Annotated in this window: 53 protein-coding genes (2 of these 53 running past the window's edge); 33 read left to right on the forward strand and 20 right to left on the reverse strand. The window is 34.8% G+C overall.

What is annotated here, in order from left to right; all coding sequences use genetic code 11:
• A protein-coding gene (locus DCC35_RS19430; RefSeq protein ID WP_137092374.1) for a thiamine phosphate synthase crosses the window boundary here: on the reverse strand, positions 1-351 show its 5' portion. 267 nt of this gene lie to the left of the window's left edge; the window shows 351 of its 618 coding nt (coding positions 1-351); its start codon is at positions 349-351; its stop codon lies off the left edge, out of view.
• Positions 352-573: 222 nt separating this feature from the next.
• Here DCC35_RS19430 and DCC35_RS19435 point away from each other — a divergent pair, with 222 nt between their 5' ends.
• On the forward strand, positions 574-1515 hold the full coding sequence (locus DCC35_RS19435) for a DUF711 family protein (protein ID WP_137092375.1): 942 nt from the start codon (positions 574-576) through the stop codon (positions 1513-1515).
• Positions 1500-1802 (forward strand): DUF711 family protein, encoded by a 303-nt coding sequence (locus DCC35_RS21645; RefSeq protein ID WP_137092376.1) that lies wholly within the window; start codon positions 1500-1502, stop codon positions 1800-1802. The genes DCC35_RS19435 and DCC35_RS21645 overlap by 16 nt, the downstream gene beginning before the upstream one ends.
• On the opposite strand, the gene DCC35_RS19445 is transcribed toward DCC35_RS21645, so the two are convergent.
• Positions 1799-2428: a TetR/AcrR family transcriptional regulator gene (locus DCC35_RS19445; RefSeq protein ID WP_137092377.1), complete on the reverse strand. Its 630-nt coding sequence runs from the start codon at positions 2426-2428 to the stop codon at positions 1799-1801. The two genes, DCC35_RS21645 and DCC35_RS19445, sit on opposite strands and share 4 nt — an antisense overlap.
• Before the next feature lie 99 nt (positions 2429-2527).
• Here DCC35_RS19445 and DCC35_RS19450 point away from each other — a divergent pair, with 99 nt between their 5' ends.
• The 10 genes from DCC35_RS19450 to DCC35_RS19490 all read left to right on the forward strand — a co-directional run bounded on the left by DCC35_RS19450 (position 2528) and on the right by DCC35_RS19490 (position 11862).
• Entirely contained in the window at positions 2528-3181 is a 654-nt protein-coding gene (locus DCC35_RS19450; RefSeq protein WP_137092378.1) for a transglutaminase-like domain-containing protein, read from the forward strand.
• A 115-nt stretch (positions 3182-3296) separates the two neighbouring features.
• Positions 3297-4121 carry a cyclase family protein gene (locus DCC35_RS19455; RefSeq protein ID WP_137092379.1) on the forward strand — a complete coding sequence of 275 codons (825 nt, stop codon included), beginning with the start codon at positions 3297-3299 and terminating at the stop codon, positions 4119-4121.
• 76 nt (positions 4122-4197) lie between these two features.
• Complete coding sequence (locus tag DCC35_RS21085; protein WP_217495894.1) at positions 4198-5373, forward strand: family 43 glycosylhydrolase; 1176 nt, start codon at positions 4198-4200, stop codon at positions 5371-5373.
• Positions 5334-6002 (forward strand): discoidin domain-containing protein, encoded by a 669-nt coding sequence (locus DCC35_RS21090; protein ID WP_217495895.1) that lies wholly within the window; start codon positions 5334-5336, stop codon positions 6000-6002. The genes DCC35_RS21085 and DCC35_RS21090 overlap by 40 nt, the downstream gene beginning before the upstream one ends.
• Positions 6003-6164: 162 nt before the next feature.
• Entirely contained in the window at positions 6165-6668 is a 504-nt protein-coding gene (locus DCC35_RS19465) for a CIA30 family protein (protein WP_137092380.1), read from the forward strand.
• A gap of 90 nt (positions 6669-6758) precedes the next feature.
• Complete coding sequence (locus tag DCC35_RS19470; protein ID WP_137092381.1) at positions 6759-7436, forward strand: hypothetical protein; 678 nt, start codon at positions 6759-6761, stop codon at positions 7434-7436.
• 72 nt (positions 7437-7508) lie between these two features.
• Positions 7509-9407 (forward strand): CocE/NonD family hydrolase, encoded by a 1899-nt coding sequence (locus DCC35_RS19475; protein ID WP_137092382.1) that lies wholly within the window; start codon positions 7509-7511, stop codon positions 9405-9407.
• 1 nt (position 9408) lies between these two features.
• The gene (locus tag DCC35_RS19480) at positions 9409-9918 is read left to right on the forward strand and encodes a peptide-methionine (S)-S-oxide reductase (protein ID WP_137092383.1); all 510 of its coding nucleotides are present in this window, start codon (positions 9409-9411) and stop codon (positions 9916-9918) included.
• A 42-nt stretch (positions 9919-9960) separates the two neighbouring features.
• Entirely contained in the window at positions 9961-11133 is a 1173-nt protein-coding gene (locus DCC35_RS19485; RefSeq protein ID WP_137092384.1) for an outer membrane beta-barrel protein, read from the forward strand.
• Positions 11134-11862, forward strand: coding sequence for an acetolactate decarboxylase (locus DCC35_RS19490; RefSeq protein WP_137092385.1), 729 nt, complete (start codon positions 11134-11136; stop codon positions 11860-11862).
• 22 nt (positions 11863-11884) lie between these two features.
• Here the strand turns inward: DCC35_RS19490 and DCC35_RS19495 are convergent, their stop codons facing one another.
• On the reverse strand, positions 11885-13192 hold the full coding sequence (locus DCC35_RS19495) for a hypothetical protein (RefSeq protein ID WP_137092386.1): 1308 nt from the start codon (positions 13190-13192) through the stop codon (positions 11885-11887).
• Positions 13193-13292: 100 nt separating this feature from the next.
• Here DCC35_RS19495 and DCC35_RS19500 point away from each other — a divergent pair, with 100 nt between their 5' ends.
• From DCC35_RS19500 to DCC35_RS19510, 3 genes are all read left to right on the forward strand, one after another.
• Entirely contained in the window at positions 13293-13964 is a 672-nt protein-coding gene (locus DCC35_RS19500) for a haloacid dehalogenase type II (RefSeq protein WP_137092387.1), read from the forward strand.
• A 58-nt stretch (positions 13965-14022) separates the two neighbouring features.
• On the forward strand, positions 14023-14439 hold the full coding sequence (locus DCC35_RS19505) for a DUF1801 domain-containing protein (RefSeq protein WP_137092388.1): 417 nt from the start codon (positions 14023-14025) through the stop codon (positions 14437-14439).
• Positions 14440-14607: 168 nt separating this feature from the next.
• A complete protein-coding gene (locus DCC35_RS19510) occupies positions 14608-15033 on the forward strand; it encodes a hypothetical protein (protein ID WP_137092389.1) in 426 nt (141 codons plus the stop codon).
• Between the two features lie 64 nt (positions 15034-15097).
• Here the strand turns inward: DCC35_RS19510 and DCC35_RS19515 are convergent, their stop codons facing one another.
• The 4 genes from DCC35_RS19515 to DCC35_RS19530 all read right to left on the reverse strand — a co-directional run bounded on the left by DCC35_RS19515 (position 15098) and on the right by DCC35_RS19530 (position 22238).
• Positions 15098-17062 carry a DUF3857 domain-containing protein gene (locus DCC35_RS19515; protein WP_137092390.1) on the reverse strand — a complete coding sequence of 655 codons (1965 nt, stop codon included), beginning with the start codon at positions 17060-17062 and terminating at the stop codon, positions 15098-15100.
• Positions 17063-17066: 4 nt separating this feature from the next.
• Positions 17067-19004 (reverse strand): DUF3857 domain-containing protein, encoded by a 1938-nt coding sequence (locus tag DCC35_RS19520; RefSeq protein ID WP_137092391.1) that lies wholly within the window; start codon positions 19002-19004, stop codon positions 17067-17069.
• Positions 19005-19017: 13 nt separating this feature from the next.
• Entirely contained in the window at positions 19018-21240 is a 2223-nt protein-coding gene (locus DCC35_RS19525) for a toxin-antitoxin system YwqK family antitoxin (protein ID WP_137092392.1), read from the reverse strand.
• A 101-nt stretch (positions 21241-21341) separates the two neighbouring features.
• A complete protein-coding gene (locus tag DCC35_RS19530; RefSeq protein ID WP_137092393.1) occupies positions 21342-22238 on the reverse strand; it encodes a tetratricopeptide repeat protein in 897 nt (298 codons plus the stop codon).
• Between the two features lie 208 nt (positions 22239-22446).
• Here DCC35_RS19530 and DCC35_RS19535 point away from each other — a divergent pair, with 208 nt between their 5' ends.
• The 4 genes from DCC35_RS19535 to DCC35_RS19550 all read left to right on the forward strand — a co-directional run bounded on the left by DCC35_RS19535 (position 22447) and on the right by DCC35_RS19550 (position 25182).
• Positions 22447-22659, forward strand: a complete 213-nt coding sequence (locus DCC35_RS19535) for a YwbE family protein (RefSeq protein WP_137092394.1) — start codon at positions 22447-22449, stop codon at positions 22657-22659.
• 181 nt (positions 22660-22840) lie between these two features.
• Positions 22841-23503 carry a baeRF7 domain-containing protein gene (locus DCC35_RS22185; protein WP_137092395.1) on the forward strand — a complete coding sequence of 221 codons (663 nt, stop codon included), beginning with the start codon at positions 22841-22843 and terminating at the stop codon, positions 23501-23503.
• A complete protein-coding gene (locus tag DCC35_RS22190) occupies positions 23500-24012 on the forward strand; it encodes a baeRF3 domain-containing protein (RefSeq protein WP_137092396.1) in 513 nt (170 codons plus the stop codon). The genes DCC35_RS22185 and DCC35_RS22190 overlap by 4 nt, the downstream gene beginning before the upstream one ends.
• 195 nt (positions 24013-24207) lie before the next feature.
• The gene (locus DCC35_RS19550; protein ID WP_137092397.1) at positions 24208-25182 is read left to right on the forward strand and encodes a substrate-binding periplasmic protein; all 975 of its coding nucleotides are present in this window, start codon (positions 24208-24210) and stop codon (positions 25180-25182) included.
• Positions 25183-25213: 31 nt separating this feature from the next.
• On the opposite strand, the gene DCC35_RS19555 is transcribed toward DCC35_RS19550, so the two are convergent.
• The 6 genes from DCC35_RS19555 to DCC35_RS19575 form a co-directional block, all read right to left on the reverse strand.
• Positions 25214-28450, reverse strand: a complete 3237-nt coding sequence (locus tag DCC35_RS19555; RefSeq protein ID WP_137092398.1) for a two-component regulator propeller domain-containing protein — start codon at positions 28448-28450, stop codon at positions 25214-25216.
• Between the two features lie 140 nt (positions 28451-28590).
• Positions 28591-29028, reverse strand: coding sequence for a hypothetical protein (locus tag DCC35_RS19560; protein ID WP_137092399.1), 438 nt, complete (start codon positions 29026-29028; stop codon positions 28591-28593).
• A 50-nt stretch (positions 29029-29078) separates the two neighbouring features.
• Positions 29079-36539, reverse strand: a complete 7461-nt coding sequence (locus DCC35_RS19565; protein ID WP_137092400.1) for a S8 family serine peptidase — start codon at positions 36537-36539, stop codon at positions 29079-29081.
• Positions 36540-36557: 18 nt separating this feature from the next.
• A complete protein-coding gene (locus DCC35_RS20775; protein WP_175402878.1) occupies positions 36558-36707 on the reverse strand; it encodes a hypothetical protein in 150 nt (49 codons plus the stop codon).
• 302 nt (positions 36708-37009) lie between these two features.
• A complete protein-coding gene (locus DCC35_RS19570) occupies positions 37010-37369 on the reverse strand; it encodes a helix-turn-helix transcriptional regulator (RefSeq protein WP_137092401.1) in 360 nt (119 codons plus the stop codon).
• Between the two features lie 8 nt (positions 37370-37377).
• On the reverse strand, positions 37378-38679 hold the full coding sequence (locus tag DCC35_RS19575; protein WP_137092402.1) for a tetratricopeptide repeat protein: 1302 nt from the start codon (positions 38677-38679) through the stop codon (positions 37378-37380).
• An 85-nt stretch (positions 38680-38764) separates the two neighbouring features.
• On the opposite strand from DCC35_RS19575, the gene DCC35_RS19580 reads away from it, so the two are divergent.
• From DCC35_RS19580 to DCC35_RS19615, 10 genes are all read left to right on the forward strand, one after another.
• On the forward strand, positions 38765-40813 hold the full coding sequence (locus DCC35_RS19580; protein ID WP_175402879.1) for a TonB-dependent receptor family protein: 2049 nt from the start codon (positions 38765-38767) through the stop codon (positions 40811-40813).
• A 128-nt stretch (positions 40814-40941) separates the two neighbouring features.
• Positions 40942-41289: an SDR family NAD(P)-dependent oxidoreductase gene (locus DCC35_RS21945; protein WP_317128962.1), complete on the forward strand. Its 348-nt coding sequence runs from the start codon at positions 40942-40944 to the stop codon at positions 41287-41289.
• Positions 41289-41708 carry an SDR family NAD(P)-dependent oxidoreductase gene (locus DCC35_RS21950; RefSeq protein WP_317128963.1) on the forward strand — a complete coding sequence of 140 codons (420 nt, stop codon included), beginning with the start codon at positions 41289-41291 and terminating at the stop codon, positions 41706-41708. Before DCC35_RS21945 ends, DCC35_RS21950 begins: the two co-directional genes overlap by 1 nt.
• A 9-nt stretch (positions 41709-41717) precedes the next feature.
• On the forward strand, positions 41718-42191 hold the full coding sequence (locus DCC35_RS21955; RefSeq protein WP_317128964.1) for an acyl-CoA dehydrogenase family protein: 474 nt from the start codon (positions 41718-41720) through the stop codon (positions 42189-42191).
• A complete protein-coding gene (locus DCC35_RS21960) occupies positions 42188-42922 on the forward strand; it encodes an acyl-CoA dehydrogenase family protein (RefSeq protein WP_317129027.1) in 735 nt (244 codons plus the stop codon). The genes DCC35_RS21955 and DCC35_RS21960 overlap by 4 nt, the downstream gene beginning before the upstream one ends.
• A gap of 1 nt (position 42923) precedes the next feature.
• Complete coding sequence (locus DCC35_RS19595) at positions 42924-43985, forward strand: phosphotransferase family protein (protein WP_137092404.1); 1062 nt, start codon at positions 42924-42926, stop codon at positions 43983-43985.
• Between the two features lie 41 nt (positions 43986-44026).
• Entirely contained in the window at positions 44027-44980 is a 954-nt protein-coding gene (locus DCC35_RS19600; RefSeq protein WP_137092405.1) for a YihY/virulence factor BrkB family protein, read from the forward strand.
• A 523-nt stretch (positions 44981-45503) separates the two neighbouring features.
• Positions 45504-47546, forward strand: a complete 2043-nt coding sequence (locus tag DCC35_RS19605; protein ID WP_137092406.1) for a GxGYxYP domain-containing protein — start codon at positions 45504-45506, stop codon at positions 47544-47546.
• Between the two features lie 165 nt (positions 47547-47711).
• A complete protein-coding gene (locus DCC35_RS19610) occupies positions 47712-47903 on the forward strand; it encodes a hypothetical protein (protein WP_137092407.1) in 192 nt (63 codons plus the stop codon).
• Positions 47900-48952 carry a hypothetical protein gene (locus tag DCC35_RS19615; protein WP_137092408.1) on the forward strand — a complete coding sequence of 351 codons (1053 nt, stop codon included), beginning with the start codon at positions 47900-47902 and terminating at the stop codon, positions 48950-48952. Before DCC35_RS19610 ends, DCC35_RS19615 begins: the two co-directional genes overlap by 4 nt.
• A 49-nt stretch (positions 48953-49001) precedes the next feature.
• Here DCC35_RS19615 and DCC35_RS19620 read toward each other — a convergent pair whose 3' ends face one another.
• Together DCC35_RS19620 and DCC35_RS19625 are read right to left on the reverse strand one after the other, a co-directional pair.
• On the reverse strand, positions 49002-49193 hold the full coding sequence (locus tag DCC35_RS19620) for a CsbD family protein (RefSeq protein WP_137092409.1): 192 nt from the start codon (positions 49191-49193) through the stop codon (positions 49002-49004).
• 54 nt (positions 49194-49247) lie between these two features.
• Positions 49248-49811 (reverse strand): type 1 glutamine amidotransferase domain-containing protein, encoded by a 564-nt coding sequence (locus tag DCC35_RS19625; protein ID WP_137092410.1) that lies wholly within the window; start codon positions 49809-49811, stop codon positions 49248-49250.
• A gap of 265 nt (positions 49812-50076) precedes the next feature.
• Here DCC35_RS19625 and DCC35_RS19630 point away from each other — a divergent pair, with 265 nt between their 5' ends.
• A complete protein-coding gene (locus DCC35_RS19630; RefSeq protein WP_137092411.1) occupies positions 50077-51006 on the forward strand; it encodes a mechanosensitive ion channel family protein in 930 nt (309 codons plus the stop codon).
• Position 51007: 1 nt separating this feature from the next.
• Here DCC35_RS19630 and DCC35_RS19635 read toward each other — a convergent pair whose 3' ends face one another.
• The 5 genes from DCC35_RS19635 to DCC35_RS19655 form a co-directional block, all read right to left on the reverse strand.
• Positions 51008-51967 carry an MlaD family protein gene (locus DCC35_RS19635; protein ID WP_137092412.1) on the reverse strand — a complete coding sequence of 320 codons (960 nt, stop codon included), beginning with the start codon at positions 51965-51967 and terminating at the stop codon, positions 51008-51010.
• The gene (locus DCC35_RS19640) at positions 51957-52721 is read right to left on the reverse strand and encodes an ABC transporter ATP-binding protein (RefSeq protein WP_137092413.1); all 765 of its coding nucleotides are present in this window, start codon (positions 52719-52721) and stop codon (positions 51957-51959) included. Before DCC35_RS19640 ends, DCC35_RS19635 begins: the two co-directional genes overlap by 11 nt.
• A 2-nt stretch (positions 52722-52723) precedes the next feature.
• Positions 52724-53515 carry an MlaE family ABC transporter permease gene (locus DCC35_RS19645; protein ID WP_137092414.1) on the reverse strand — a complete coding sequence of 264 codons (792 nt, stop codon included), beginning with the start codon at positions 53513-53515 and terminating at the stop codon, positions 52724-52726.
• 97 nt (positions 53516-53612) lie between these two features.
• Positions 53613-53852: a DUF4235 domain-containing protein gene (locus DCC35_RS19650; protein WP_137092415.1), complete on the reverse strand. Its 240-nt coding sequence runs from the start codon at positions 53850-53852 to the stop codon at positions 53613-53615.
• A gap of 10 nt (positions 53853-53862) precedes the next feature.
• Entirely contained in the window at positions 53863-54654 is a 792-nt protein-coding gene (locus DCC35_RS19655; RefSeq protein WP_137092416.1) for a DUF1206 domain-containing protein, read from the reverse strand.
• Between the two features lie 694 nt (positions 54655-55348).
• On the opposite strand from DCC35_RS19655, the gene DCC35_RS19660 reads away from it, so the two are divergent.
• The 3 genes from DCC35_RS19660 to DCC35_RS19670 form a co-directional block, all read left to right on the forward strand.
• Positions 55349-56359, forward strand: a complete 1011-nt coding sequence (locus DCC35_RS19660; RefSeq protein WP_137092417.1) for a hypothetical protein — start codon at positions 55349-55351, stop codon at positions 56357-56359.
• A gap of 58 nt (positions 56360-56417) precedes the next feature.
• Positions 56418-57332: a carbon-nitrogen hydrolase family protein gene (locus tag DCC35_RS19665; RefSeq protein ID WP_137092418.1), complete on the forward strand. Its 915-nt coding sequence runs from the start codon at positions 56418-56420 to the stop codon at positions 57330-57332.
• Positions 57333-57419: 87 nt separating this feature from the next.
• Positions 57420-57671 carry the 5' portion of a hypothetical protein gene (locus tag DCC35_RS19670; RefSeq protein WP_137092419.1) on the forward strand. Its footprint extends 333 nt past the window's final position, so only the first 252 of its 585 coding nucleotides appear in the window; its start codon is at positions 57420-57422; its stop codon lies off the right edge, out of view.

Raw genomic sequence — 57671 nt, forward strand, 5'->3', positions numbered from 1 at the left:
GTCTTCTGACGAACATTGAATTCCTAAAATAAAATCTCCTGACAACTCTTTTGCAATTTCATCGATATTCTCAGGTATTTTCGTGAAAAATACTCCATCGACATGGGCTTCATTTAATATGCTCCAGTGATCAATAACTATTAAAGGAACATCGAATTTACCTGCTTCACTATTAACCTCATTAATCAATTTATGTGGACTATCTGTTATTTTTTGTGTATTGTATAAGCCAACTACATCAACACCACCTATAAGCGCTGATTTTATACTTTGCAGTAAAGAATTTTTTTCAGTGCTCGCGTCAAATGACAGTATCAATCCACCTGTAATATCAAAATAAGATTCTTTCATAGTTACCTAATATACGTATCTTAAAATTATTTTGTAAATATTGCCCAACAAACCTTACAGCAGTCTTCGTGATATAAAAAGACGAAAAATATCAGAATTGGTTATTTAAAATAAGAATATTAATAAAATTCCTATAAATAATTTAGTAATATTGACCTGAAGAGCTATTTTATACTTACCTGTTTGCAGGTAAATCGTACATCGCATTTAACCGGTTGAAAAATGAAAATCGTTAGTCAATTAATATTAATTCTATTCCCGATATTGATTAGTGCTCAATATCCTGAATCAGGAATAAAAATAAGAACTATAACAGCGGGTATAAATCTGGAAGATATTAACGATACTGAATCAATTGATAAAGCAGTTGAATTTCTCAACAGAGCCAGAGAAAAATATACCGTTGCAGGCTACGAAGTTCAAACTATAAGAATTGCTACTCAAAATTTTCATTTGTATGCTGAGCCCACTATCGCAGCCAATATTATTTATTTAAAGAAAATTGATGCCCTTGCAAAAAAATATAATGTCGAAATTTCGATCGGGCAGATATTACCTCCTGATACTTACAGCCAGGAAGCTTCTTTGCTAGCAATTAAAATTATAAATAATACAGAACGGATTAATTTTAGTATTCCAATTTCATCAAAGGAATCTGGTGTAATGCCAAAGTCCATACAGGCAGCAGCAGAGACAATTATGGCAATCGCTCAAAATTCTGAACGAGGAATTGGAAATTTCAGGTTTACCGCATCTGCCAATGTTCCTCCCGGAACACCATTTTTCCCAGCGGCTTATCATGAAGGTGAAAATAACTTCAGTATAGGATTGGAGTCTCCAAATGCCCTGAAAAAATCACTGACCAAAGGATGGTTTGACGAACGATCAAAGGAAATATTAAAAAATGATCTGGACAGCCTTTTTAAACCCATTGAAAATGTTGCCATTGATATAGATGAAACATTCGATGGCTACAAATATCATGGAATTGATACCTCTCCGGCACCAGGGCTTGACGCAAGTATCGGTGATGCTATTGAAGAACTCAGTGGATCTCCTTTTGGTGAACCGTCAACCTTAAGAGCTTGCTCTATGATCACCGATGTATTAAAATCTATTGATGTAAAAAATGTGGATACTCAGGACTTATGCTGCCTGTTTTAGAAGATAAAACATTGGCAAAAAGAGCAATGGAAGGAAGATATGATGTACACGAATTGTTATTATATTCAGCAGTGTCCGGAACGGGATTGGATGTTATTCCATTACCGGGCAACATTCCAATGCAAAAAATCACAGGCTTACTCAATGATATTGCAGCTCTGTCATTAAAATATGAAGATAAAGCGCTCTCAGCAAGACTATTTTTAATCCCTGGTAAAGAAAAAGGATACTATTTCTATTCTGACAACCCCTATTTAACGGGGTGTACAATTATGAATTTAGATTAATTTTCTGATTGAATATAGACTTTACTGAATCCCTCTTTGCCTTTTTTTGTGAGATAAGGCCTGATTATGCTAAAAAATAATTGCATATAATATTCAACCTTGTCTTCTTCTTTACCCGAATAGAACACTTCCGCATCAGATATCCATGAATTGCTTACCATAAGCATTGAGTGAATCAACATTTCCCTCTGCTTGTCACTTGTGAATTCAATCATATATCCATTTTCTTTCAGGAATTCTGCTAAGACAATTAAAATATTTCTACGATCGTTATTTTGCTGTATAGCATGATTTTTTATGTGATCAAAATGACGGATAACTTTTGTTATTCCCAGATAAATAAATTTGTACTTATACATAACAGAAAAAAGTACTTTTAGCCTGTCCAGTACAAAATCAAAATTCATAACCTCCTCACGGATCAGATTAAATTCTTTATCAACCTCTTCCTGCATTTTAAGGTACAATTCCAGGACTATATCATCTTTCTTAGGAAAGTGATAACATAGGTTACCATAGCTGATTCCCATATTTTCAGCAATAGTCTTAGAAGAAACTGAACTTATTCCCTTTTGGTTGAACAAGACAAGAGAAGTTTCTAATATTTTATTGCGGGTTTCAGACATACAATTCAGTTATTTTTTAGGCATTTTTGCCTAATATATAAATTTTTAATTATATTCGTTAGGCATTAAGGCCTAATCAGAGATAAAAACAACGCTTTTATGGCATCAAATGAGCTATCTAAATACCTAAAACCAGGGATTTACATCGATTCCGATCATCCTGCTATAACTAATTATATTGAAAAGCATACTGCAGGTATACCTGGCATAAAAAACAAAATAACTACACTATTTTATGCCGTCAGAGATGAATTCAGATATGATCCATATCAGCTTGATTTTTCGAAAGAAGCAATTAAAGCAAGTCATCTTACCACTCGAAATTATGGTTATTGTATAGAAAAAAGCAACTTGTTCACAGCCTGTGCGCGTGCCATGGGAATTCCGGCCAGGATGGGGTTTGCTAATGTTCGCAATCATATCGGAACCGAAAAACTTGAAAAAATTTTAAAAACCAATTTACTGGTATTTCACGGATATTCTGAAATTTACCTGGAGGATAAATGGTTAAAGGTAACCCCGGTTTTTAACAAAGAGTTATGTGACAAACTTCATGTCGAACCATTAGATTTTGATGCCACAGGAGATGCAATCTTTCAGCAATACAATAAAAAGGGTAGTAAATTCATGGAATACCTTCATAATTATGGAACATTTGAAGATATCCCGTATGATTTATTATTAAGCGAGTTAGCCAGGCATTATCCTCATTTAAAGGAAGAAATAATCAACAGAACTGAATTGATTCTCTAACAATAAGCTGAATTATTAATCCTTTTCACTAACTTAAATAACCTCGGGTAGTACTCATTAAAAGTATTATCTGCTTTTTATTACGATCTGAATTTAGTTCATAAAGCTTAGTGAAATGAAAACTTACCTCTACTTACTTCTTTTCCTGATATTTATTTCGTGTGAAGAAAAATCAGAACCAGAAAAGTCAATTCAAATAGAAACATCCAAATCCACCAGCTTTATAGAGGGAAAAAAAATTATTGATCTTACTCATGACTTTTCAGAAAAGACTATTTTCTGGGTTACTGCTAAAGAATTCGAACTACAAGAAGTTGCTAAAGGGATGACAGACCAGGGCTATTACTATAGTGCTAATAATTTTTGTATGGCTGAACATGGAGGTACACATATCGATGCACCGATCCATTTTGCAAAGGGTAAAAATACAGTATCTGAGATCCCGCTAGAAAGCCTGATCGGAAATAGCATTAAAGTGGATGTATCAGAAAAAGCTTTATCTGACCCCGATTATTTAATTACGATCGATGATTTTAAAAATTGGGAAAATAAAAATGGTGAGATCCCTGAAGGAAGCATTATTCTTTTGCACACCGGATATTCTCAATTCTACCCTGATCCGGAAAAATACCTTGGCACCTCAGAAAGAGGATCTCAGGCTGTTAAAAAGCTACATTTTCCCGGCCTTTCAACTGAAGCTGCCTCCTGGCTTGTTGAAAACAGAAACATTAAAGCGATTGGTATTGATACACCAAGTATAGACTATGGCCAATCGGAATTATTTAAGGCCCATGTAATACTACTTGAAGAAAACATTCCAGTATTCGAAAATGTATCCCGGACTGATGAACTCCCAGCTAATAATTTTCAAATTATAGCACTTCCAATGAAAATAAAAGGAGGAAGTGGGGGACCATTGAGGATAATAGCCCTTATTTAGCTGTTTATTAAGGAGATATTCTAGCGTAGTTCCTATTTTTTTAAGAACTTATAATAGGTCACCAATAAACCCTATTATGAAAGTTCCTGTATTTTCCAGCCTTATATTTCTTGTTGCGATTTTCATCATTCCGTCGAGTTTTGCACAGGATGCAAATAAAAAAACCTATTGCAATCCTATAGATATTGATTATTCCTATATGTCGCATTATCGGGCCAGAACTGATGTTTCTTATCGTTCGGGAGCCGATCCGGCGATAGTAAATTTCAAAGGAAAGTATTACCTGTTTGTGACTCGTTCTCATGGTTATTGGGTTTCTGAGGATATGAGCTCCTGGAAATTTATCAAACCGGTAGCCTGGTATTTCAAAGGTTCTAATGCCCCAGCTGCAGCTGTGTATAAAGATAAGATTATCGTTTATGGTGATCCTTCAGGTCGAGGTCCGGTAATAGAAACTGCAACTCCCGAGATTGGTGACTGGAAAACGAATTACGCAGTGCTTAATCCTCCGGGAGGAATACAGGACCCCTGCCTTTTTGTGGACGATGATGGAAAAGTTTATTTGTATGAAGAATCATCTAATAAATGGCCAATTCGAGGGGTTGAACTTGATCCTGACAATTACTTTGTCCCGATGGGTAAAGAAACAGATCTGTTTAATCTTGACCCGGACAAACATGGCTGGGAAAGATTTGGCCAGGACCACAAGTCAGATATTGATCCATATATAGAAGGGCCATGGATGATGAAACACGGTGATACCTATTATCTTGAGTACGGTGCGCCTGGCACCCAATGGAATGTGTATGCAGATGGCGTCTATACCAGTAAAAATCCTTTAGGTCCTTTTGAATACGCTCCCTACAATCCTATTTCATATAAGCCGGGAGGATTTCTTAAGGGATCCGGACACGGTAGTACTGTGAGAGATAACAATGGAAATTACTGGCATTTCGCGACTATGGCCATATCAGTAAATTATAAATTCGAACGTCGAATCGGGATGTATCCGGCAGGATTTGAATCAAATGGCCAAATGTATGTAAATACTGCATATGGTGATTATCCTCACTATCTTCCGGACACCAAAGTTGAAAGCCACAAGAACCGATTTACCGGATGGATGCTTTTATCTTACAACAAGCCTGTACAAACTAATTCACCATTAGTAAAAAAGATATTCATGTCGTTGATGAAAGTAGTTCAGGCTACATGCTGGAACAAATCACTGATTTTAATATCAAAAGAATAAACGATGAGGAAATCAGGTCATACTGGGTATCCGAATCAAATCATGATTCTATTTATGTGACTTTAGACCTTAAAAATAAAATGATTATTAAGGCAGTGCAGATAAACTTCCAGGACTTTAACAGTAAAATTTTTGGTCGACCGGACACTTTAAAGCATCAATTCACTATTAAAACATCAATAGATGGCAAAAACTGGACGACTGCAGCAGACTATTCAAACAACCAAAAAGATATGCCTCATGCTTATATAGAATTAAACCAACCTGTAGAAGCCCGCTATGTAAAATATGACCATATCTATTGCACTAATGAATATCTTTCCATCTCAGAGTTCAGGGTTTTTGGAAAAGGACAAAAAAAGGCTCCGAAAACACCAAAGAACTTTAATATTGTCAGGCAGGATGATCGGAGAAATGCAGACCTAACCTGGGATCCTGTTAAAGGAGCTATGGGATATGTTATCTATTGGGGTATAGAACCTGATAAATTAAATCTCTCGGTTTTGATGTATGATGAAAATAATTATGAACTAAGAGCATTAAATACAGATCAGGAATACTACTACCAGGTAGAAGCATTTAGTGAAAATGGTATATCTGAAAGGACAGACATAAAGCATACGAAGTGAAAATATTGAACTCCAGGTAACCGAATCGGCTTAAAATTGAATTTCAGGAAATAAAAGTCAACTAATTAGGATAAAACATAAACCATTGTTTATTAGTAATACTATCAGTGTAACTCACTAAATAATGCTATGATTTTCAACTTTATAATATTTCCTATTCTTATGTCTTTTACAATTGAGGTTTTCGATTTCAACAAAAATTCTGATATCAGCGGATGGAAAATTGTGAATGACAATGTAATGGGTGGAGTATCTAACAGTCAGTTTTATTTAAATGATTCAGGTCATGGAGTATTTATAGGTCAGGTATCACTAGAAAATAATGGTGGGTTTTGCTCCGTCAGACATAGTTTTGACCTCAATGAAATAAACGAATCTTCATCCATAATCATAAAGGTTAAAGGTGATGGTAAGAGATATCAATTAAGGGTCAAAGAATCCAGCAGGAACCCGGAGTCATATATCCATTATTTTAATACGAGTAAAAAATGGGAGGTTATCGAAATCTCTTTAGACCAGCTAATACCCTGGTATAGAGGAAACAAACTAGACCGCCCAAATTTCAATGGAGATCAAATTCAGGAAATCGGGTTTCTTATAGGTAATAAAAAGGAAGAGGATTTTAAATTAATGATCGATAATATCACTATAAAGTCAGAAAAATAATCAGGTAATTAGCTCTTAAACTTATTGTAGATTAAAAAAAATAATCTTATTTTTAATCATTCTAAATAAAGTCAACCAAACACAATACAAATGAGAGCGTTATTTTTTATTCCTTTCTTTTTTATTTACACTTCATTAGATGCTTTTGAACTAAATACAACTATCTCTGAAACAATATTATCAAGTGATACAACAGATTATGGATCATTAACCAAAAAAGAAAAGCGTAAATGGCGAATTGATAATTACACTAGCGATCTGTTTTTTAATATCTCACTTCCTCATCTTAATCAATTTAGAATAAAGCCGGATGGTTCCGGTTTGAGTGAATCCGGTTACTTTGGTTTTGCTTTTGGTTTTGATTATTACTATAATAAAAATCGATTTATAAATATTACCGGAGGGACGATCACCAATTTCATTTTACCTATTCCAATTCCAATTTATGCTCCGACAAATGATAATGAAATAAACTCTAAATATGTTTATTTAACCCATAATCATAAGATCAAAAGAAACAAATTAGGATATGGAATTGTGTACGCCAATTATTCCTTAGACCCAAAGGATAATTATGATTCACAACCTGTTTCAATTTACCGTTCCAATGCCCTTGGAATAGTTGGGACATATCACTTACAACTTGGAAGAGCATTCCATATGGGTTTAATATACAGACCAACCTTTATTTCATTAGGTAATAGCGAATCAAATTACGAACATTCACTAAGCCTTGAGTTTGCCTGGAAGATCAGAATGCTCAAATAACCCGGGTCAATCTATCGATTTGTAATAATGGGGATTAATTTCTTATCTTAATGATATACAAATACTTCCCCTATGAAAAGATCTTTTATTCTCGGATTAATTTCTCTGTTATTTCTTATTCCTGTTAATATTCTGGCTCAGGATGCCAGGATTCTATCAAAATTAGAAGAAATAGCTATAATAGATCAAAAAGTCATGATGCCTATGAGAGATGGTGTCAGACTGGCAACTGATATTTACAGGCCAAAGACTGATCAACAGGTACCTATTATATTTTCGAGGACACCATATAATTTTAACACCTATCGCGATGGTAAATTAAGCACAAGAACACTTCAACGAGCCTATGAAGCTGTTAGCCGTGGTTACGCTTATGTAGTACAGAATGAACGTGGACGCTTTTTTTCAGAGGGAGAATGGGATATCCTTGGAGTCCCTTTAACCGATGGTTATGATGCATTTAGCTGGTTAGCAGATCAGGAATGGAGTAATGGTAAAATAGGAACATTAGGGTGTTCAAGTACAGCTGAATGGCAAATGGCAGTCGCTGCTTTAGATCACCCTTCACATGCTGCGATGGTACCCCAGGGATTTGGAGCTGGAGTTGGGCAAGTAGGTGACTTTTATGAACAGGGAAACTGGTACCGCGGAGGAGCTGAACAAATGTTATTCTTTTCATGGTTGTACCATACTCAACACGATGAAATGGCCCCGAAACTTCCTGAAGACATTAGTCAGGAAGACCTGCAAAGAATTCAGAGGTTCTATGATATGGCTCCTGAATACCCACCGGTAGACTGGTCTAAGGGACTTCAACATCTTCCTATTCAGGATATAATTAAAAATGTTGATGGACCGATTGGAGTATTCGAGAAAATGGTGAGGAGAAAACCAAATGATCCCGAATGGTATAGAGGAGGCCTATACCATGATGACATGGGCTTTGGTGTTCCAAGCTTTTGGTTCGCCTCCTGGTATGATGTATCGATCAGTCCAAATCTCGCTTTATTTAATCACGTAAGAAACAATATAGAAGATCCTCAGATTGCAGAAAACCAGTACCTGGTTATTGCTCCAACCCTCCATTGTGCATATAAACGAGCCACAGAAAATACAATTGTAGGAGAGAGAAATGTTGGTGATGCAAGACTAAATTATGACGAACTTGTATATAGTTGGTTTGATGTCTGGTTGAAAGGGGAATCAAAAGAATTTCTTGACACCCTTCCCAGAATAAAATATTATACAATGGGCAGCAACGAGTGGAATACGGCTGAAGTCTGGCCTCCGGAATCATCTGAAATGACTACCTTATTTCTTTCTAGCGATGGCAAGGCTAATAGTCTGTACGGTGATGGTACACTACTAAAATCTGCACCATCTAAAGACAAGCCTGATTCGTATACCTATGATCCAATGAACCCTGTACCGTCTTATGGTGGAAATGTATGTTGCACCGGCAATGCTGTAAAAGGCGGAGCATTTGACCAACAAGTGATGGAAACCAGAAATGATATTCTGGTTTATACTACACCTCCACTGGAGGAAGGGGTAGAAATCACCGGCTTTATTGAATCAACCTTATATTTATCTTCCGATGTAAAGGATACTGATCTTACTATAAAGATTATAGACGTTTATCCTGATGGTACAGCATACAATCTTGATGAGACAATTCAACGGGTCAGATACAGAGAAGGGTATGAAAAGGAAGTATTTATGGAAAAAGGAAAAGTTTATGAAGTTGAACTGACACCAATGTCAACGAGTAATTATTTTAAAAAAGGCCATCGGATTAGAATTGAAGTTTCCAGTAGTAATTTCCCGCGTTTTGCGAGAAATTTAAATACGGGAGGTGATAATTTTAATGAATCTGATGGGATTGTGGCTAATAATACTATTCACCATTCCAAAAAATATCCTTCACAAATAAAAGTACCTGTACTCGGTAAATTAAATTTTGAAAAGTAAAATGAATATAGGACTGGGTGGAGGATGCCATTGGTGTACAGAAGGCATATTTCAATCTTTAAAGGGAGTTACTAAAGTTGATCAGGGGTGGATTTCCGGCGAAATTCCTCATGAAAACTATTCAGAAGCTATTTTGATTGAATTTGATGAAAATATAATTTCGCTTGATACCATCATTGAAATCCACCTTTTAACACATTCTAGTGAAGCTGCGCATTCCTTCAGGAATAAATATCGATCTGCAATTTACTTTTTTGATGAAGAGCAATTTCAGTCTGTAACACATATACTTATAAAGCTATCTGAAAAATTTAAAAAGAAATTCATAACCCGTGCCATAAGGTTTAAAGACTTCAAACTAAACAAAGCAGATCAATTAGATTATTTTTATACCCGACCGGAAGCTCCTTTTTGTGAAACATATATTATTCCTAAAATAAAAATGTTAATTAATTCACATAGTGATGTGATTAATACCAAAGCATTAAATGTGATTGACAATTATTGTTAAACTATTATATTTGTCCTTATTTTTTAAAATCAACTATCAAACATGCTATCAAGGGATTTATTAATTGTTTTTGTTTTACTATTCGTATGCTTTAACACTAAAGGTCAGTTAAGATCTGGTTATATAATCACAAATTCAGGGGAAAAGGTCGCATGTCAGATAATAAACAGAGACTGGACTTATTGTCCTGAGCAAATTAAAATTAAAGTGTCTGATTCTGAGGTAAAGGTTTTTGAAGCGAAAGATGTAAAAGAAATTGGGATTGACAGTTCGATAATATATATCAGTAGACAAGTCAAAATTGATCTTTCATCATCAAATACTAAAAGTTTATCAAACTCCAGAAACCCTGATTTTATTGAAAAAACGGTATTTTTAAAGGTTTTAATATCTGGAAAAGCCTCATTATATAATTATCGAAAACCCAACCTGGACAAGTTCTTTTTCTCTCATAATGAAAAAGAAATAAAACCATTAATTTATAAAAAGTACAATGTCAGGATGACAATTAAAGAGAATAACTATTTTAAGCAGCAACTAAAACAAACATTTAGTGATGAAGAAAAGGTGAAAATCAATTTTGATAAACTCGATTACACACAAAAAGATCTGGAAGATATATTTATAAAATATAATTCAATTTCAGCTCCTGACCAAATGCAATATATTCAAGAGAGAAAACCCTGGACTTATAATCTAACTGTAAGAACAGGTATGAGGTATGTTACTACTAATATTAGGAACAACCAATACTTTAATGAAGATCTAAAGTCCAGAATTTCATTCAGAATTGGGGCAGAATTACAGGTTACACCTTCATTCTGGCATAGGAGATGGTCATTAACTCTTGAGCCTACTTATAGCCATTTTAAAACGGTTGCAGCGTCAGAAGATCGAAGTATTTCTTTAAAATATAGTGTTCTTGAATTCCCTGTATTAATCAGGTATAAAATGTGGAAGAATAAACACTCAAATCTTTATATAAATGCAGGATTAGGCACTGATTTTAAATACAATACCAATCTAACTTTCGGAGCCACTAATGAAATGGACATAACTATTGCTCCGTATTTTATCGGTGGTTTAGGTTATTCACATAAAAAATTCTCTTCAGAGTTGAGAATTAGTTCAAGCAAAAACATTCTTGCCTCCTATACATATTGGGAAACTAAGTTAAATATTACTGAGTTTGTTATAGGCTATAAAATTTTATAAATGAAATACCTGGTCGTTCTTACATCATTTATATTTTTTTCATCTTGCAATTATCAAGATAATACTTCAGAAGTGAAAGCTGCCGGAAGTTTGAAAAATATTATGATAAAAGGAGATCTTACCCCTCAATTGAATAGCGACTCATTAACAATTTCGGATAATTTTTTTGGATTGGGACCTGCTGAAAATATGAAAGGTGAGTTAATGATAATTGATGGGAATATTTATAAATCAATTATAACAAATGATGACAAAGTAGAAGTTGGGCAAATTAAAAGTTTTTCAGCACCTTTTTTTGTTTATGGTTTCTTTGATAACTGGGAACCTGTTTCACCTCCAAAATCAAATGAAATAACTGACAAGGTTATTGAATCTTATTTGAATCAAATCTCTAAAAATAAAGACTTGGAAACTTTTAGTTTTAAAATTCAGACTAAAGTAAAAAAGGCAAAAATACATGTCTTAAACTATCAGCAAAAATCCAATCAAAATCCATCAAAAACGACTATCCACAACGACAATCGGTATTTTGATTTGATTGACAAGGAAGTGTTCATTTTAGGTTTCTATTCTAACAAACATCATGGAATATTTACACACAAAAACAGTAATATTCACATGCATTTAATTACAAAAGACAAGGAAATGATGGGGCATTTGGACGAAATTGTGATTGATCAGAATAGTGAAATAACGTTTTTTCACTCAAAAAAAGAAGATCACGATTAATATCCTGGAGTTGCTAAACTTATTATTCAACCAGATCCTGCAGAATCACAAAACTATTGATCGAATTATTATCCATTTTGATGGTGCCTGTTAAGTAATATTGATTACTTTCTTTTACTACTTCAAAATCCAGATAGCTCAGATCTTTAAATAAGTTTTTACGAACCGGCAGGTCGACCGAATCAGACCATGAATCAAAATCTATATCCAGATCAAAAAAATTATTATTTGCATTAAATCTCTCCATTTGCATCTCTGGCATATTACTAACATGGATAGTATCTGAAAAAGGTTCAAGGGGATCTAGTCCCAGGAGTGGGAATAAATCATATTCATCTTCTTCATCAACTAAGGTTGTATCAACTTGACCATCTGAAATCATCCTTACCTGGATTGCCGGCATTAATGATGTGTTTTCAGAGGATGAAAATTCATTACTCATAACAGCGGGTTTTGTGTTTGTTTTATAATCTGATACCTCAATAGTTCCTCCAACTCTTATATCAATATCATGAATATTTTTTTCAAAGAGACTATTTAACGCTACAGCATCATCATTCCCCATAACCTCACCGGTTATATGAGTTAATAATTTCCTGATACTTCCTTTTTTTCTTTGACCGACATCCCTTATTGTACTAAAAGCTTCAGCTGTAGCACGTGAAATGACGGTGCCTTTCCACGTAATTTCGCCATTGTTAAAGTTAATCTCATGATGCTCATTTTCTCCAAAAATCAACAAATCAGAATTAAATCTTTTAATTGCCTGCAATTTCGAATCATCATTAAGATTCATATACTCCACATCAAACATTTCTGCTGCTGAAGGGCCTCTCACCTGGTTTTGTACGTGATAGGCAATTATAAATCTTTTATTCTTGAGTGCTGCTTGTAAAGTTCCGTCTTCTGATACCCCGGACAAAACTCCTTCATATGGAATCAGGGTATCCGCTTTAATTAATTTTTTAACAAATACTGAGGCTTTATCATGATCTTCATAAGGGAGGTTCATGTAATAAGAACCCGGGTATTTTTCTAATGAAAAAATAAATACATTCCCGGGCAGTAATATCCCGTGATCAGATAGTTGATCTTGCAAGCTATCAGGATCATCACTGCTTAAATAGTATTTAGGATGTAAAACTGCATTTAATGTTACCTTACGGAAAATCTTGTCTGTATTCAACCTTATAATAACTCCTGCGTCCTTCGCAATAGCAGTTTCAAAAGACTTAATTCTTCTAAAATCGAATAACAGTTTAACGCATAATACCAATACAATCAATACTAATACTACAAGAGAGACAAACCTTAGTATGTTTCTCTTCACTATCACAATTGAAATTTAAAGTGCTGATTAATCATTATTTGAATTTTAATATAACAAATAAGTTCAATAAATTATATATATAATCAAATTATGTAATTAAATGAATATTAAACTGGCCTTCGATATTTATGGTACAATAATAAATACTTCAGGCATAAAGGATGTATTAAAAAATCACACCGGTTCTAAAACTAAAGATTTTATAGGGTTATGGCGAACAAAACAATTGGAATATTCATTTAGAAGGGCTGCAATGGACCTTTATGTTAATTTTGACACAGTTACTGATCAGGCATTACAATTTACTTGCGACGAATTAGATGTCAGCTTGAATGAATATCAAAGGGCCCAAATAATCGATTCATATAGATCATTACCAAAATTTGATGATACTGACGATTCCTTACAAAACTTAAAGAATAAAGGGTTTTCCATAAATGCATTTTCGAATGGAAGTATGCAAAGTTTAAAAGCTTTGTTTAAAAATAATTCCCTCGACAAAATATTTGAAAAATCTATTAGCCTTGAAAATAAACAAGTTTTTAAACCTTCACGGTCAGCGTACTATTACTTATTAAATGAATTGAATGCCGAAGCTCAGGAAGTGTGTCTGATTTCCGGAAATCCTTTTGACATAATTGGAGCAGCTAATTGCGGAATTAAAACAATCTGGTTAAATAGAAAAGCATCAACTTTCGATCCATGGGAGATAAAACCCGACTACACGGTAAAATCCTTAAATGAAATTATTAAAGTATTGGGTCAGGAATAAAAGAATTCAGATTTAACCTAATAAAACTTTAATATTCATCGATAAATTAAAATATGTTATGGCTGAACTTAAAACCAAACCAACCAATCAATCAATAGAAGAATTTATTGACTCTATAGACCACAACAAAAGAAAAGAGGACAGTAAAGTTCTTTTAGAAATCATGAAGGAGCAAACAGGACTAGAACCTAAAATATGGGGAGAGAATATTATCGGATTTGGAGAATACCACTATAAATATGACAGCGGCAGAGAAGGAGATTGGTTTATGACCGGTTTTTCTCCCAGAAAACAAAATATGAGTATTTACATTATGACAGGTTTCAGTAAATATCAGGATCTTCTGGAAAAATTAGGTAAGCATCGAACCGGTTCTTCCTGCCTTTATATAAATAAACTGGAAGATATAGATATTCAGGTACTTACTAAGCTGATTTCTGAGTCGTTTAAAGCCATGAAGAAAAGATATCATTAATTCTACAAATCCATTTTATTAAAATTTTATTCCGCAAAAAAGTATAACATCAAAATAAAAAAATGGTTTGACATTGAAAAAAGGACGAAATTAACTGTTTCATTACATACTTACAGCTATGTAATTTAATTTTTTGCATATTTATTCTGTGTTTAAACTTTTTAATATATGGAAATCAAAGAAATTCAAGCAACACAACTAATTAATGAAGACAATATACTTTTTAAAGAACCATTCGTTACTGCCTATTTTTCCAAAGAACTAAATATTGTTGGGGTAGTCTGGCATGGGTTTCTTAAGACTGAAAATTATACCAGTACATTTGATCGATTAATTGAATTTGCTGAAAACAACAAAGTAATTGGATTCTATTCGGATATTAGAGACCAGGGGGTCGTTTCGATTGAAGCAAGAAAATATTTCGAGTCCACAATTTCGCCAAAAGCAAAAGAGTTAGGAATTGATAAAACAGGAATCGTTTCAGATAGTTCTCCTTTCAAAAAATATTATTTAAATACGGTTATTAAAATGACGGGCAGACCTGCAAAGATCTTTTCTGACCCCGATAAAGCAATAAATTTCATTTTAGATTAACGGTTTAATGAAAAAGGCCACTTTTGTTAAAAGCGGCCTTTTATTTTTCTTATGCCTATAAAACTTAAATCGTCTTTTTCATTACCAGTACAATCTTATTAAAATCAGCAGCTGCATTGATTACTTTTCTATACTTTGCAAACTTACTTGCAGGATAATATATTTGATTATAGATCTCGTCTATTGTAATTATAAGCTTTCTGCCTTCGATAGTATATTTTGATTCGAATAAATAAATATCTTTTCCTGAACCATTTTTAGTAATCTCCTTAATATTCAAATCACTAAGATTTTCAATTTTAAACCCTTCGGGAATCGTCACCTCTACAGTTCTCTTATACCCCCTGTTATAAGCATTCACGATCTCCATCTTTCGCTCTGATTCCTGGTATAATTCTGATTGTTGTCCGATCAATTCTCCAGCTTTAAATAAGATCGTATTTCCTGCCAGTTCTATAAAATGGGAAGAAGTGACTTCTCCCTTTATTATCAACGGCTCGTGCCATTTAGACCACTCCAGATCTAGTTGAGCAAATTCTTTAGATTTAAATTCTGCATCAGGTGATATGAATTTAATGAGGTCTTCTAATATTTCATTTTTCTGCTTTTCTTCTATAAAAGGAATAACAGACTTTATCATACTTGGAGTATATCCTTTAAAGGAGCGAGTAACAGAAATTAAATTCTTTTCAACATTTTCATCAAAAGACACATTAATCTCCAGGTTGTCAAAGTTTTTAGTATAATCATGAGCAGGAATTTCTCTGACTTCGACTATTGGGATTATCATATCCCTGACAACTTTTCTTCTAATGAACAGACCGTTATTTGCAGAAAACTCTGAAGGAATCAAGCCGATACGATATTCTGACTTATCCGGGGCAATAAAATCTTCGGATTCCGGAAAGTAGATTAAATAATCAACTAAATATAAATATGATTCAAAGTCCCCGTCAAACTTAACATCGTTTCGATTATTGGTAAAGACTATTTCATGCTCAATCCCTAGCGATTCAACTGCATTTACTAAAAAACGAAAAATTCCAAAATCCGTCGTGACTTTATTATCAATAATTGTCCCTATGTTAGATGATGCTCCACTATTATTTTCTACAAAAAATTCCTTCTTGGCAGCATCTTCAATTTTAGCTATCTTTTCATGATCAGAAAGGCCATCAACACCAAGTTTTTTAATCCATTTTTCAAGATCCTTTAGCTCTCTCTTTTCAATCGCATATGTTTGCTTTGAAATTTTATTACTTATTTCTTCCCATGAAAAAATTTTAGACCGTCCGGAATAAAGGTTATAAGTAAGCTTAAATTCAACTCTTGGTCTGTATTCATTTATGGTAGCAAAACTTTCTTTTTCAAGTGATGGAACTTCATTTACCTCCGCTTTTAAAATGGTAAATTCAGGATCTTCCTCATCACTTTCAATTTTTTCAAGTTCAGGAAACCCTCCGTAAGATTTAAATTCAAAGACAAGGTTTGATGGTGTTGCAAAAGTAAAGCTGGCATGCTTTACTTTGGCCATGCCTTGTAAATAATCGCGGCTAAAGAATTTCGGTTCCCTTTTAATAGTATAGTAATATTCAATCTCACTACCTACTTCAGCGCCTTCAATAGCAAATATTCTATAGCCCCGGCCTGCTTCCTCATCATTGACTTCCTTAATATTATTTTTATCCAGCTTAATAATCTTCCCATTTCTCTGAATTGCCCGTGCATGAATTTCCACAAGATCAGCCTCTCCATCCATAGAAATGTAAATTCGGTTATTTTCATTAAGGGCTTCATCATTGTTAACTCGTATAATTTTATGCAGCGTTTGATAAAGGAAAAGCTCTTTATTTTCATATACATATTCATATTGGATGTGGTTCTTCAAAAGGTAAACCCCTTCTTCTTCCTCCTCCTGAGAAAGTTTATAAGGTTTTCTTGACTCTTGCCAGTCATATCCAATTGGTCTTTGAGCTAATACTGATAATGATAAAAGAAATAATATTGCTAAAGTTGAAAAAATTTTCATTTCATTATTTTTTACTTAAAACTATTGCTTCCCGATAAGCTTTATTTAAAGCTTTTACAGCTGTGTTATGTGCATCAAAATCTTCCGGATAAAGAGTCAGGTATTTCACTTCCAATGTCTTATCCATAATTATCTCGCCATTCTTTTCGCTATATGCTATGGTAAAAGCCAGAACGTCATTTTCAAAGGTTAAATTCTCAGGTAAATATGTGAGTTCATATCCCTCAGGCTTTTCTAAAATCGTAACTATCTTATTGGTATATCTGAATCTGTTTTCATACGGTAATTCCCGGTCTTCTTCAAAAATGAAATTGTTCATAGCCCGGTCCAGATTTAGATTAATATAAATATCATCATTAATGTTTCTGTAGTAATCTGCCAGATTGAATGAATAATCTACTTCTATTGGTAAGTCTCGATTATATAAATTAGCTATATCATATTCTTCAATCAGAAACTTATTATTCCCTTTTGCTAATAAATAATTCAAGTAATCACTTACACTTTTTTCATCAGACTGAATGAGATTAAACGCATTGTATAATTTAGCATAACCAGATAAACTCACATTACCTTTGCCCAGAATAGTTGATTCATCCAGTTTTATTCTGATCGTGTCATTCATGACGTTTTTTTCATAGCCGATTTTAGGGACTTCCACAATCTCAAATCCATCATCCGTTTTAATTAAAGTTTCTTTTCCCTGGATCATCGATGAAGGCAAAGGAAATGGCAAATATTGCGCTGTAGCATCAAGAAAATAATAATCATCACCATTCTTATATGTTGCTATCATATGATTATCCACCATGGTTGTAGGTAGCTCAGAGTATTTGTATGGAATTGATCGAGTTCCAACCCATGTAAAATGAGCTTTAACTCCAGCATGGTGTAACATATTAACAATAATACTCGCCATATCTTTGCAGTCTCCATACCTTTTTTCACAAACGTATGAACCGGAATGTGGTATAAAACCTCTCATACCATCCTCAAAAGCGATATATTTTATATTATCCTGTACCCAGTAATAAATCTTCCTTACTTTTTCTATTTCACTATCATCTTCAGAAATCAGCTCGTCAACGACCTCTTGAATTTTTGGATCATTTTGAGTGGCCAGGTCGCCAACAAAATCGCTATACCACGCAAACAAATCCTCAAGATCATCTAATACTTGATGCTTTTCCCCTTTGCTGTCTACAAATGATTTAATTCTGAAAACGATATGTGGAGCGTAATATGAAATTCCTTGTGAGCTCGATTCGGTTTCCCACTTTTGAATCTCTCTGGATTCGAAAATATAGCGAGTTCGATCACCTTTTAACTTTTCTTCTGAAACCTGAATATCAAAATCATCAAAATTAAATCTTGATATCTCTATGTCTATTTCATCATCAACAGTAACTGAAAAACGTGCGTGATCCACTGGCATACCGCTTTGAAAGAAAAACTTATCGCCAAACCTTGGTTCTTCGTAAATCTCCGTATATGATAAAACGGATTGGGCATTTTGTTCTATTCCGGGAAAAACAAAATTTATCGTTTTAAAATCATCGTAAAAAAAGTCAGAGTTTTTGTTAAAAGATTCTTTAAAGCTCTCAACCTTTGCCTTTTTATATTTTCTTCCTGATGGAACCAGAGAATATGCTTCTATGTCTTTTAATTCATAAAAAGAACTACTATAAATTCTATCCTTAGCAAATTGAGAAACCTGGTTACCCAGATAAAAAGTGTTCTCAAAATTTTTCTTTTCTACAAATAGCGAATCACCTTTTACTGAAATATCAATGTCCGCAAAGTATTTCAAAAATATAACCTGTGACTCAGGATATACTTCTTTTAACCTGGAGATCTCCTCCTCATCAATTTTTTGAGCTGAAATGCTATTTGCAAAAAAAACTAATATTGATATCGCTAGATATACATTAAAAAATCTCATCTATTAAAAAGTTTTATTGAACTAATTCCCCCTTTGGTGTATAGTATTCCGGGCTATCGATCAAACTACCGTAGTGATATTTATAAACTGCTTTAATCTGCCCATTACTATAATAATATGTCTCTTGACCATGTTTAAAACCATCTTTGTAGGTCACTGAGTACCTAAGAGAACCATCACTATAGTACTCTTTATCCTCACCTATCTGCACCCCTTTGTCAAATTCTCTTTTAATTTCAATTTGGCCGTTAGCATAATAATACTCCAGGTCACCATCTAGCTCGCCATTAATAAAGGTTTGTTTACAAGATAAATTTCCATTTGCGAAGTAAGCAACTAAGCTGTCATTCCCATTATTTAACGAAAACCAATCAGTGTATTCACCATTTTTTTTCAGGTAGCGATAGCTTGCGGGGATATCCTCATTAAACATTTTTTCCATTTGAAGCTCACCGCTAGCAGAAAAATACTTAACTACTCCTTGAGTAAGATTATCTCTATAAGGATAGATTCGATCTATTTCGCCGTTTGAATGATAATATGTAACAGTTCCATTCAAATCACCTCTTTGAAATTCTCTCTCTACATATAAATTCCCGTCAATGTCAAAAAATTGCCATTTACCCTGAAATTTTCCATTTACATATTTTCCTGATTCTCTCTTTTTCCCGTTAGCATGATATTCTTTATAATCACCCCAAATCTTTCCGTACTTAACAGGAAAATGCCTTTTCACCTTTCCATTTTCGTGATATAATATCACATCTTCGACATATTCCCCACCTCGAAGAGTCGTTGTTCTCGAAACATTACCGTTGTTGTAAACTGAATTAATCTTTCCACTACCCAGATCAAGTAATTGTTTTTGATAAAGATTTCCTTCAGCATCATATTTTTCTATGGTGGTTAATAAACCATTTGAATAATGCTCAACTGACCTCAGCCTACCCTTATAATCATAATCTTTCGATTCGCCATTTAATTTCCCATTGAGAAAATATTTCTCAGATTCAATGGTACCATCAGGGTAATACTCCTTCCACAATTGTTGTTGAACATCCTCTAAAAACCATCCCTCTAGTTTGATATTACCATTTTCAAAGTATTCTTTATAAAGGCCATCTGTAACTCCATCAGAATATATAACTTCAACTTTTACGTTGCCATTTGGATGGTAGTCATAAGCAAGTCCATGCTTTTTACCTTTCCTGTAATTTGTCAGACTTGAAAGATATCCTGCTTTGCTATAGGTTTTAAATTCACCCGATTTTAGACCGTTTTTAATTCTACCTTCCTCAAATCTAAAACTATCAGGATAAAATGATCTGTATTCATATGAAGCCTTACCCTCAGGACTTGATGATAATACTTCACCTTCCTGATTATAATAAATATATGAAGTCAGTTTTTCTCCATCGAGAGTATATTCTGTATGCTTATTTCCTTTTTTGTCATAGCTTATTATTTTATTAAGCTCTCCTTCTTCATTATAAAATTCCTCTTCTTCAAGTTCTCCTTCACTGTAATATTCCTTCCAGACACCTACTCTTTTGTCTTCTTTAAATTCACCCTCATTAGATAATGTGCCATTAAAATGTCTCCATTCCCAATGTCCTTCAGCTTTACCTCCGACATATTGACCTTTTTCATATACTTTCCCGTTGATGAAAATATCTTCATAAAGACCATCTCTCTCGCCTTCTGAAAAATTGATTTTTTGATATAATGAACCATCATTAAAATAGTAAGTGAATTTCCCATCTAGCTCACCTTCTTTGTAAGTATATTCATAATATTTTTCCCCAGTGACATAATATCCTCTACCTGGCCCATCCTCTCTTCCTGCTGTATATGAGATCTCCTCCTTTAAATAACCTGAAGGGTAAAAGATCTTTAGCTTACCATCCAGTTCGCCATTTTTGAAAACCACTTCATTTTTAACCTTACCATTTTCATAATAGAATTTTGCGGGTCCATGACGCTGGCCTTCTTCATTATATGATTCGATTTTCATTAATTGGCCATCAGGATAATAATATGTCCATTTACCTACCTTCTCTCCATCATTATTAAAGTTACCTATTGCATTGAGTTGTTGATTAGAATAGTAATATTCCCATGGACCAACCGGATCCTCATTTGAATTTTCGTTGCCAATAGCATTAAGAGAATTATTATCAAAAAACCATGAAGAATAAACATCTTCTTTCCCGTTAACAATGGCTTTCCTGTACATTCTGAGTTTGGAAAGCTCATCGTACGCGAAAGCATAAAATTCCTTTGTAAAATCTTTGTTCTTTTTAAGGTATTTTTTTACATCCTTAATATCAGTAGAGGCTAGCAGTGTATAAATAAATGGCTCAGAAAACTCTCTTTTTGAACAAAAGTATAAAAGGGCACATAAAAATCCATCCAGAAATCTCCGGTCCCCTTTTTATATTCAAGCATTTCAAGAATTAGTTCAGATTGTTGAACCACTGGCGCTTCTACTTTTATATTTGATTTAAAGTCATCTTTCAGTGCAGCCCTCGAATTAATTATTAGGTCTAATTCTTTAAAAGCGGAGTTATCTAATTTATAATCTATTTCTCCATACTCATCGGCATTGCCTAATAAAATATTGTTAAGGATTACCAATATCTGATTGTTCCCCGGATTAATAGCCAAATACGTACCAAATGATAAGAATGCCTTAGTAGACATCTGCCTTTTGACTGCGATTTCACCTAGATAGAGATGCGAATTTGAATGAAAAGGATTTATATAAAGAGCTTCCTGAAAATTTTTAATCGCCTCTTCATAGTTTTCCTGATGATAAAGTGTAACACCAAGATTATAATGTAAGCTTGCATGATAGGGGAATTCTTCTAACCCTTTTTTATAATAAAAAATTGCCGAATCAGCATTACCATTTTCATCAAAAGCTGTACCTATTAGATTAAAAGCCATCGCCTTATTTTCAGTCCCTTTCTTTAAGATGGATTTAATCAGAGTTATACTCTCTTTGTATTTTTCTAAGGCTACAAGCGAATTTGCTTTTTCAATTAAAGCTGTATAATAAGTAGTGTCTCCAGGATTAACCTGCTCAAAAAGGCTAATAGCCTCTTCATATTTTTCTTCGTCATGCAATTGGATTCCAGCCTCAATCAAACTATCTCCATTGATTAATTTAACCTGAGCATTGATAAAAACATTTACAAAAACGAATGCTGATAAAACAAAAAATCGAAACATAGTTAATAATATTTTTTCGAAAAAAATGACTCTAAAATAATACAATTTTGATATTGATATGAAAAAATGTAAGAATACAATTAAGAATCAAAAATTAATTAACCCCAAGAATGTGAAGTTCAAACTATAAGAGGTTTAATGGTTTATTTAAGGTTATCTTTAATTGTAAGTTTTTATCTATTTATAAATAAGCAACCAAAGAATTATTATGGAAGACAATGAAAAACAGGATCTTAATATTGGTAAAGCCAGAAAAAATCTTCATCTCGGCCAGACAGTACTGGTTGTTCAAAAGCATCATCAAAGATCGGGTGAGTTAACCGAGGGGGTAATTAAGAAATTTCTGACTAAGTCTAATAGCCACCCTTGGGGAATAAAAGTAATGTTAGAAGATGGAACAGTAGGAAGGGTAAAAAAATAGTTAAATAAGCTTCTTAATTTGATTCGTCTTGTAGAAATTATTCTACAAATAATCCTACTTTAAATCCACAAATTAATATCGTCATTAATTAAAAGTTGCGACCAGGTATTGATAGTGGCCATGGCATGATTTTTTCATTTAAAATAGAACAGTTATTATCCAACGAAATTTTTAAATAGCCATGGAAATATTCAAAACAAAAGACTTTGAAAGACTTTCGGATGTACATAAACCATTTTGTGTAAGTATTTACATTCCAACCCATAGAATAAGCACACCGGGTCAGGAAATGGATGAAGATAGAATAGAATTAAAGAATCAATTACAAGATGCCAGAGATCAATTGATCATACACGGCATGAAAGAAAGTGAAGCTGAACCATATCTTGAGCCGATTTCTAAATTATTAGATAATAATGAATTCTGGAATTATCAATCTGATGGCCTTGCCATTTTTTACAATGGTAAAGAGGTAGAAACCTTTCACATTCCAATTGAATTTAAAAGTTATGCATATGTAAGTGAAAGATATTATTTATTACCACTAGCAGGAATGCTTCATGATTCTAGTACTCATTTTATTCTCGAACTTTCATTAGATCATGTGAAACTTTATGAGGCGACCAGATATACTATTGCTGAAGTAGGCATCAGTCATTTAGTACCTACTCAACTAGAAGATGCTGTAGGTTACGATTATGAACAAAAACAGCTCGGAAGAAGATCTAACCAGGGAGAAACAGGAGATGCTGAAGGACTGTATCACGGGCATGGTTCAGGAAATGAAACAGAAAAAAAGAAGAGGCATTTAAATATTTCAGACAGATCAATGAAGGTCTTATGAAATTATTAAATGATGAAGATAAACCAATGATAGTCGCCTGTGTAGACTACTTATATCCTATTTACAGAGATGCCAACGATTATCAGTATTTAATGAATGAACATATTGAAGGTAATTTCTGCGATGAAGATTTATTAACCTTGAAGGAAAAAGCCTGGAATGTGATGAAGCCACAGGTCGAATCGACTCGTGCGAGTGCAAAAGAAAAATATAAAGCTCAATTAAATGAAGGAAAATCCGCTCCTTCACCCGAAACCGTGATACCGGCTTCCATGGCAGGAAGAACTGAAACCTTGTTTGTCAAAAAAGATTCTCACTTGTGGGGTAAGTATAAATTAAAAGAACATTCTATTGAAATTAATCAGGTCAGAAAAGTAGGCGATGCCGATCTCCTTAATCTGGCAGCAATAGAAACAATTAAGCATAACGGTAAAGTGTATGTAATCAATGAAGACGAGATGCCGGATAATACAAGCGTAGTAAATGGAGTTTTCAGATACGCCAGATAATACTTATTAAATACATTTAAAAAAGCTGACTTTTCCGTCAGCTTTTTTAAATATCAATACTTTTAGAAACTCATTTTCAGCCATTTGATACGCCATTTTTTAACGACCACCAATTATTGAATTATTTTGCTATTGGATTGAATATTTCGTATTTTATATGAAAGATTCTACTTATAAAAACCCAAATAACCAGCCATGATACGATATATAGTCCTATTACTAATAATTGCTTCAGTCAGTGTTTCTGGGCAAATTCAAAAGCTCAACCTGGCTTCAGATGTATACCCACCTTTCACAAATACCTCAAACAAAACCTCAGTGGCACTAGATCTTGTTTCTACTGCTTTAAGAAGAGCAGATATTCAATCAAATTCCAGCATTTTACCTTTTGGGCGGGTTATGACCGGAATAGAAGCAAATGTCTTTGACGGCAGTGCAGCACTGTGGAAAACAAAAGAAAGACAAGAGTACTTAATCTATTCAGAACCCTATCTGGAAAATCAATTGATTCTTGTTGGCTTATCCGGAACAGACGTAAACAAAGGATCTATTGATGAACTTGAAGGAATGACTGTTGGAATAGTAAGGAATTACGCTTATGGGAATGACCTGTTCAACCGGGATAATATTCACCTGGTTTATGGAGCTGATGATCAGGCAAATTTAAATAAATTGATCGCTGGTGAAATAGATGTTATGCTGGTAGATAAATTACTCATCGAGTATATGTTACAAATCCACCTGAATGAAGTTAAAGAAAAGCTGGCAATTTCTTCTTCCCCGATAATTGTTAAACCTTTATATTTGGCTTTGCAAAAAGACTTGCCTTATGCCTCTGAAATAATTGATTCATTTAACAGAGAGATCAAAAATATGATTTCTGACGGAACCTATAACAGGATTCTTAACCTTAATTGGATTAGTGCCGATATTGATGGAGATGGAGCAGCTGAATTAGTTCTAAATGGGGACAAAGCAGGCATATCAGAACCGTTAAGTGCATATAGTGTTTTTTCATCTACTAATATGGCTGAAAACAGAAACTATGTTATAGACGACAAGGAATATAAAAATTGGAATAGCATACCTCAGAAATACAAACAAAAATCAAGAGTTCAGAGTTCAACTGACCCTGAAAATCCAGGGCTAATAATTAAGCTACAACGATAAATATCACTTATTAATAAATAACGCCCTTGAATTAATTTGATTTGAGGGTGTCTTTTTTTACTTTTTTATAAAGAGGGAATACTATTTGAATTTCAGTCCCAACATCAAGCTTGCTTTTCAAACTAATTTCACCATTCATTGCCTCAACCTGAACCTTTGTCATATAAAGGCCAATTCCCTTTCCCTCATGAACATCATTAAACCGTTGGAATAGCCTGAACAACTTATCTTTAGCATACCTCATATCAATGCCGATTCCATTATCCACAAATTTCAACTTTACTGTATCTGAATCTCCGGTAATATAAATTTGTATCTGGTTGTCATGCCTGTCAGATTTTTTGTACTTAATGCTATTGTAGATAATATTATAAAATATGCTCTGTAAATAAGCTCTGACTCCTGCTATTTTATAGTCTTCTTCAATATTTAACTTTAAGGATATATTGTTATTTTCTAATCTGCCTTGTAAATCATTTAAGACATTCTTAAGAGTATCCTCAACACTTAACACATCAAATTGTTGTTTGTCTTCTTTCAGGTCAATGATTTTTGTTAAATCTGTAACAATTGAATTTAACTTATCTATACTTTGCCTGATCCGGCTGATTATTTCCTCCTGATCTTTCAGTGGTTGTTCACTATTTAAAAGTGTTAATAGTCCCTGAATACTAGCGATAGGGCCTTTGAGATTATGACTTGATATATAGCTAAATTGCTCCATTTGAATATTTTGTCTTTGCAAGGCAACATTCTTTTTATTCAAATCATCTGTCCTTTCTCTAACCCTGTCTTCGAGGGTACGCTTTAATTCTAAAAGCTCTTTCCGTTGTTCATTTAACTCTTTATTCTGTGCAGACAAGAGCTCACTTTGAGCCTCCATCTCCTCATTCTTAGCGACGATAGCAATATTTTGTTCATTAATTTTTTTAGTTCTTTTCTTAATGGCTTCTTCAAGCGAGCGAGCCCTTTCCTTAAGTCTGAAATTACGATACTTACTATAAACTACTATTAATATTATTAATATTGCTACCAATAGTAATTGAAACCATAACTTTTGTATTAACGGAGATTTTATGGTAAATGGAAATGATATTTCTTCTTCCTTCCAGACGCCATTAGCACCTGTGCTATTAATGTATAAAGTATAATCGCCTGATTCAAGATTTGATAAAACAAGCTCATTATTCTTTCCCAAATTAATATAAGGGTCATTTTCATTTAACCTATACCTGTACCGTAATCCTGAAGGAGAATTAAACGAAATAGCATTAAATTGAATACTTATATTTCGTTGATCCGAATCTAAGACGAAATTTTCTCCACCCCATACCGAATCAGGAACTACTTGCTGATTTACAAGGACTTTATTAATAAAAAGCTTAGATCCGTCAGCACCATTGATTAGTTCTTCCGGATCAAAATAACTTATACCCTTAACTCCTCCAAACACCAACCTTCCATCTGGTAATTTCAAGAACGATCCTGTATTAAATTCATTACTTTGAATTCCATAGTCAATAGAAAAATGTAATATTTGTTCTTCCGACCTTAAATAAGCTATAATACCATTATTAGAAGAAAACCAGAGGTTATTTTTCTCATCTTCCAGAATTCCATAGATAGTCTGGTTAGGAAGATTCTCATTTAATTTAAAAGGAGTAAAAGTATCGTTTTCCTCTTGATAAATGTATAAACCCTGGCTCCAGGTGCCAAGCCATAAAATACCTTTAGAATCTCTGTAAATATCTTTAATCTGAAATACTAGTTCATTCTTAGCTCCTGAATAGCGTTTAATAACCTTTAAATCTTTATTGAACTTAATTATACCTTCATCACCACCCAGCCAAATTATGCTATCCTCAATAAACCCACATAAAATTTGCTCTGTTACAGAAAGTACATCCAGGTTTTCAAATTCACCGGTATTACAATCATAGGTTTTTAGCCTGGAGTTTTCATCACCCGTAAAGAGCAATAATTTATCTCCCTCAAGCCTTTTAAAATTAACTATATAAAAATCCTCTAATAATCGCTCATTTACGTTGTCATTTCCATCAAAACCAATAAGACCACGATCAGTAGCTGCAATCATCCTTCCATTAATTGATTCGATCTTGTAAATTCTTCCTGCATTTTCATCACTTAAATCGATAGACCTAAGCTTTTTATAAGGATAATCCGAGATGTCATATACATCGATTATATTCATTAAGCCTATGTATAACAGGCTATCTTTATAATGGAAGCCAGATACGTACGGACTACTTAATGCATTGGGATTATACGGATTATGTAAAATTGTATTTATATCGGACAGGCTATTATGATACCTATTTAATCCAAAGCCATTTGTTCCAATCCATACAGTACCATCTCTACTAACTGTTGCTTTAGTAAGGCTATTACTTGAAAGAGACCCGGGATCAAAATCATCGTGTTGAATTCTTTTTAAGTAATTAAAATTTCTATCAATGATTTCAACACCCTGCCCGGTAACCCATATTCTTTCCTGGTGATCAACAACTATATCCATCCGGATAGTTTTTAACTTTTGAGCTAATGCCATTGAATCCAGGACAACAAAATTTCTATCTAGTTTATATAAATAACTTTCGTCCGCAGTGTATATATACTTATTACCTATAAATGAAGCTTTAATAAAGTCAAACCTGGAAGGATTAATATCATCAAGCTTTCCTTCTTTATATAAAGAAAGACCCTTATTTGAAGAAATCAATATTGCCCCATCATCAAATGATTCCAAAGAATATGTCCTGACATCTTCCAACCCATCGATGACTTCCCATTTTTTACTATTTATATGAAAAACAAAAACACCTCGATGTGTGCCGATAAATACTTTACCATCTGAAACAGCTATTTCTTCAGTTTTGACAAAGTCCTGATTCAGATTATCTGGATAAAAATTAAAAAACTGAGTTCTTTCAGCATTTAAATAGCTGATCCCAACAGGAGTCGCTACCCATACCCTGTCCTTTTCATCAATTGCCAATGACCATCCACAACTATTTGCTATCGTATTTGGATCAGATTTTTTATTTCTGAATATTTCGAAATTCTCACCATCAAATCTATTGATACCATCCCTGGTTGCAATCCACATGTAACCATATTTATCCTGGGCAAAATCATGAACTGCCGACTGGCTTAATCCATCATTAACTGAAATTTGATTGAATTTAACCTGAGCAAATAATCCAAAATGTAAAAATAAAAATACAGACGATACGAATAACTTGTACATAAATTCCCTTTAAGAGATTAATGCTTGAAGGAATATTTAAAATAAAATATTTATCAATTTATCAAAAAGTATTTCAAAAGTATATAAAAAAATAAAAAAGCCCCGAAGGGGCACACTCTCTAGGTAAAAGATGAAATCTGTTATTTATACTCTGTTAGATAAAATTCAAAATCACCAAAACCTCCTTGCAATTTCCCATTAGAAGGTTGCGGGATATTAAATCGGATAGTAAGGGTGTTATTCTCTACATTGGTTTCCATAACGGTCCCATCTACATGCCTTACAACCTCCTCAAAATTCTGATCGGTAAAATTCCATGTGTCAATTGCTGCAGGAAATGCATAATGACCATTAGTTACATAATAAACTTTATCTCCTCCTGCATCGGAAAATCTAATCGAAAATTCGGAATAATCGTAAGAAATATCCTGGCTGTTAACCATCACATATCCATCTGCCCCTAATGACCAGGTTTTACTTAGATTGTTGACTTGAACTTCTTCTTTACCCGGCTCATCATCTTTACATCCACTCAGAAGTGCAAATGAAATAAATATTGCTAAATAAAATCTTTTCATAATATTGTTTTTATAGACAAGAGGCCGAAACCTCTTGTCATATTTAATTTTTATTCTTTAATGATTTTAGATGTAACAGAATCCCTTTCACCATTAATTTCTATCAGGTAAATACCTCCTTCAAGACCAGAGATATTCACTCCTGTCCCATTTACAGACATCTCAACCTTTTCAGACATGTGGATTTTCCCGTCAACTCCGTAAATAGTTAACTGGTAATCTCCTGATTCAGGAACCTTTACATTTACTATATCTCTAACCGGGTTAGGATAAATATTAAAACCACTATTTAACAGGTCATCAGTTCCAAGAATATAATCTACAGTAACTACGAAGCTTGTGAACACTTCTTCTTGGATCATCCCATCTGTCGCATAAATTGTGATACTTGTTTGTCCCGGAGCTTTTGGAATAAATTCAAAAGTATTACCAGTAATGGCTACATCAACCATATCAGGTTGATCAACAACGACATTGTAATACAGTGCATCATTATCAGCATCAGTAAATATTGTAGTCCCATCGATCAGGTAATTTACACCTCCAATAGATAAGTTGAAGTCTTCAACATCTGTAACAACCGGAGCCCTGTTCACATTCATAACATTCATTTCAACAGGGAAGTGAGAAACTCTTCCCCCTTCATCTGTAGCTGTAATGCTCATGTTGTACATTCCTGCTGAGAAATAATCAGCAACGTAAGAGATATATGCAATTCCATCAAGCTCTTCTATAGTCATACCTGTAGGAGCATTTTCAAGACCAAACCCGAACGTTTCTCCTTCAAGATCAGTAGCCGTAACTGTAAACCCAATAGAATCTGTTTCATGGATTTCATAATAATGTTCACCTTCACCAAACACAGGAGCCTGATTCATGTGCATTGAAACCTGAACAGTTTCATTCGGATTGTATGGATCATTTGAAGAGATAATTACATTCGCAATCACATCTGCAACATCCATGTTTTGAGCAGTTACATCAATATCAATTGTACCAGTTTCACCAGCAGCAACAGACCCGGTAGATGTAATTGTCAACCATCCTGTTTCGTTGTAAGTCTCTTCATGAGCTTGTACGAACCATCCTTGTTCTGCGAATGCAGGAGAGTCTTGCATATCATACCAGAAACCACCACTTTGATACATAAACGTATTAGGCTGGTATCCTGTGGTATTTGTACCTTGAGGATATGCTACACCAAATGGGTATCTAATAGAAACATAAAATGTCTCATAAGGATACATTTTAACCACTTCATTAAGAGGAATTGTTACTAACCCCTGGAAGTTTGTTTCGGCCTCATGGATATACTCTGTTTCAGCAACTTTAACTGCATCATAAATATCCTTTCCCGCAAAAATCTCAACTACCAATCTGGTACTTGTATTATTTTCTGCAGAAATATAGGTAGATACGTGAGAAAGGTTAAATCCTTCTGCCCCGGAATGAAACTTCGTAGAAGATTTAAATGTAGAGGTTTCACCAAATCCGACAAATGTAACCGGAGTTTCATCGCCATACTTTAGGTCTCTATTAAAGTTCGCCTGGGTAGCTGTCGCTGATATATCAGCGCTTTGTGTCGCACTAAGTTCTCCTTTTATCTCACTTGAAGCTGACTGCATTTGAGAAGCCATTGAAATACCTTTTCTGATGTAGTCATATTCAATTGTATAAGTTAATTCGTTCTGGCCTTCAGTGTTATTTAAATTGATCACATCGGAACCAGTGAATGAATTATCATTAGCTTCATAATGGAAAGCATCGTTATCGATCTCCAATACAGAAGGAAGGAATACGTTAGCATAAACAGGAACCTTCACTTCTGTAGCCAGACCTAGATCAATTGCTACCGTATCAATCGCTTCGTAAGTTTCTAACCTTGTATCAAGCGTAACTCTGAACTTTTGTTCTTCATTAGGTGCAAGATTTAACGTGATTGCACCTTCGGCAGGAATCAGATTCTCCTGACATCCAAAGAATGAACAGAACTCCTGAACCATGTATAAAGAATAATCAGTTCCCTCTAACAATTCAGCAGTATTTACTGTAAGCTGATCAGTTCCTGAGTTTTTCAAAACAAAATCAAAATCATGAGTTATCGGGTTACCATTTGGAAGTGCTTCTGCAACGATATCTCCGAAATACAGGCTATCAATTACACTAATCTCTCCCTGACCATTAACTGTAAGTTTTGCAGGAATAAACGTGTTTAGTTCTCCTGGCACGTTTGACTGAATCTGAATATCAGCATTATAAACTCCACCGTTTGTTTGCGTAGCATCGATAGTCATTGGAAGATCTACAGTTGAACCAGCAGCCAGTCTGCGCTTGTTCGCAGGTGAGAAGATAATTGCCATTTCATCTTCAAGGAAGAAGTCATAACTCATTACCTGAACACCGTCAGTTCCATCTTCATTCTCTACACCAACAACAGCCTCATATGCCCTAGATCTGGTGCCGAAGTTATATTGGTATTTGATATTACCGTTCTTGTAAATAATCGCCTGAACGCTGAATGGCATTCCTGTGAATCCTCTGTCTACAAGATTTGCAAACTCAATGATCACATATTCGTCATACTCTTTATAGAATACCCCACTAATTTCTTTGTCAGCCTCTGTAACAACTCCATAATACCCGTTACCCCAGAATGGAGCAATAGCATTGTTTACCAGACCAGTATCAGGAATAGTAGCCGGTCCACTAGTCGGACCTTCCATTACAAGGTCAGTATAATCATCAAATGATATAACACCGTTTGAATGAATATAAATCGAGTCGTACACTTGACCATAGAACTTAAATTCAAATGGAAGTGCTTTTATATGCCATTCAGAAAATCCTCCCTGGTCAAGTTGCTCACCGCCAGTCTGAACGATCTCTTCCCAGTTATAATTAACTGAACCATCATCAAGAGTTGTCTTGAATATATAAGTGTGTTCTTTTAACTGAGTTGCTGTAGTTGCCACAGTCTCATCATCAAAATAAGCCCACTCAGTACCTGAAGTTGTAAATTCAAGTTCAGCTTCACCGGTGTTCTCAATTGTAATTGTATGAGGAGTAGTTTCTCCAAAATTCAATGTATAGTCAATCGGATCAGAAGTTACTGAAAGCGCCGGAGCCGGCCCAACTTCGATCGAAAGATCAAGAGTTTTCTCTGATCCGTCAGCAAAAGTGATCGTAATCTGGTCTGTAAATGTCCCCTGAGTTACTCCATTATGAGAAGCAGACAGGAAGAAGATCGTTTTAGCCTGAAGATCAACAGGTAATGCATCATGTGCAAGTTCAAATGCACCAGTTGATGAACTAATTCCAGTGATCTGGGCCGTCTTTGTACCTACGTTCTCCACTTCAAAGATTCTTCCTACAGAATCTCCCTGGAAAATAGACCCAAAATCATAAGCTGATTCCGCTAATTGTACATCAGCAACACCACCTGCATTAACATTGATATTCGCAGTATATGCAGAAAGCGGGTTTGACGGGTCATTTGATGCAACTACTAATCTCTGGTACCAAATTCCTTCTACGAGGTCAGAAGAATTAACATCAAAATTAATAGTTTGTGATTCTCCAACCGGAACAACACCATGAGTCATTGAGACGTTTTCGATCGCATCCACACCAGGTGAATAGATCTTGATCGAAGAACCATTTGTCAATCCAGCATCAGGAGTTTCAGTATAACTTGATTTATCATAGATCACAAAACCAAATTCCTTGTCTGGATCTTCAAGACCTACTTCGACAGTTTTGTAGAATGCTAATGAAGGCACGGTTTTGTAATTATGAACAATATCACCATTGTTATAAATAATTGTCTGGAAAGTAAATGTTGAAGATGCTGAAGCTGCAACTCTTACATTTTCATATTGAATAATGATCTTTCCTGACTTCTTCTGAACATAGATATCTCCACCATATTCTAATCTAAGATTACGATTAAGCGCAGAAATCGCTACATTCTGAAATTTATTCCCCGGACTCATCGCGTTTCCGGCCCATCCCATTTCATTATTTGTTGTCAATACACCATATTGAGTCAGATAAAGCTTCTCATAAACATGTTCGAAATAAGGGAACTGGAAACCAAGGTCAAGTTCAAGCAATGACCCGTTTTGATCTCTCCAGAAAGCAGTGACATTTTCACCTGTCTGAGAAATATCTTCCCACTGATAAGTATGAGTGGCACCACCATCATTAGTATTTTCCCAGAAGTAACCAAAAGCACTTCCTTTTACAGGAACCTGAATCACATCCTCCTGAGTTACTAATCTCGGGAAGTAGAATTGTAGTGGATAGTTTCCATTATTTACAATATCAAAACTTCCTGACTGCACATCACCGATAGCCATCGTGAAATCACTGCTGGCCGGGTTATATGCTATCTCAGAAGGCTGAGTTCCAACGCCAGACACATTTATTGTATGTGTATTACCGTTATAATCTACTAATTCGATCTTTCCTGAAATATTTCCCGCAGCAGATGGAGTAAATGTTACAGTAAGCACATCACTATCAAGTGCCTTAACAGAATACGGGATTCCTGCTTTATTAGCTCCAAGATCAAAATCAGCATTAGTTGTCACACAGCTTGCATCATTAAATCTGAATACTCCAAGACCTGAATTTTCTAATGGTATCTCTAAAGTTGTTGGTACACCAACAAATGAGCTTCCGAAATCAACAAGCTGGCTTGATGAAAGAACAGGTTGATGATCTTTTACGTTAATTGTAAAATCAACGTCGGCAATTCTTTGATTGTCATCATTGCTGTAGAATACTGCTGATGCATAGTAAGTACCATTAATCAAGCTTGTTCCGTTTGCATCTACAGTGATTGCTTCCTGAGATAAACCTGGTGTAACACCCTCAGCCTGAGACAAAGTAAGGTACTCATGAATTGGCTGAACAGTTGATTGTAATTCCTGTCTCCACACCCATCGGTCATCATCAATTGCCTCAGCAAGCGGTACCCATGTTTCACCAACATCAAAACTCATAAAGCAGTTATCAGAATCTGTAGGATTTGTTTCAATGCCTATACCTAGTGGGTATTTAACACCAGCCGGCATATGGAAAACCACCCAGAAAGTTTCTCCCTGTTCAAAGAACAATTGATAATCCAGAGTAACGATCTTATCACGACCACCTTCTCCAAAGTTTCCGGTAAACTCCTGAGCAAGAACCAGATTTTTCTTATCTATAGCTTCTCCCTGGTAGATCTCAAGAATTCCTTCCGGGAACTGAGTTCGGTCAAGATTCATAAACTGAGATATTCTTGTCAGGTTAAACCCTTCCGGATCATCTACAGTATATTTCATTGCTGCGGAGTTTGGAATAGAAGTGTCTTCTTCACCGATTATGTAAATCGGGCTGTTTCCAATCCCTGTTCTCCAGTATTTATTTTCCCAGTCGTTATTGTAATCAGAAGTTTCAGTATTTGATTCTCCTTCTGTTACACCTGATACCTCAAGTTTCTCAACTCCTTTAAGCGATGACGTTGAAGCAACCGGATAATTTAAACTGGTTGTGGAAAGTCTGTAAGCTCTTGTCTGACGAATTTTGGCATTCCATTTCAATGCGCCCTCTGCGTTATTTATAACGTTGAAAGTTTCTGAAGTCAGATGTGAATTCGTATTGTCAAGGCTGATGTTAAAATTGGTAACATCAAAGGCGATCTCCGGTGCATCCGTTGTGGTTGCGGTGATCACCTCTGACATGTTACCTTTATTACCCCACCTATCAAATCCGCTAATCGCGAAATAATATCTTGTCTCCGGAATAAGCTCCTCAATTATCTTTGATAAAGCTACACCCGGTGCATTTTTATCCGTAATAACAACTGTTTCATGCCCGTTCTTCTGAGCCACATTCATGCTGTCATTGCTGTAATAGATTTCATATCCAAATACAGTTTCATCATCCTGATCTCCTACTGAGGTCCAGTTTAATTCAACAAAATCCTGAGCAATATTTGTAACGACAAAATCATTGATGATATCAGGACCAATTCCTTCATTCTTCTTTACAGCTAGTGCTGCATCTATGTATCCAGCTCCAAGTAAACCATCGTACTGCTCATCATTATACTGATATACATCCTTTACTGCCGTAATAAGCGCTGTCCAAAGGTCATCATTGGTATAATTTGATCCGCCGTTGGCAGAAAGTACCAAACCAGCTATACCTGAAACATGCGGACATGCCATTGAAGTACCCTGGAAGAATCCGTATGTATTATTCGGTAGCGTACTTAAAATACCCCCCTTATTTCCGTAAAGTTCAGACTGATCTCCTCCGGGAGCAGCGATATCCACCCACGGTGCATAGTTTGAATAATATGCCTTTTTATTAGCCGGTCCTAATGAGGCAACAGCCATTACCTTTTCATAAGCCTCAGGATAGTAAACATCATTTCGATTGTAGTTTGCTGCTGCAAAGATCACTATACCACCTTTCATCGGGCTTCCGGCATAATTACCTGCCTCAGCGATGAAATAATCGATCGCATCAAGCACTGCCTGCTCATATACTCCCGGTTGTGTAAATGTCCACGAGTTTTGAGAAATAACAGCACCATTGTCAGCAGCATATACAAATGACTGGGCCATATCTCCTCCTACAGCTCTAAGTCCCATCAGGCGAACACCATCACCGGAACCAGAACCACCGGCAACACCAGAAACACCGATGCCATTATTATTTACTGCACCTACTGTCCCGGCAACGTGAGTACCATGATCTTCAGCTTCGATATTTCCGGAGTTGTTGACGAAATCATATCCATGAATATCGTCAACATAACCATTAAAATCGTCATCTACTCCGGGCTCCCCATTCAACTCTGCTTCGTTAATCCACATATTGGCAGCAAGGTCTTCGTGATCAACATCTACTCCGGCATCATGGATAGATATGATCACATTATTGCTTCCTTTTGTCGTATTCCAGGCTTCAAATAAATTAACATCTGCCTCCGGAATACCATTATTTGATCCATCATTTTCGTAATGCCACTGATCTGAAAGTCCGGGGTCATTTACAGGTGCAGTATTGTTCTGATCTGAAAGCTCAACCACAGTTGCCCCTGATGGATCGATAAATGACTTTGCATAAACCGGTTCTGCTTCAACGATTTCTGCAATGTTTTCAAATGAATTTACCGAATTAAGAACACTGGCATTTTCATCTATGATAACTTCATACCATAAATGAAGACCATGTCTTCTATGTGCTTCTTCTTTTCCTTTTTTTGGAATAAACATAGGCCTGATATCTATTGCCCTGTATTGTGAAGCAACAGCATCAAATCCTGACAGTCCGATTTGGACTATTCCATCTGCAGTGCGAGAAACATTCATATTAGTTACCGAAGCTTCCATGCCCGGTTTAAACTTTATATGAACCTTCCCCTGCTTTACCTGAGCAATACCACTCATTACACTAAAGCATAACAGCAATAGCGCTAAAAAATGGCATCTCTTAAATTGTAAACGTTTAATCATAAAATGGTTGGTTTAGGTTTATTTATTACCACTATTTAATTTTTTCATTAGTTTGATCAGTGCTTGCTGACGACTCTTGTTTTCTTCCTGAATCGCATCGAGCAATTTCTCTTCGGGAGTTTCATTATTATCCCCGGAATTCTTCTTCCTGCCTTCGCTTTTACTCATAATTGATTATTCATTTAATCCATTATGCTAACTTATTAATAAAGACAAGAGACTCTTTAATAAACTCACTACACATCGATGCTACAATGAAAAAAAAAGCACTGCACAAATACTGCACAAACCGTATTAAAATTAGCTATAAATAACTTTAAATGATGTTTTAAGCACAACATCAATAATTATGAAATGAAAAAGAGAGATGAGTAAAAAGAACTGAAAAGCATCAAGGATCCAGGCGGACCCCCATCTCAAAACAACCAAATCAATACTTAAAATAATACAATTTGAAAAGGTTGTTTCAATTAAATGGTTGACAAAAAATCCACGAGATTGACTTCAGAGTTGGTTAATCCGAATTTCTTTCTTAACCTGGTTCTTGCTACATCAATACTACGAATTGACTGACCTGTTAAGGATGAAATTTCTTTGCTTGTCATATTTAATTTAAGAAAAGCACATAGCTTTCTTTCGTTGGGGGTAAGATCAGGATATTTAGATTCGAGTGAATTATAAAAATCCTGATGCACTTCGGTAAACCTTAACTCAAATTCTTTCCATGAATCTTCATTCAAAGCAACACCAAGATTTTTTATGACTTTTCGGACGATCGGTTTATTTTCTGATTTAAGATTTTTAATGAGTTTCTTTAATTCTTGAATCACATCATCGATCAACTCATTCTTTTGAAGAGATATAAAAGCTTGGTAGACATTTCCTTTGTCTTGTGTTCAAGTTCCAGACTAAGATTTTTCTTTTCCAGCTTCCACGATTTTTGCCTCAATTCAAGAGTTTCGGCTTTTAACCGGGCGGCTTTAACCCGGTGACGCTGAAAAAGAGTCAACAGAATTAAAATCAAGATCAACGCTATTAGAGCACCTAAAATGAGGTACATCCTAAATTCTCTGCGCTTCTGTTCAGCTTCTGACTTTAGTTGCTCCTTATCATATTGGTATTGACTTTCAATTTTGGCCAGCTCTGACACCCTCCGTTCATTATAAAGACTATCATTTAACAGTTTATACTCCTTAAAATGATCCAATGCCATTTCAGGTTGGCCAATCGATTCATAAACTTTTGCTAATCCTTCCTTGGAGTCAACATGTTCTTTTAAACTACCGACTTTCTTAGCAGCATCAATACTTTGATTAAAATACATTATAGCTGAATCAGGCTTTCCAGACTTAAAATAGAAAAAACCCAGATTTCTATATGATTGAGCCAGACTTTTATATCCTTTTAATCTTTTCCTGATTTGTAGTGCTGAATTCAAATTTTCAAAAGCCCTGTCAAAATCTCCCTGGTATAAATTAGTATTTCCAATATTATTTAGGATCATGGAAATTAGTGGCTCGCTATTTACAGCCCGGGCATGCACGAGTGCCTTATCATAATAGTCGAGCATCAGCGTAGTATCACCACGATTGCCATATATATTAGCTAGATTGTTATTTATATTGGCAAGAAAAATCAGTTTTCTTGGGAATCCGTCCGCCATTTTTTCATCGGCTTCCTTTATTACTTCAATAGCTTTTTGATAATAGCCTTCCGCTTTATCAAAAGATGACTGCCGGTCGTGAACTGTACCAATATTGACTAAAAAAGTGGCTTCATAAACCGGATTCTGCATTTTTTCTGCATATCGCAGCCCTTCGATAAGATTTTCTATGGATTTATCATATAATCCTTTCTGATTGTAAGCTGTACCAAGCAAATCGTAAATTCTGGCTTTCAGGGAATCATTTGCATTTTCAGAGATATCAAGTGCAGTCTGACCATACATGATCGAAGTATCCAGACTCGTTGACTGATAACTAACTCCCAAATATATAAGAGTATTTATCCTTTCATCCGTTGAAATATCAGAAGATAAAACCGATCGTAAGCTATCAATCTTTTCTTTTGAATCTCCCTGGGCAAGAGATAAAAAGTATGAATAGAATAAACAAATATATAGAAATGCATGTTTCCCCATATAATCTCAATAATAGGAAATTTTTCTTTCATTTGTTTTTTTAAGCTGTGATTAAAAAGTAACAAATCAATTCATAACTTAGATTGTGATTAAAAACATTCAAATCAAAACTATTTACCTGCTTTTTGCCCAGTTACTATTCTGCACTGCTTATAGTCAGAAGAACAACCCGGATACGTTATCAACTTTAGAATTAAAGCAGGTAACAATATCCTCCACAAGGATAAAAAGTATTGCAACTGATGTTCCTGTTTCAGTATCAACTATTCGTCCACCACAAATTTATAACCAGCAACTTAGCGTAAAAGAGGTGATCGAAGGAACTCCCGGCGTATTCATTTTAAATGATAATAATTTTGCCCAGGATGTAAGAATTTCAATTCGTGGGTTTGGTTCAAGAGCTGCATTTGGTATAAGAGGAGTAAAAATTGTTCTTGACGGAATTCCTGAATCAACTCCTGACGGACAAGGACAAATTGATAATATTGACCCGGGATTTCTGGGTTCGACAGAAATTATCAGGAGTCCGGTTTCGGGATTATATGGGAATGCATCCGGTGGAGTGATATCCTTCGAAACTAAAGAAGTAGAAGAGTCTTACTCTGAGATCAGATTGTCAGCTGGCTCATTTGGATTTCAAAAATATCAGGCTACTTCAGGAATAAAGAAAAATGATTTGAGTAATGTGGCATTTCTATCACATACACGGTTAAGAGGATATAGAAACCACAATAATTTTTATACTACTCTTTTCAATAATAAGCTCACCTATAATCCAGACGAAAAAAATGAAATAAATATCCTTCTCAATTACAATTACAGCCCGGAAGCACAAGATCCTGGAGGACTAACTTTAGATGAGGTAAATTCTGACAGAAATCAAGCCAGAGCACTGAATTTTGTACAAAATACCGGAGAATCAGTAGAACAAGGAAGAGTAGGCCTTTCATATTCCCGAGAAATAGAAAAGAACCAATCCATGGAATTGACTGGGTTTTATACATTTCGGGAGTTTTATGGCCGGATACCTTTTGCTATCATTGATCTCAAAAGAGATTTTTATGGCTTCAATGGTTCATATACTTATAGTATTAATGAGAAAGCGCTGATAAAAACAGGTTTTGACCTTGAATTTCAAAATGATTGTCGGCAAAATTTCACAAATGAAGAAGGTGTTGAAGGCTCTATAATCATCGACCAGGATGAAAAATTTTATAATTCAGGATTCTTTTTAATATCGGAGTTCAGCCCTTTAAAACGCCTCAATATTTTATTAAACCTCAGATATGATCTGATCAAAATCGAAGGAGGAGACAATTACCTGATAGATGGAGATGATTCAGGTGACAGATCATTTGACAGGTTAAACCCATTGATCGGGTTAAATTACTCTCTTTCAAAAGCCCTTTCAATATTTTCAAGCTTTAGCACCGGCTTCGAAACTCCTTCCCTCAATGAATTATCAAGTAATCCATCCGGCATGGGTGGGTTCAATAATAATCTTGACCCACAATCTGCTGTAAATTTTGAATCGGGAATAAAAGGCAGAGCATGGAATAAGGTAATATATTCTATTTCCCTATTCAGGATCGAAACAGAAAACGAATTGATCCCCTATCAAATAGAAGAGTTCCCCGATAGGGAATTTTATGAAAATGCCGGCTCCACTATAAGAAACGGGTTAGAAATTGGTATCGACCTCGTAATAAATGATCAGTTTAATGGTAAACTTAACTATACATATTCTGACTTTAAATTTGATCAGTTTGTTACTGATGAAAACAATTTTAATAACAATCAAATTCCCGGTATACCCCAAAATCTTTTCTATTCACAATTAAATTATTCAGCTAATTCTGGTCTCAAGTTATCTGCAGAGTTTCAAATAATTGGCGAAATGTATGCTGAAAACACAAATTCTGTAAAGGTAGATAACTTTTCAGTGCTAAATATCATGGGAAGCCATACTCTAAGTTTTGATAAATGGGAATTAAATCCTTTCCTCGGGATCAATAATCTTTTGAACACTGAATATTTCAGTAATATCAGAATCAACGCTTTTGGAGGTAGATTTTATGAACCTGCTCCAAAAATCAACTTTTACGGGGGTGTTAGAATCAAACTAAATCATTAACAATATATCAGGACCTGGTAATCAATAGCTAATAATTAAATCCTCTTGTATAAAAATAAACTTAAATATCACCTGGCTTTATTAATTGAATTTCTATTTATAACTTATAAGCTACCAAACTAAATAACATGGAAAATCAACCTCAATTTGATCTAAAAGGAAAAACTGCAATTGTGACTGGCGCAAGCAAAGGAATTGGTCGTGCTATAGCCGAATCATTAGCTAAAAATGGCGCTAACGTAGTTGTTTCCAGCAGGAAACAGGAAGCTGTAGATGAAGTCGCTGAAAATATAGTTAAAGCAGGTGCTAATGCCATTGGCATAGCAGCACACGTTGGCACTAGTGACGACGTCCATAAACTAATCAACCAAACACTCGAAAAATATAATTCAATAGATATTATTGTAAACAATGCAGCAATAAACCCAACCTATGGACCAATCCAGGATTCTACTGAAGATGTTTTGATAAAGTAATGAAGGTAAACGTTTATGGACCAATGGAATTAGCAAAACTGGCATATCCGTCGATGAAAGAAAACGGTGGTGGGTCAATTATTAATATCGCTAGTATTGAAGGAAAAACGCCTAGTACAGGTCTTGGTTTGTACAGTGTTTCTAAAGCAGCCATGATTTCTATGACTAAAGTTCTTGCCAGGGAATGGGGAAGAGATAATATTCGTGCCAATGTTATCCTGCCTGGATTAGTGCAAACAAAATTCAGTCAGGCATTAATAAATGACGAAAAAACTTTAAAAGGAGTCATGTATAAACAGGCATTAAGCAAGTTAGCCGAACCCGATGACATCTCCGGCCTGGCATTATTCCTGGCATCTGAAGCATCATCATTTTGTACCGGAGCTGAATTTACGGCAGATGGTGGCTTTACTATTTAATAGAAATAAATGATAGAAATATATTCATCTGAGAGGTTGAAAAAAATCCTTCCGAAAGTTCAATCTTTTGTCAATGACGAATTATTACCGATTGAAAACAAGTTATTGACTACATCATTTTTTGAATTAGAACCTATTCTCCAGGAAAAACGAAATATTGCAAAAGAAATGGGGATATGGGCTCCCTACTTACCCGAAGAAGAAGGAGGAAGTGGACTTTCACTTACAGAATTTGCCCAGGTCAGTGAAATTCTCGCCTGGACTCTTTATGGCCATTATTGCCTTAATTGCCAGGCTCCTGATGTTGGTAATATCGAATTATTATCAGATCATGGAACAAATGAACAAAAAGAAAAATTCCTTAAGCCTCTTATAAACGGAAATATCAGGAGTTGTTTTTCAATGACGGAGCCTGATAATGCAGGATCAAATCCGGTAATCATGGATACTCGTGCCGAAAAAATAACGATAAGTATATCATAAATGGCAAAAAATGGTTCACCACCGGCGCTGATGGCGCATCTTTTGCAATAGTAATGGCAATAACTGACCCCGGGGCAGGTAACTATCAAAAGGCAAGCATGATCATAGTTCCGACAAATAATCCCGGTTTTAAGAGAGTCAGAAACACACCTATTATGGGAGAATCGGGTCAAGGGCATGATAGTCATTCTGAGATCAATTATGACAATTGCAAAGTACCGGTTGAAAATATCATCGGAAAAGAAGGAGAAGGATTTTACCTGGCACAGCAACGACTAGGTCCGGGAAGGGTTCATCATTGCATGCGATGGATCGGCACCGCTGAAAGAGCACTCGATATGATGTGTAAAAGAGCTGCCGGAAGATCTCTGGGAGCAGATACTTTACTGGCACACAAACAAACAGTCCAGAACTGGATCGCTGAAAGCAGGGCCTCAATCGATGCATGCAGGCTAATGGTTTTAAATGCAGCTCACATGCTTGAAACCGTCGGATCAAAAACTGCCCGAAATGATATATCAGCGATTAAATTCTATGTCGCTAACATGCTTCAGGAAGTTTTGGATAAAGCAATACAGGTACATGGGGCATACGGTCTCACCGATGACTGCATTCTATCTCACTGGTACAGACATGAACGAGCTGCCCGCATTTATGATGGGCCCGATGAGGTCCACAAATCATCACTGGCAAGACAAATTTTAAAAAATTACGGAGTTAATAAGAAATAAAATGAGCAACTCAATAGATCAACCAACTTCATTGAAAAGTGATAAAGTATCCTTTGATAATCTTCAAAAATATTTAAAGGACACATTAAACATACCCGGCACAGTAGAGGTGAAACAATTTCCAAGTGGTTTTTCCAATCTTACTTACCTTATCAAAACAGAAAATAAAGAATTTGTGCTACGGAGACCACCTGTTGGAGCTAATATAAAGTCAGCTCACGATATGAGCAGGGAGTATAAAGTCCTCTCATTATTAAAACCTGTTTATGATAAAATTCCTGATCCAATTGCTTATTGTGATGATGAAAATATAATCGGAGCTCCTTTTTATTTAATGGAAAGAGTCAAAGGTATTATATTAAGGCAGAAGCCACCGGAGGGTATTGATTTAAATGCAGAATTAATGAAGAAGCTTTCTACAAAAACTGTGGATCTTCTTGCTGAACTACATACCATTCCATTAGAAGATGAACTTAAAAACTTCGGTAAGCCTGAAGGATATGTACAAAGGCAGGTAGAGGGCTGGATTAAGCGTTACTATAAGGCTGAAACTGACAAAATTGAAGCAATTGACGACGTTGTAAAGTGGCTGCAAAATAATATGCCCGATGATCTTGCAGGTACATTTATACACAATGACTTTAAATATGATAACCTGGTATTAAATCCGGATAATCTCACAAATGTCTTAGCTGTGCTGGATTGGGAGATGGCCACAGTAGGAAATCCGTTAATGGACCTTGGAACTACATTAGGATACTGGACAGAAATTAATGATCCTGATGCGATGAAGTATAATTTAACCTGGATACCCGGTAATTTAAACAGACAGGAATTTGCAGAAAGGTATGCTGAAAAATCAGGTCAAAACATTAATAATATTTTATTTTATTATGTTTTTGGTCTTTTTAAGATCGGTGTAATCGTACAACAGATCTATAAAAGATATACTCTTGGCCATACAAAGGATGAGCGTTTCGCTGCTCTTCCATATGTTTTAAAAGGCTGCACTGATATGGCTACCCGGGCGATAGATCAGAATAAGATTAGTAGTTTATACTAAGTTAGAATTTAACTTAATTCTATATTTGAGTAAATTAACCTATGGCTGAAAAATTCAAACTAAAAGATATTTTCAAGTTACTCAAACTGACATATCACGAATGGATGAAAGATGATGCTTTCGCCAAAGCCGCGGCTGTAGCTTATTATGCAGTCTTCGCACTACCCGGTTTTCTTTTATTGATACTTTACTTTACAGGCTTATTTATTGAAGAAGAAACGATAACTGGAGAAATCACTGCTCAGATATCCAGTATGATAGGTCCAAAAGCTGCTAAAACTATAGAAACTATTCTAATGAAATCGAAGCTTGAAGATCAATCTTTTTCCGGAGCTGCAATCAGTATCGGTTCATTATTATTTGGTGCAACCGGACTATTTTTTCAATTACAAAAATCATTAAACAGTATCTGGGAAGTTGAGAAAAAACCCGAAGCAGGCATATTAAGGATGCTTCTGGACAGAGCTACATCTTTAGGGATTATCATTATTGTGGGTATTTTAATGTTGATATCATTAGTACTATCCGCAACAATCAGTATTCTGTCAGACTGGCTTTCGGATACCTTTGGTTCAGATCTTATGTTTTTTACTGTTTCAGGTGAATTTCTGCTTTCCTTGTTTATACTAACATTACTCTTTGCTACAATTTTCAAAGTTCTTCCGGATGTCGAAATAAGATGGAAAACTGTCTGGATAGGAGCAATTATAACTGCATTACTTTTCTCTCTTGGAAAATGGTTGATAGCATTATATATCAGTAATGTAAACCCTGATTCTAATTTTGGTGCTGGAGGAGCTATAATACTTTTCTTACTGTGGGTCTCCTATTCCTGCCTGATTATATTCTTTGGAGCTGAGTTTACACAGGTCTTCTCGGAAAATTATGGGTATAAATTTAAACCTTCCGAACATGCTCAGCGAACCGCTGAATATAAACTGAGAAATCATCATAAATATGAAGATATTAACATAGCACAGAAAGATCAAAAATAAATGAAGTGCTTTTATTGATATCAAAATTTTAAATTTTAAATCCGTCGTAAATACTTCACAATTACAATTAAAAAAATTGTTACTATTATTAGCCATCATGTGTGCTGCAATTGCACTACAACCACCCTTCCAGCAATGTAAATAATAGTTTTTATACTTATCTAGTTCATCAATCTATTCTCTGATATCATTTCCCATGATTGAATTGGCAAGGAGCCTTTGGTAATATTCTGATTCTGTTTTGACATCAGGAACGATACTACCACTAACATTTTAAAGCTCTTTCACCAATTCCAGGGGGAGGCAAAATTGGTATATAGAGCCATTGTTGATTTGAAATCTATTCCCTCAATAATATAAAATACTTATTAAATCAATTAATAGAAAAACCTCACCATAATAAGCTTTAATAGTTATTAACTACACTATAATTCTAACACCACTTTATTTATAATATTTATTTCAACAACATACTTTATTAAATATTTTATTATATTAGATTAATGAATAATATTTTTAATTAATGAAGCAAATAATACTCCTTATACTTATCACCTGGTTCTCTTTAAATATTCATTCACAAACGCATTATGTATTTGATGGCACAGGAAAACCACGAAGTGAAAAATTAGCAGCAATGACTGTAGCAGGCCTGGTTAACAGAGATGAACCTAAATTATTTCTGAAAAATGTATTTGAAACCTGGAGCTATAATCAAACAGATGAAAAGTGGATAGAAATTTTTGAACAAAATGAAGGTGTTTCCTTTGAGGAGTTAACCAAAATTCAAGATTTATTTACAGTTTTCGAAAATCAGATAAACGGGGGAATATTTTATAACGATACAGAATGGTACTCTAATTTTCCCGGCCAAAGTATTTTGTGGCAGGGAGAATTCGCTGCAATGCTAGGCGGATTATCAAATAGAATTCCGGTACCACTAGATAAAGCTGCTAACTGGGGTTTTCAAGTTGACAATGAGGTTATCTTAACAGGAGTTGAAGGTAATAATTTTGTTATGAATCCTGACCTTACTCTTAAAAAGTGGCCATGGAATGATTCTACACTTGATGACCGGTATATGTCACTTTTAAATTGGGGGATTGATAACATTCTTCCTCTTTGCAATCGAAAAAGCTTTTTCATCAGGGAGATAACGGATTGGGCTATTTCACAAAAAATGTTTCAGGTAGATATTGCCGGGGATGTTGCCGGGTCACCTGATTTCTATACCTTACCAGAAAATAAAGCAGAATTACTTGAACGATTATTTTCGCATTTTAAGTCCAATAACCCGAATAAATTATTTAATATTTATGGCTGGATGCAACCAGAGCCTCTTGTTCAGTGGTTCTCTATGAATGGTGCAACCTTTCATGAATCGATGCAGGCAAATTTATCCTGGTTTCACTCATTTCCTGCCCCTCAGGCTCCAGAAAGAGCGTCACTTGTCGACCCACAAGATCTAACGCTGCAAAAAAAATACTATATTTTATTTATCAGTTCGGAAGGAGATGCGGGGAACTGGAATACTGGTTTTCAGGCTGGTGCCTGGCATTCACCGCAACGTGGAAAGTTACCAATTGGCTGGGGATTCAACCTTCATTTTTTTGAGACATTTCCCTATCTTGGATATTATTATAATTCAACCGCTACTGAAAATGATGGATTTATATCTGTCATTTCTCCTCTAGGCTATACTTATGGTGATGTTCTTCCTGAGAACACACTTGAACATGCAAAATCATTATCTGCCAGCAGAGTTGGTGAATTCAATATCAAAACTGCATATGCGTATAAACATTATAACGGACAGGGGGAATCTGATTACAGGGGATTCACTATTTCGAACAGCTACAAGGTTACCAAAATGGTTGATTTTTATGGTGCATCAAATATCGAAACAACATTTTTTTTCGAACCTCAATATCCCAGCCAGACTGCTTACGACCGTGATGTGACAACCATTTTCAATCATGTAAATGACAATACATTTTATGGCAACATAACAAATCTGAATGCTAAAGCTGAAGAAATCTTAAGCAGATTGAAACAACGGGAACCTCCTTATTTTTATCTTGCAGGATATCAACGGTTGGTTAGCGAAAACCCGGGATATACTGGAAATGCAGATGTGTCATTAACCGAGCTAAAACGAGTTATTGAACTTATAAAGGCAGACCCTAAAATAGGAGATGCTATAGAAGTAGTAACTCCTGAAAAATTCAATATTCTATTAAACGCAAATCTTGGTAAAATCAATATCCCTACTGATCCCACAGATTTTATTTTATCCTCAGAATCTGAAACTCTTTTTTCTAATCTGGATATAATTAATAGAAAGAATACTCTTGAGATAATATATGCTTCAAATACTCAGGTTACCGATGATATAATCATTTATTCTGTTGATGGCAAAACTATTTATCCAACAGCGAAATTCACTTCTCCCGAAAGTCGTGTTACTAGTATACAGATTTCTACAACGTTATTATCAAAGGGTGTATATATATTGAAAATCCCAACAAATAAAGGTATCGTTAGTGAAAAGTTCATTAAGCAATAAACTATAGAAGTTGGCTCTTATTTCAGTTACACCGATGAAATAGGTTACATATCAAAATTTCAATATACAGTTATTGGAATAGAAAGCAGCTCTATATTTAATCGGAGACTATAATCAATCGAGTTTTATTAGTAATTTAAATAACAAAACACTCCGATTGATACAATGAAATACAAATTAACATCGATCACCTTTCTCCTAATAATTATAATCCTATCCTGCTCCAGGGAAAAAGAAAGTAGTGATCAGCTATTGTCAGACTCTACAAAAGTAAATGCGACATACACCTACCTATCTGATGATGGCATGTATCTGTATGAACTAAATACCCTCAAAGGAGAAAAAAAGATAAAGTGATTTTAGTTGAGCGGAATTTTGGTAAAAAGTATTCCCTGAATAAATCTCAATCAGCAAATGGCATTGAATACAGAAGTGATGAGGGGCACCGATTTTTAACTTTGGGTGATGAGTTTATCTTTTATCAGGTAAACGAAAAATTATCTTCTGGAAAATTGGTCAAGACAAATCCTGAAGTGGTCAGAAACCCCAAAAACACAATATATGGCACCTACGTTAGTACGGGTTATCAAAATAAATCTAAAGGAAATGATTGGGTAGCAATTACACTTACCCCAATAAAAGAAAATAAAATAATGATGTCAGTCAGATCCAGAGCAGACCGAAAAAAGCCAACCTGTACATTTGATGGCCAGTTGGAAATTACTGGGCGCAATCAGCTTAAATTATATGAAGATGGGCTTGATGTCACAATCAAAGTTGATGGAGATAGCTTAACAATACTCCCTCAAAATAAAAAATCAGCAGATCGACTCCACTTTTATTGTAGTGGCGGGGCCTCCTTAAGCGGAGATTATAGTAAAATAGAAGGAAAAGCTGATTCAAGCCAGATTGACAAGACCCAATTCAGCAAATTTCTCAATTATGGTGACTATGCTTATTCCGTTACTTTAAAAAATGATACTCTAAGAGTTTTTCCTCTTGGTATTGAATTAAATGAAATGTTTGAAATACATATTCGGGGAGACATTAAAAAAGCTGAAGTTGGGGATTTAAATAAAGACGGATATCCGGAATTGATTGTAGTTGAAGTGACCAGGAAAACAAATAATTTTAAAAAAATTCACGGGTATTCGATCAATAACGGTAAGTCTTTTAGTATGACTGGTGAACTTCCGGACATTACTGATGTCGATTCAATTTCTTACGGTTATCAGGGTGAAGATGAATTTTCGATAGTTGAAAATTCATTAGTGAGAAGATTCCCAGTTTACCAGGAAAACAATGAGGGATATAATCCGACCGGGTTGATGAGGCAGATACAATATAAACTTGTTGATGGCGAGGCGTTACGACAATTTAAAATCGATAAGGTTGTAGAATATTAAAAAAGGGCAGTTTTTACAAACTGCCCTTTCAATTATACTTTACGTGAAATTAAATATTATCTATAAAGTCTTTGACTTCTTCTTTGGTCTTACCGGTTTTTTCCTGAATACGGCCTAGAAGTTGTTCTTCTTTACCTTCTTCATAAACCAGTTCGTCATCGGTAAGCTCACCATATTCTTCTTTCAACTTACCTCTTACTTTATTCCAGTTTCCTTTAATTTTATCTTCAGTAGCACCCATAATATTTTTATTTTTTTAATTTAAAATCGATTAATTACAATAAACTATTCAAGATTAAATAGTCTTCTGTCTTTCGTGTTTTCCTTCTGCAAATTCTTCAATCATCTTATCTATAAAAGCAGGTATATCATCAGGATTTCTACTTGTAGTTAATCCCTGATCTACTACTACTTCTTTATCAACCCATCTGGCTCCTGCATTTTTTATGTCAGATTTTAATGATGGATAAGATGTCATCTCACGGCCTGTTAATGCACCTGTTTCAATCATTAGCTGTGGAGCATGGCAAATTGCAGCAATTGGTTTTCCTTTTTCAAAGAATCCTCCCACAAACTCAACAGCCTCATCGTTCATTCTCAAGCTATCGGGATTCATTACTCCACCCGGTAACATCAGGCAATTATAGTCATCTGAGTTCACCTCGTTAAGATTTTTGTCAACATCGTACTCACGACTCCAATGGTCATGATCCCACGACTTGACTTTTTTTCCTTTTGGTGCTATTACTTCTACATCTGCACCCGAATTCATTAAAGCCTCCATAGGTTTAGTAAATTCAACTTCTTCGAATCCATCTGTTAATAGCACAGCTACTTTTTTATTATTTAAAGTTTGCATATCGATATTTTTTTAATTCGTTAATTCTTTATCAATAAGAATGGAAAAACCATGCCACATTATCAGATTTAAATGTATTTATTGGGTAAAAAGTGTCGGAATATTATTATAAAGTTCTATAACTTGTTTTTAAAAGGAAATACTAATAATTTATCTATCAAGTTATATAGTTATTCCTTACAGGGTAGGTTGATTGAGTCTAAACTGTGGATTGAATTGCACAAAAAGAGTGCGTTTAAACAACACTTATATAAAATGTAAGAATATGGAAATTAAATTAGATAACGCATTAACTGTGATAACTAATAAATTAAGCTCATGGTTGGAGGCATTAATTGACCTGATACCAAATATGGTGTTGTCACTTATCATTTTAGTCCTGTTCATCTTCCTGGCAAAAATGGGTGGTAAACTATTTGATAAGATATTCAGAAAAACTTCAACCAATGAAGTATTGAGAAATCTGTTTTCAACTATTTTATACTATACCATAATAGGTTTTGGGCTCTTTATAATTCTTGGTGTTCTGGGTCTGGAAAAAGCATTAACATCTGCACTGGCCGGAGTAGGTATCATTGGTCTGGCCCTTGGATTTGCCTTTCAGGATATTGCAGCCAATTTCGTATCCGGCATTATTCTGGCTTTCAGAAGACCCTTTCAAGTAGGAGAGGTAGTTGAAATTAAAGATATCATGGGTAGAATTCAACGTACTAACCTCAGAGTAACTGTTGTTGAAACATTCCAGGGACAGGAAGTTTATATACCCAATAAGGATGTTCTTCAATCCAGCATATATAATTATAGTATTCTCGGAAAAAGACGTGTTGACCTGGCCGTGGGAATATCATATGGAGATGATTTGCAGAAAGTAGAAAATCTGGTCAGTGATGCCATATCAAATATGGAAGGAGTTATTGATCAGGATAATATGATCTTTGATTATTATGAATTCGGTTCTTCATCGATAAATTTTTATATCCGTTTCTGGGTAAAATATCCGGATCAGCCAGGTTTTTTATCAATGAGACACAAAGCAGTTAAGTTAATTAAGAAAACTTTTGATGAAAATAATATTACTATACCATTCCCAATCAGAACACTCGACTTTGGAATAAAAGGAGGTCAAAAACTGTCAGAGATGCCAATTTCAATAACCAGAGGGTCAGAAAACGGGGAATCAAACGGAGAGAGTTAAACTACTCTCCCCTATCCGGATTATTTTTATTCTTGTCGAATAAATTTAATATCCAGCTTTCATTAATTATATCAATAGTTCTTTCAAGCTCAACGGTTCTTTGCTTCGCTTCGATGATAGTTTTATTCAGGTTTTCAGCCATGGTTGTATCATTAACCAACATAGCTGCTGCTCCTTCACCCTCGTTCATTTTCTTACTAAATTCTGAAAGGTTTTTTAGTGTGAGATTCAGTTTATAGGTAGCCTGGCTCAAAGAATCCATCATTTTATCAACATCTTTACTCATCGACTCATCATAAACTAATTTACCCAGCGTACCTTCACCATCAGATATTTTAGTAACCACATCTTCAGCTCCACGGCTTACGTTATGAAGATTACCTGCTACTAATTGCATTTCAGTAATAATTGATTCGATCCTGTCTTCAGAAGTAGTATCAGTAAGAAGCTTGCCTGCAAGACCTTTCCCTTCCAGCAGATCTTCACTGATTTTTGCCAGGTTGGCAGTAAATTTTTCCAGATTCTTGCTATTCTCCATTACACTTTCCATAATAGCCTCAACTTTCACTGGTTCTTTTGTAGATAATCTGTCTCCATCTTCAATATTATCTCCTTTTGCTGATCCAGGAGATATACTAACGAGTTTATTACCCATCAATCCTTCACTTCCTATTTGAGCAATAGCATCTTTAGTAATAAATTTTGCCTGTTCCTCGTCAATTCTCATTGTCAGGCATACTGTGGAATCATCAATTATATTTATCTCTTCAACTGACCCTACGTGAATACCCACAAATTGAACAGCACTCCCTTTTTGAATACCTGCCGCATTTGAGAAACAGGCATTAACTTTCAAGCTTGAACTGAATAAATTTTCCCTGGCACCGACAAAATATAATCCGAGGATCAAAATCATCACTCCAAGAAAAACAAACAATCCTAATTTAACTTTATCCTTCATTTTTTTGTTTTTTATCAGCCATCGTAAAGTAGGCTCTTATTTTTTTATCATCGTGATTTTTAAGCTCATCAAAAGATCCCTCGGCTAAAATCCCACCTTCTGCAAGAATGATTACTCTGTCAGAAGTTAGCTCAACACATGAAACATCATGGGTTATAATAATTGAAGAAATATCGTATTCCTCTCTCATCTTTAAAATTAACTCACTAATCTCACCGGAAGTAATCATATCCAATCCAGTAGTTGGCTCATCATAAAGCATTATTTTGGGGCGCATGATCAACGTTCGGGCCAATGCTATTCGCTTTTTCATACCTCCTGATAACTCTGAGGGATACTTGGATTTTGATTCTATCAGTCCAACATTTTCAAGGGTTTCATCAACAAGGTCTGCTATCTCCGATTCAGATGGTTTATTAGGATGTCGGCGGAGTGGAAATTTCATATTCCGCTCAACTGTCATCGAATCATACAATGCACCACCCTGAAATAAATATCCTACCTGACGCCTGACCTCATCAATTTCATCATCATCCATATCCAGTACATTTTCACCCAGTACATTGAGCGTTCCTGAGTCTGGAATTATCAGCCCCACAAGGCTTTTAATCAAAACGGATTTTCCAGTTCCGGATCGTCCCATAATAGACAGATTCTCAAGTTCTTTTAAATTAAAACTGATATCCTTAATTACGGTATTATTGCCAAATGATTTCTTAATATTTTCAGCTTGTACAACTAAATTATCATCCATGTTTAATTAAATAAAAAGTTAACAATCTGAACCATTATCAAATCAATAAGAAATATCAGAAACGATGATATTACCACCGACATATTTGCCGCTTTACCAACGCCCTTTGTTCCTGTGTCTGCGTAAAAACCCTGATAACATGCTACCATACCAATGCCAAAACCAAATACAAATGATTTGAATATTGATGGAATAATATCTTTAAAATCGAGAGAAGAAAGAACCTGGTTTAAATATAAACTCATTGTAATATCTTTTTCTCTACTTAATGCGAAGTAAGAACCCATAAACGAGATGAAGTCTGTATACAACACCAATAATGGCACTGCTATTGAAGTAGCTATAACTCTTGTGACGACTAAATAGTTTATCGGTTTTGTACCAGATACCTGCATTGCATCAATTTGTTCTGTCACTTTCATTGACCCCAGTTCTGCGCCAATTCCAGAACCGACTTTACCGGCAAATATCAATGCGGTAATCAAAGGTCCTATTTCTCTTACGATTGAAATTGAAATCATTGTGGGGATCCAGGCTGTTGCTCCCAGTGAAGCCATAGTCGGATATGACTGCATAGTAAAAACAGTACCGACAATAAATGCAGTAACACCTATTAGTGGAAATGATTTATATCCTAATGAAAAAGTCTGATTTATTATTTCCTTCCACTCAAATGGGGGAGTAAATAAAAATCTGAAAAACCTCCCTGTAAAGTGTACAATCTGACCAACTTTATCAAAAAAATCTCCCAGTGCTACATATACGCTTTTCTTAAATGAGAAGGGTACCTTCATAAATTTTTTTTGTGAACAATTTGAAGAAGCCAAATGATGCGATCATTTGGCTTCAAATAACTGTTTAGAATCATCGCTGATAATTTACGATGAATAATTAACTTTCCTTTAAAGAATACATATTTTTACGATATAGCAGTTTAGCCAATCCTCCAAGTGCAGAGATTCCGACAGTCCAGATTATGGCTTGAGTAGCATCTATACCACTTTTTTCAGGATTATCAGGCAATTTCTCACCATATATCTTTTTATAACCATATTTTAATCCAGCTTTAACTCCGTAACTTACTAAAAATGCTCCAGCTGTATATAAGATCTCATTTTTTGTGATTTTCATAAACTTTTATTTAAACGGTTGCCATTTTTCTGTATCGAGCTTTTAAAAACATAAACACACCATATGCAAATAATCCTATAGCAACGATAACCAGTAAAAAGGAACCAAATTCATTTTGAATAAATTGAAATGCATCTTTTGTTCCGCCTGCTTGTGAGGAGCTTGCTGTAATAGCTGCACGGAGTGTCATATAACCAACAATCCCGATAACGACTCCTCTTGCTGTATATCCGATCTTTCCGGATTTTATCATTAGCTCTCTGGCCTTTTGATCCAAACCGGCTTCTTTAACTTTCTTTTTAAACTTATCCGAAAAAGCTCTGTACCACTGATAAATAGCCTTACCGAAAAAAACCAATGCAAGAGCTCCTACCAAATACTGACCGAATGATTGATCCAGTAATTTTGCTACCACAGTTTCTTTCGTAGAGCCTCCTCCTCCGGAAGATCCAGACCCCATCAAAATTTCCATAGCACTAAATGCCAGGAAACCATAAAATAAACCACTTAAAAAATATCCGGTTCTTTGAGCCAGACCTTTGGCATCTGTCCCTTTATTTTCAGGATCGTCAAAAGCCTGATACATTCTCCAGAAGACATAACCTAACAATCCTAAAACTGTTATTCCTAATAATATCTGACCAAAAGTCATACTTGCTATTGACTCAAGTGCTCCTGATGACCCGGTCTTTTTTCCTCCGGCTCCAATGACTGCCATTGTAGTTAGTACTCCAATGAGACAGTAAACAAAACCTTTAGTGGCGATTCCAAATCTGGCTAATTTCTCTTTTTTATCATCCATGGTTTATAATTGTTAGCTGTTATTTTCAACCCTTATCAGGATTTAATGCATTTTATTATGCAAAAACCCTGCACACCCTAAAAACATGAGATTATGAAGTTATTACTTAAATTTAAATGAAACGTTGTAGAGTAAATTCCCCGATTTTTGTAGACAAAAATTGTAAAACACACTGAATTCGAACTTCGCTTGGATATAAATGTTAAATACATGTGATATATTATTCTAAAAACAGGAGATGGATTCTGTCTTTACTCTGGATAGTACTCTGTCTTATGTATGTTATACAGATTTCTAAATTATTGAACAAAGATGAGGAATCCGGAAGTCTAATAGTTATACCTCAATATATAATTATTATAAAAATCCTCTGCGCTGCTTCTTCTTTTCTTATTGCTTTTATGCTATTCACCAAAGTGAAATATATTACAAAACTTATATTAATAGTTTTAACCCTACTACTGCTTACAATCACATTTGACATTTATTCTTATGGTGTTTTTATGTTTGTTTTATCAGGAGAAAATTTAATAATGCTCATTTTATTGATTATTACATTTTTCATGAAAGACTCATATTAATTTCATCCAAAGCTTTTTTAAATCAGCACCAGGCCATCTATCAAAAAAAGACCAAATCTTTTCTTTCGAAAATACAGGCATGTTATTTTTATAGATATTAAAAGTTTTTATATATGAACTTAATTTATAGCCAATTAAGAAACATTAAAGTTACGATCCCTTTTCTTCTACTTATTGCCGTAATAATTATCGGCACAAACGTTGATTTAGCCGTAGCAGATTCAATTATTTCCCAGGCAATAATATTTGATCTTTTAATTACAATCCCATTAGTATATTACCTCTCCATTCGCGAAACCAAAATACCCTTAACAACTCTAATTCCTCTTTTAATAGTGTGCACAGCCATTGGTTTCGCAATAATCCCTGAAAAAAATCAATATTATCTACAGGCTTTTAAGACATATGCTTTACCTCTATTCGAAATAGCTATTATTTCCTACTTCATTTATAAAGTAAGGAAGGCGATCCTCCAGTTAAATAAAAACAAATCCAATAACCCGGATTTTTATGATGCCCTGATAAAAACCTGTAAAGAGATAATTCCGGCTCCTTTGGTTAAACCATTTGCTGCAGAAGTAGCCATATTCTATTATGGCTTTTTTAAATGGAAATCTCCTCGATTAAAATCAAACCAGTTTTCGTTTCATAAGTCCAGTGGATCGATTGCCCTTTTATCAATCCTTATTTTATTAATTGTAGCGGAAACATTTATAATACATATTTTACTAGTTAGGTGGAGTGTAGTATTCGCCTGGATTTTATCAGCTTTAAGTGTATATAGTGGAATACAAATTTTTGGTCTGATAAAATCTATTCCACAACGCCCATGTTATATAGATGACGAAAAAATTATACTTAGGTATGGCGTATTCAATGAAGCGAAAATACACTTTGCAAATATTGAGTCGATCGAAATCAGCAATAAAGATCTGCCCGAGGATAAAATGACCAAAAACTTTTCTGTTTTAGGTAAATTAGAAAGTCATAATATAATTATTCATCTCAAAAAAGAGGATAGCTTTAGTAGCTTTTACGGTCTTAAAGTTAGATATAAAAGCCTGGGCATTTTTATTGATCAAAAACAGGAATTTGTAACTATGGTTAAGAATAATTTGAGCTGATAATCATATTGAGTCACATAATACTGACCATATAAATAACTGGTTAAAACATATTTAGATGAATATCAAAATAGCAACAAGTCAATTCCCCGTTAGCGCTGACATTTCACAAAACAAAGAACACATAATCAGTCAAATAAGGGAGGCTTCAGAAAAAGGGTGCGATATAATCCATTTTCCTGAAAACGCGCTTTCAGGATATCCGGGAACTGATTTTGAGAATTTTAAAACCTACAACTGGATCCTCTTAAAAAATTCAACCCAGGAAATAATAGAAACTACAAAAGAATTGGGAATCTGGGTAATTCTTGGCTCTTCTCACCCTTTAAATTCCACTGAAAAACCTCATAATAGTCTTTATATTATTAATGATTCCGGGGAAATTGTTGATAGATATGATAAAATGTTTGTTGCAGGCACTAATAAATTTGATGAAGAATTAGCCCACTTTACTCCCGGCGACCATTTCACAACTTTTGAGGTAAATGAAATTAAATGTGGTGTTCTAATTTGCCATGATTATAGATATCCTGAGTTATATCGCAAATTAAAACTGATGGGTGTAGAAATAGTATTTCATTCATTCTATGCAGGAAACTTTTCAAAGGAAAAATTAAAAGAAATTCAAACCCCTATCGATAAGAACTTATGGCCATTAAATCATGGCACTACCTATCCTGAAATCACTATGCCTGCAACTATGATATCGTATGCCGCAAATAATTATGTTTACATTAGTGCAAGTAACACCTCTGCTCCTGAATCTTGCTGGTCTTCTTTTATGGTGAGACCCGATGGAGTTATTACAGGAAGATTAAATAAGCATGAAAAAAATATTCTCATTACCGAAATAGATACGTCAAACGAATATTACGACTCTACAAAATATTGGAGAGAAAGATCTATAAATGGTCAATTTCATAGTGGAGACCTGATAAGCGATCCCAAGTCAAAAGATCGCAAATCTTTGTGATTTACCTTAGGTAGGGATTTTTATTTTAATCCGGTTAGCTGTATTTTTATTTCTTTATTTTCAGCCAGTTACCATATTTATAATTTCATGGAAAAAGTTAAATACACTTTATTCGATTTTTTTGGTTTCGTTTTACCAGGATCTTTTTTACTGTTTTCAGCTACCATAATTCTAAATGGTAACGTTAAAAGCATTCAGGATTTAATCACGCCATTTAATAATATCTCTTTATCGGCATTTACAATTGGATTAATTGCAGCTTACCTGGTAGGAAATGGGGTACATAATCTCGGATATTGGGTACATACAAAAATTGGATTAAAGTATTGGCAAATACCC

Origin of the sequence: Mangrovivirga cuniculi (assembly GCF_005166025.1) — a bacterium.
In the GTDB taxonomy this organism is placed as follows: Bacteria; Bacteroidota; Bacteroidia; order Cytophagales; family Cyclobacteriaceae; genus Mangrovivirga; species Mangrovivirga cuniculi.

Coding starts and splice junctions, on each gene's coding strand:
- DCC35_RS19620 (WP_137092409.1), bottom strand. CDS start 49,193: ATGGGTGCTACTGAAGATAAAATTAAAGGAAACTGGAATAAAGTAAGA.
- DCC35_RS19655 (WP_137092416.1), bottom strand. CDS start 54,654: ATGGATGATAAAAAAGAGAAATTAGCCAGATTTGGAATCGCCACTAAA.
- DCC35_RS19535 (WP_137092394.1), top strand. CDS start 22,447: ATGGAAGACAATGAAAAACAGGATCTTAATATTGGTAAAGCCAGAAAA.
- DCC35_RS19555 (WP_137092398.1), bottom strand. CDS start 28,450: ATGTACAAGTTATTCGTATCGTCTGTATTTTTATTTTTACATTTTGGA.
- DCC35_RS21955 (WP_317128964.1), top strand. CDS start 41,718: ATGATAGAAATATATTCATCTGAGAGGTTGAAAAAAATCCTTCCGAAA.
- DCC35_RS19515 (WP_137092390.1), bottom strand. CDS start 17,062: ATGAAAATTTTTTCAACTTTAGCAATATTATTTCTTTTATCATTATCA.
- DCC35_RS19645 (WP_137092414.1), bottom strand. CDS start 53,515: ATGAAGGTACCCTTCTCATTTAAGAAAAGCGTATATGTAGCACTGGGA.
- DCC35_RS19550 (WP_137092397.1), top strand. CDS start 24,208: ATGATACGATATATAGTCCTATTACTAATAATTGCTTCAGTCAGTGTT.
- DCC35_RS19465 (WP_137092380.1), top strand. CDS start 6,165: ATGTCTTTTACAATTGAGGTTTTCGATTTCAACAAAAATTCTGATATC.
- DCC35_RS19600 (WP_137092405.1), top strand. CDS start 44,027: ATGGCTGAAAAATTCAAACTAAAAGATATTTTCAAGTTACTCAAACTG.
- DCC35_RS19520 (WP_137092391.1), bottom strand. CDS start 19,004: ATGAGATTTTTTAATGTATATCTAGCGATATCAATATTAGTTTTTTTT.
- DCC35_RS19665 (WP_137092418.1), top strand. CDS start 56,418: ATGAATATCAAAATAGCAACAAGTCAATTCCCCGTTAGCGCTGACATT.
- DCC35_RS21645 (WP_137092376.1), top strand. CDS start 1,500: ATGCTGCCTGTTTTAGAAGATAAAACATTGGCAAAAAGAGCAATGGAA.
- DCC35_RS19480 (WP_137092383.1), top strand. CDS start 9,409: ATGAATATAGGACTGGGTGGAGGATGCCATTGGTGTACAGAAGGCATA.
- DCC35_RS19500 (WP_137092387.1), top strand. CDS start 13,293: ATGAATATTAAACTGGCCTTCGATATTTATGGTACAATAATAAATACT.
- DCC35_RS22185 (WP_137092395.1), top strand. CDS start 22,841: ATGGAAATATTCAAAACAAAAGACTTTGAAAGACTTTCGGATGTACAT.
- DCC35_RS21090 (WP_217495895.1), top strand. CDS start 5,334: ATGCTGGAACAAATCACTGATTTTAATATCAAAAGAATAAACGATGAG.
- DCC35_RS22190 (WP_137092396.1), top strand. CDS start 23,500: ATGAAATTATTAAATGATGAAGATAAACCAATGATAGTCGCCTGTGTA.
- DCC35_RS19450 (WP_137092378.1), top strand. CDS start 2,528: ATGGCATCAAATGAGCTATCTAAATACCTAAAACCAGGGATTTACATC.
- DCC35_RS19475 (WP_137092382.1), top strand. CDS start 7,509: ATGAAAAGATCTTTTATTCTCGGATTAATTTCTCTGTTATTTCTTATT.
- DCC35_RS19625 (WP_137092410.1), bottom strand. CDS start 49,811: ATGCAAACTTTAAATAATAAAAAAGTAGCTGTGCTATTAACAGATGGA.
- DCC35_RS19560 (WP_137092399.1), bottom strand. CDS start 29,028: ATGAAAAGATTTTATTTAGCAATATTTATTTCATTTGCACTTCTGAGT.
- DCC35_RS19530 (WP_137092393.1), bottom strand. CDS start 22,238: ATGTTTCGATTTTTTGTTTTATCAGCATTCGTTTTTGTAAATGTTTTT.
- DCC35_RS19650 (WP_137092415.1), bottom strand. CDS start 53,852: ATGAAAATCACAAAAAATGAGATCTTATATACAGCTGGAGCATTTTTA.
- DCC35_RS19525 (WP_137092392.1), bottom strand. CDS start 21,240: ATGTACAGGAAAGCCATTGTTAACGGGAAAGAAGATGTTTATTCTTCA.
- DCC35_RS21085 (WP_217495894.1), top strand. CDS start 4,198: ATGAAAGTTCCTGTATTTTCCAGCCTTATATTTCTTGTTGCGATTTTC.
- DCC35_RS19605 (WP_137092406.1), top strand. CDS start 45,504: ATGAAGCAAATAATACTCCTTATACTTATCACCTGGTTCTCTTTAAAT.
- DCC35_RS19455 (WP_137092379.1), top strand. CDS start 3,297: ATGAAAACTTACCTCTACTTACTTCTTTTCCTGATATTTATTTCGTGT.
- DCC35_RS19490 (WP_137092385.1), top strand. CDS start 11,134: ATGAAATACCTGGTCGTTCTTACATCATTTATATTTTTTTCATCTTGC.
- DCC35_RS19445 (WP_137092377.1), bottom strand. CDS start 2,428: ATGTCTGAAACCCGCAATAAAATATTAGAAACTTCTCTTGTCTTGTTC.
- DCC35_RS19635 (WP_137092412.1), bottom strand. CDS start 51,967: ATGAAGGATAAAGTTAAATTAGGATTGTTTGTTTTTCTTGGAGTGATG.
- DCC35_RS19610 (WP_137092407.1), top strand. CDS start 47,712: ATGAAATACAAATTAACATCGATCACCTTTCTCCTAATAATTATAATC.
- DCC35_RS19510 (WP_137092389.1), top strand. CDS start 14,608: ATGGAAATCAAAGAAATTCAAGCAACACAACTAATTAATGAAGACAAT.
- DCC35_RS21945 (WP_317128962.1), top strand. CDS start 40,942: ATGGAAAATCAACCTCAATTTGATCTAAAAGGAAAAACTGCAATTGTG.
- DCC35_RS19595 (WP_137092404.1), top strand. CDS start 42,924: ATGAGCAACTCAATAGATCAACCAACTTCATTGAAAAGTGATAAAGTA.
- DCC35_RS19630 (WP_137092411.1), top strand. CDS start 50,077: ATGGAAATTAAATTAGATAACGCATTAACTGTGATAACTAATAAATTA.
- DCC35_RS19505 (WP_137092388.1), top strand. CDS start 14,023: ATGGCTGAACTTAAAACCAAACCAACCAATCAATCAATAGAAGAATTT.
- DCC35_RS19565 (WP_137092400.1), bottom strand. CDS start 36,539: ATGATTAAACGTTTACAATTTAAGAGATGCCATTTTTTAGCGCTATTG.
- DCC35_RS19660 (WP_137092417.1), top strand. CDS start 55,349: ATGAACTTAATTTATAGCCAATTAAGAAACATTAAAGTTACGATCCCT.
- DCC35_RS19435 (WP_137092375.1), top strand. CDS start 574: ATGAAAATCGTTAGTCAATTAATATTAATTCTATTCCCGATATTGATT.
- DCC35_RS21950 (WP_317128963.1), top strand. CDS start 41,289: ATGAAGGTAAACGTTTATGGACCAATGGAATTAGCAAAACTGGCATAT.
- DCC35_RS19640 (WP_137092413.1), bottom strand. CDS start 52,721: ATGGATGATAATTTAGTTGTACAAGCTGAAAATATTAAGAAATCATTT.
- DCC35_RS19485 (WP_137092384.1), top strand. CDS start 9,961: ATGCTATCAAGGGATTTATTAATTGTTTTTGTTTTACTATTCGTATGC.
- DCC35_RS19575 (WP_137092402.1), bottom strand. CDS start 38,679: ATGGGGAAACATGCATTTCTATATATTTGTTTATTCTATTCATACTTT.
- DCC35_RS19470 (WP_137092381.1), top strand. CDS start 6,759: ATGAGAGCGTTATTTTTTATTCCTTTCTTTTTTATTTACACTTCATTA.
- DCC35_RS20775 (WP_175402878.1), bottom strand. CDS start 36,707: ATGAGTAAAAGCGAAGGCAGGAAGAAGAATTCCGGGGATAATAATGAA.